Origin of the sequence: Streptomyces sp. DSM 110735 (assembly GCF_016482685.1) — a bacterium.
Lineage (GTDB): Bacteria > Actinomycetota > Actinomycetes > Streptomycetales > Streptomycetaceae > Streptomyces.
Window position 1 is genome coordinate 169,237 of sequence record NZ_JACYHF010000004.1, and the last position, 55,571, is coordinate 224,807.

Sequence of the window (55,571 nt, forward strand, 5' to 3'; positions counted from 1 at the left end):
GGACTGCGGGCGTACGTCGTCAAGAACGGCTTCCGCTCGGTGCTGATCGGTCTGTCCGGCGGCATCGACTCGGCGCTGGTGGCCGCGATCGCGTGCGACGCGATCGGCGCGGAGAACGTGTACGGCGTCTCGATGCCCTCGAAGTACTCCTCCGAGCACTCCCGGGGCGACGCGGCCGAGCTGGCCCGGCGCACCGGCCTCCACTTCCGCACGGTGTCGATCGAGCCGATGTTCGACGCGTACATGGGTGCGCTGGGGCTGTCCGGGCTCGCGGAGGAGAACCTCCAGTCGCGGCTGCGCGGCACGCTGCTGATGGCGGTCTCCAACCAGGAGGGTCACATCGTGCTGGCGCCGGGCAACAAGTCCGAGCTGGCGGTGGGCTATTCGACGCTGTACGGCGACTCGGTGGGCGCGTACGGCCCGATCAAGGACGTGTACAAGACCTCGGTGTTCCAGTTGGCGCGCTGGCGCAACAAGGTCGCCGAGGAGCGCGGCCAGACCCCGCCGATCCCGGAGAACTCGATCAGCAAGCCGCCGAGCGCGGAGCTGCGCCCGGACCAGGTGGACACGGACTCGCTGCCGGACTACCCGCTCCTGGACGCGATCCTGGAGCTGTACGTGGACCGGGACCAGGGCGCGGACGCGATCGTGGCGGCGGGCTTCGACCCGGCGCTGGTGACGAAGACGCTGCGGATGGTGGACACCGCCGAGTACAAGCGGCGCCAGTACCCGCCGGGCACGAAGATCTCCGCGAAGGGCTTCGGCAAGGACCGCCGGCTGCCGATCACCAACGGCTGGCGCGAGTCGGCGTAACCGCGAGTCGGCGTCACGCGCGACGGCGAAGGGGCGCCCGGTCTTTCGAAGACCGGGCGCCCCTTCGTTCTCGCCGTACGGCGGTCGTCAGCCGACCGGCGTGCGCGGGCGGGAGAGGCGCGGGGCGGGCTCCTGCTCGTCACCGGCCACGAGCAGCGGGTCGAACATGACGACCACGGCGGCGAGGATCAGGAAGACCGCCGGACCGAGCAGCATGGGCAGCACCAGGGAGGCGGCGTCGTCGCCGTAGCCCGAGGCGGTGGAGTGGACGTGGACGTCGACCGCCGCCATGCCGGTGTAGTGCATCCCGGTCACGGCGACGCCCATCACGAGGCTGGCGACGAGCGCGGGAACGAAGCCCCGGATGGAGACGGCGGCCCACAGCGCCGCCGTCGCGGCGACCACGGCGATGACCACGGAGAGCGCGACGGTCAGGTTGTCGTACGTGATGGTGCCGTTGACGTGCATCGCCGCCATGCCGAGGTAGTGCATCACCGCGACGCCGAGACCGGTGATGACGCCGGCGGTGGCCAGTGGCATGGGGGCGACGCCGCGGTAGCCCACGATGAACATGCCGACGCAGACCATGACGATCGCCACGACCAGGCTGAGCACGGTCAGCGGGGCGTCGTAGGTGATGTTCGCGCCCGGGGCGGAGAAGCCGATCATGGCGATGAAGTGCATGCTCCAGATGCCGCAGCCGAGGGCCGCCGCGCCGAGACCGAGCCAGGCGGCCTTGCGGCCCTTCTCCGCGTGCACGGTGCGGACCACGCAGCGCAGTCCGAGAGCGGCGCCGAGGCAGGCCATGAGGTAGGCGGCGAGCGGTGTCAGCAGCCCGTAGTCGAATCCGGCCGTGCCCTGCATCGGGGTCCTCTCCCTATTTCCAGTTGTGACAAGCGTGTCTGGTGCGACTTCTGCGTCTGTTGTGACTGGAGTGACGTGTGTTGGTGATGTGAAGCTTCACGAGAGAGATCGTGAACTTCAAGCCACTGTGGCCGGAAACGAGTGAATGTTGCACAACTGTAGTTTGCGCGATCTTCACCGTCGTGAACGCTCGTTCTCCTGCGGGACATGGGCAGCGACCAGCCGACCCGTGGAACCGGGCGCCGCACCGGTTTGCTTCAGCGTCGCCGCCCGCCTGCGGTCCACGCCGTACGCCACCGCCGCCACCGCGATGCCGAGCACCGCGAGGACCGCTCCGGCGAGCGCCGGGGAGGTGACGCCGAGTCCGGCGGCGAGGGCGAGCCCGCCGATCCAGGCGCCGCCCGCGTTGGCCAGGTTGAAGGCAGCCTGGTTGGCCGAGGAGGCGAGCGAGGGCGCCGCCGCCGCCTTGTCCATCACCATCAACTGCAGCGGCGAGCCGGTGACGAAGGCGGCCATGCCGAGCAGGGCGACCGCGAGCGCCGCGCTCCACTCGGCGCGCATCATCAGCGGGAACAGCGCCAGGACGACGCCGAGTGCGGCGAGCCCGCCGAACAGGGTGCCGCGCATGGCGTGGTCGGCGAGCCGTCCGCCGAGCAGGTTGCCCGCGGTGGCGCCGACGCCGAACAGGGCGAGCAGCAGGGTCACGCTGGCCGGGTCGAACCCGGCGGCGCCGGTGAGCATCGGGGTGATGTAGCTGTAGGCGGCGAAGAGCGCGCCGAAGCCCGCGACCGTGGTGCCGAGCGCCAGCCACACCGGCAGCGACTTCAGCGCGGCCAGCTCCCCGCGCAGACCCGCCGGGGAGGCGTGGGTGTGGTCGTGCGGGATGAGCAGCGCGAGCGAGGCGATGGCGGCAAGACCGATGGCGCTCACCCCGAGGAAGGTGGCCCGCCAGCCCAGGTGCTGACCCATGAGCGTGGCGACGGGCACGCCCGCGACGTTGGCGACGGTCAGACCGAGGAACATCAGCGAGACCGAGCGCGCCTTGCGCTCGGGGGCGACCATGGAGGTCGCGACGACCGCGCCGACGCCGAAGAACGCGCCGTGCGGCAGCCCGCTCAGGAAGCGGGCGGCGAGCAGGGACTCGTAGCCGGGGGCGAACGCGGAGAGCGCGTTGCCCGCGACGAACAGGGCCATCAGACCGATCAGCACCGTGCGCCGGGACATCCGCGCGGTGAGCGCGGCCAGCAGCGGGGCGCCGATGACGACGCCGAGCGCGTACGCCGAGACCAGATGACCGGCGGTCGGGATGGATATGTGCAGGTCGTCCGCGACGTCGGGCAGCAGACCCATCATCACGAACTCGGTCGTACCGATGCCGAAGGCGCCGACAGCGAGGGCGAGCAGGGCCAGGGGCATGAGGGGACCTCTCAGAGCAGTGCCGTACAGGGGATGGGATCGCCTATGTTCCCGTACGGAACAAAGTCTCTCAGGTCCAGTATTCCAGCGGATGCGAACCGGGTTAAGACTCTGTGTCGAGACTGACCCGCGCGGCGACCGGGAGGTGGTCGCTGTCGGTGCGCGGCAGGGTCCAGGAGCTCTCCGGCTCGACACCCTTGACCATGATCTGGTCGATGCGGGCCATCGGGAACGCGGCCGGCCAACTGAACCCGAAGCCGCTGCCCGCCGCGCCCTGCGTGGAGCGCATCTGGGAGGTGACGGCGTTCAGCGAGCGGTCGTTCATGGTGCCGTTGAGGTCGCCGAGCAGCACGACCCGCTTGAGCGTCTCGTCCGCGATGGCCTCGCCGAGCGCGTCGGCGCTCTTGTCGCGCTGGCGGGCGGTGAAGCCCGCCTTCAGCTTCACCCGCACCGAGGGCATGTGGGCGACGTACACCGCGACGAGCCCGTCGGGCGTGGCCACGGTGGCCCGCATCGCGCGCTTCCAGCCGAGCTTGATGTCCACGGAGTGGACCTGGCTCATCGGGTACTTGCTCCACAGCCCGACGGTGCCGACCACCGCGTGGTACGGGTATGTGCCGGACAGCGCCTGGTCGTAGGTGCCGACGGCGGGCGCGGGCAGCTCCTCCAGGGCGAGCAGATCGGCTCCGGAGGCGGCGACGTCCCGGGCGGTGGCGGCGGGGGCGGGGTTGTCGGCGTTCACGTTGTGCGTGGCCACGACCAGGTCGCCGCCGGTGCCGGACTTGTCGGTGAGCAGCCCGCCGAAGAGGTTCAGCCACACGATCGCCGGGAGCAGCACCGCGATCAGCGCGGTCGCGGACTTGCGCAGCAGCCCCACGAGCAGCAGCACCGGGATCGCGATGCCGAGCCAGGGCAGGAAGGTCTCGGTGAGGCTGCCGAGGTTGCCCACCCGGTTGGGGATGCGCGAGTGCAGCAGCATCACCAGGGCGAGCAGCAGCGCCAGGACGGCCGTGACCGTGCCCCGGCGCCAGATGCGCGGATCGTCGCGCCAGCCGCCGAGCAGACGGTGCGCCAGGCGCCGAAGCCGGGATGCCGGTCGCTCGGGCTCCGAGCCGCCGTTGTCCGTCTCCGTCATGTACGCCTGCTGCGCCATACCGTCTGCCTCACTGCCTGCCGTGCGCTCCGTCATCCCCCCGTGTGTTCTACGACCCTAGGGGATGAACGGCTCCGTTCCGCCGTCCCATGACGGCCGTTCGGAAGTCGAGGACGAACGGGATGGGCCGGGTAGTTCCGTTACGGCCGCCCCGCAGGGGTTCTGTGACGAAACGCGTACATCAGCGCTGCTCGGAAGGCGTGCTGACGGGGCGTAGACCCGCGAGGACCGTGTCGACGATCACGTCGGCGAGGTCCTCGGGCAGGTCGGCGTCGGGGCGCAGGACGGTGCGGGCCAACATGGGACCGACGAACATGTCGTTGGCCAGGTCCACGTCGATGTCGGAGCGCAGTTCGCCCTCGCGCTGCCCCCGGCGCAGCACCTCGGTCATCAGGGCGCGCCGGGGCGCTATCACCCCGGCCTGGTAGGCGGCCCAGATGCGCGGGCTGCACTTCGCCTGGACGAACACGTTGTGCATGATCGCCGAGGAGCGGCTGACCAGACCCCGGCGGCGCAGGGTCTCCAGGAGGACGACGAGGTCGTCGCGCATGGAGGTGCCGGGCAGTTCGGGGTCGGCGGGTTCGGCGGCGCGCATGACGTCGACGAACAGTTCCTCCTTGCCGCTCCAGCGGCGGTAGATGGTCGCCTTGCCGACTCCGGCGGTGCGCGCGACGCGCTCGATGGACAGCTCCGCGAGGGGCACGCCCTCCTCCAGGAGCTTCATCGCGCCTTCCAGGATGGCGCGTTCCACGGCTTCGCTGCGGGGCCGGCCCCGGGCGGGACCGGCCTGCGGGGGCCGGCTGTCGGCAAGGCTCACGTCGTCTCGTCCTCTCGCTGTGCTGCGGCAATTCTCCCGCAGCCGCCTCCTCCCCCGTTGTCGTACCGTCCCTACCCCGGCGCGTGGCGCGGCGATCCGTTCGCCGCGCCGCGTGATCAGTCCGCCGCGGCGACCAGTTCCTTCTCGCTGTCCTTGGCGGTTCCGGTCGGCGGCTTGCCCGGCAGGAACAGCGCGGTGATGACGGCGCCGACCAGTGCGACGCCGGTGCCGCACAGGGCGGTGATGTGCATGGCGTGCAGGAAGGCGTCGTGGGCCGGGGTGATCAGACCCTGCCCCTGGGGTCCGAGCTTCGCGGCGATGCCGAGGGTCGCCTCGATGGACTCGCCCGCGGTGTCGCGCAGGGCGGGCGGGAGCAGACCGAGCTTGCCCTCGATGCCGTTGCGGTAGGCGGCGGAGAGCACCGAGCCGAGCACGGCGATGCCGAGGGCGCCGCCGACCTGCCGGAAGGTGTTGCTCAGCGCGGAGGCGGAGCCCGCCTTCTCGCGGGGCAGCGCCTGCATGATGACGACCGAGGTCGGCGTCATGATGTGCGCCATGCCGGTGCCCATGAGGAAGAAGACGACCTCCAGGAGCCAGATCGGCGTGTCGGCCTCGAAGGTCGCGAACGCGGCCAGCGTGGCGGCGATCAGCACCAGACCGGCGGTGGTGGTGGCCTTGTTGCCGAAGCGGTCGACCAGGAGCCGGGCGCGCGGCGCGAAGATCATCTGCGCGGCGGCCAGCGGCAGCATCAGCACGCCGGACTCCAGCGGCGAGTAGCCGCGCACGCTCTGGGTGTAGAAGACACCGAAGAACGTGACGCCCATGAGGGCGAAGAAGACCAGCGCGATGGCGCTCATGGCGGCCGAGAAGACCTTGTTGCGGAAGTAGGTGACGTCCAGGGAGGGGTGGTCGCTGCGCTTCTCGAAGATCACGAACGCGGCGAGGATCACCAGTCCGGCGATGATCGTGGCCAGCACCTTGGGATCGGTGAAGTCGGCCAGCTCGCCGCCCTTGATGATGCCGTAGACGAGCAGCACCAGACCGACGACGGACAGGACCACGCCGATCGGGTCGAGGCGGCCCGGCTTCGGGTCGCGGGAGTCGGGGACCAGCCAGAGCATCAGACCGAGGGCGAGGATCACGATCGGCACGTTGATGAGGAAGACCGAGCCCCACCAGAAGTGGTCGAGCAGCGCGCCGCCGGTGATCGGGCCGATGGCGATGCCGAGTCCGACGCCGCCCGCCCAGATGCCGATGGCCTTGGGCTGCTCCTCGCGCTCGAAGACGTTCATCAGCACGGCGAGGGTCGCGGGCATGACGAAGGCGGCACCGAGGGCCATCACCGCGCGGTAGGCGATGAGCTGACCCGGGGAACCCGCCTCGGCGGCCAGCGCCGAGCCGATGCCGAACACGATGATGCCGCCGAGCAGCACCTTCTTGCGGCCCAGGCGGTCACCGATGAGACCGGCGGTGAACAGCAGCCCGGCGAAGACGAGCGTGTACGAGTTGATCGCCCACTCGATCTCGCTCTGCGTGGCGCCGAGGCCGGTCGGCGCCGGGGTGGCGATGGTCTTGATGGCGACGTTCAGGATCGAGTTGTCGAGCACCACGATGAGCAGGCTCAGCATCAGCACGCCGAGGATCGCCCAGCGGCGCTTGTGCACCGCCTCCGGTATCCGGGGTGCGGGGACGGAAGTTGTCATGCGTTCGAGCCTAGGGCCATTTCAATACGGAACCGTCTCGTATCTGAATTACTTTACCCAGGTCTTACACACGGGGGCTTGTGCGGGACCCGGGCGGGACCGGCGCGGGAGCTGGCACGGGACCCGTGCGGGAGCCGGCACGGGACCCGCACCGGAGCCGGTACGGGGACCTCCCTCTGGCCAGGTGCGGCACGAGGTGCCACCATGGAGGCGATCCGGGGACGCCGAAAGGGCGCCTCGAGATGACTTGTAAGGAGCCGTTGCCATGACGCAGCTCTCGGCTGCCCAGACGAAGCCCTCCGACGGCAAGACGCTGTACGGAGGAAAGGGCACCCGTCGCATCACCGTCCGCGACATCGCACTCGCCAAGGAGCGGGGCGAGAAGTGGCCCATGCTCACCGCCTACGACGCGATGACCGCGTCCGTCTTCGACGAGGCCGGCATCCCCGTGATGCTGGTCGGCGACTCGGCGGGCAACTGCCATCTCGGCTACGAGACGACCGTCCCCGTCACCCTCGACGAGATGACCATGCTCTCCGCCGCCGTCGTACGCGGCACCAGCCGCGCGCTCATCGTCGGCGACCTCCCCTTCGGCTCCTACCAGGAGGGTCCGGTGCAGGCGCTGCGCTCGGCGACCCGGCTGGTGAAGGACGCCGGGGTCGGCGCGGTCAAGCTGGAGGGCGGCGAGCGCTCGCACGAGCAGATCAAGCTGCTCGTCGAGGCAGGCATCCCGGTGATGGCCCACATCGGCCTCACCCCGCAGTCCGTCAACGCCATGGGCTACCGCGTCCAGGGCCGCGGCGAGGAGGCGGCCCAGCAGCTCCTGCGCGACGCCAAGGCCGTCCAGGACGCGGGCGCGTTCGCCGTCGTCCTGGAGCTGGTCCCGGCGGAACTCGCCGCCGAGGTGACTCGGGTGCTGCACATCCCGACGGTCGGCATCGGCGCGGGTCCCGACACCGACGCCCAGGTCCTCGTCTGGACCGACATGCTCGGCCTGACCTCCGGCCGCGTCCCCAAGTTCGTCAAGAAGTACGCGGCGCTCCGCGAGGTCATGACCGACGCGGCGAAGTCCTTCGCGGAGGAGGTCGTCGGCGGCACGTTCCCGCTCGACGAACACTCGGTCCACTAGCCACTGCGGCAACACCCGGGCAGCCCGCCGATCTTCCCCCGTCGGCGGGCTGTCCCCTTTGTGCGCCTAAACCGGCGCCGCTCTCGCGGAGGGGGTGCTCGCCGTCGGGGTTGCTCAATTCGTGGTTGCGGCGGTCTACTCCGCCGAGCCCGCGGCCGCCACCAGTTCGCGCACGCCCGTCACCCGAGGGTGACGGGACCGCAGGTCGCTGACGATCTGCCGGATCGCGGGCCGGTCACGGACTTCGCCCGGAGAGACGCGTACCGCCGACAGCAGTTCGGCAGCCGCCTGCTCCGCCTTGCCCCATTGCCACCACGCCCGCCCGAGGTCGGTGTGCATCCTGCCCTTGCGCTCGGCAGTGGCGAACCGGCCCTCGTGCAAACCGCGGCCGGCCTCCAGTGCGGCGCCCGCGTCCCCGAGGGCCCAGTGCACTCCGACGGCATACAAGTCCACCGCTGCCGGGGTGAGGGGAAAGAGTCGCCCCCTCGGAGTCACGTCGGGAAGAGCGCGAGCGGCTCGCGCTGCGTCGCGGATCATGGTGAGGGCCTGGTCACGAACCCCGGCGCGTGCCGCGGTGTACGAGGTGGTGCACAGCATCTGTGCGTACGCCGAGCGCTGCGCGTCCGTTCGCAGCCCGGTCTCCTCGACCTTGGCCACGGCATCGAGGATGTGGCGCTCGGCAGCGGCGGGCTGGTCCTGATGGCGCAGCACGATGCTCAACTCCCGGGCTGCGGCGGCAGCGGCGAGGGGCGACCCGGACCATTGCGCGTACAGCGCCGCACGATCCGCGGCCAGCCGGGAGTCCCCGTAGCGGCCGACCTTCGTCAGCACCCGGCCCGCCAGGCTGTAGGCGGTCGAGAGGCGGGCGAGCGCCATCTCCTCGTGCGCGGGTGACGCGGCGTGACTGGCATCGGCGAGCAGGCCCGGCAGCACGCGCAGCAACTCGGCGTTCTGTCCGGCGTCGAAGAGTCCGCGGGCGGCGGCAAGCCGTGAGTCGAGAGGCACTGGCGACCCGGTGGGGCCGGGAATGCTCGCCAGCGCGTCGCTCACTCCCGCCAGGAGGGAGGATGGAACCGCCAGGCCGGTGGCGGCGAGCAACCTGCGGCGGCGCATGGGGTCCTCCTCGGCACAGCGTGGCCCGTCCGGCGCAACTCTAGTCGCTGGGGCGCCGGTTAAGCCGAGTGACGCAGCCAGGACAAGCATCGGGATTTCCACGGCCCTGGCAGCGCTCATGAGCATGTCGAAGTCGGCCTTCCTCCCCCTGCGCTCCAGCCGGGAGACGGTGGCGGCCGAGCAGCCGATCCGGGCACCGAGATCCTCCAGACGCCAGCCACGTCCCACCCGGCCGATCCGGATCAGGCCGCCGGGGTCCTGCTTCCGCACACAGGAACGGGCCTCTTCGGACCCCCAGAGGCGAACCGCGTTCATCCGGCTTCTCCCGCACGAAGACCCGACACCGTACGGCCACTCACCGTAGAGACTCGGCGGCACCGCGTGTGCGCCGTCCACAGGTTTCCTGCCCGAACTTGCAGATGCTGCAAGGCGTTTGCGCGCTCTGCCAGTCGATCACCACAGCCGTCGTGCCGGTGATGTCCTCGAACAGCGCCCACGGCGACGGCGCCCGCACTGTCACTTCACCGCCCCACCGAGGAGAACGAGATGTTCCTTCCCCACCCCGTGATCGACCAGCTCGACGAAACGCAGGAAGCGGTCTGGCACACGCACTTTGCGGGCACCGGCCGCGAGCGGCCCCGCGCGATCGAGGAGGGAGTCTGGCGCCGGACGCAGGATCCGGCCAACGCGGCGCAATCGGGCTGGACCGAGGGCGAGAACGGGCGTCGCCGCATCGTCCACTACCGCTACCGGTTCGACATCGACTACACGTTCCCCGTCCCGCGCCTGGTCCTCGCCGACCTGTACCTGTACACGTCGGTACGCGCCCCGAAGGCCAAGATCGAGACGTACCGCGGCGACGTGCGGGCCTGGCTCGCCGAGGGCCACTGGCGGCAGACGGACGACGGCGTGTGGTCGAAGGGCGACCTGCGGGTCACCGTCACCCCCTACGACGTCCACCCGCAGGACGAGCGCGGCTCGCGGGACACCCCCGAGGGATTCTGCTCATTGGACGTGGTGTTCGTCTCCGAGGACTTCCAGGTGACGCGCACCGTCCGGCAGATGCCGTGGAACGTGCTGGCGGGCGGTATCCGTGTCAAGGACAGGCGCGGCAACCCGAACTACGCGGAGGACCTGGGCGAGTTGAAGAACCATCTGCCGTTCCAGGTCGAACTGGGCTGCGGCACGAGTGTCGAGGCCGGGGTACCCCCGCTGCACTTCCTGCACCAGGTGTATCGGGTCACCGAGCGCACCGACAACGTCATGAAGGAGACGCATCCCTTCGTGCTGTGCCCGCAGAGGGACACCCTGGTCAGGGAGATGCTGCTCGACGCCACCGCGAAGGCGGACGAACTGGTCGCGATGTTCCGCATCAGCTTCCTCGCCCGGCCGACGGCCGCGCACCGCGCGCTGAAGTCCCTGCATGACGCCGGGCACATGGTGGGCCCGGTCCTCCAGCACAACTTCGATCTGCTCGCCGCGCGAGCCGGTCTCACCGAGTGCTTCGTACGCCGCTACGACCAGAAGATCCCGCCCGTGCCGCTCCTGGCCGAAGCCAAGGCACTCTTGGTGATCGGTCTGCACGCCGACCGCCGGTCGATCGAGAAACGTGCCCGGGAGCGTGGGATGAAGGTGTTCTTCGTGGACACCGAGGGTCTGGAGGAGTTCGGCCAATACCTGCCTTACCCGTTGGAGGGTCCGCAGGACGGTGACGTGATCGTGCGGGCCGAGGCCATTCCCACGCTGGTCGAGCTGTGCCGCCAACTCGGTGTGGAGTTCGCGGTCCAGCCCCCGGCCGCCCACGCCCCCCACTGATCGAACACCGTAACGAACAGGCATACGAACCGACTTGCCCGCCGCGTGACAGCCGACAGCGTGCGGGGGCCCGCCGGGTCCGGCAGGCCCCCGACCAGACAAGGACGATCTACACATGCGCGTTTCCGTGATCGGTTGCGGACACCTCGGCATCCCGCATGCGGCGGCGATGGCCGAACTCGGCCATGAGGTGATCGGCGTGGATGTCGACCAGGCCAAGGTCGAGCGGCTCAACGCCGGCGAGTGCCCCATCTACGAGATCGGGCTGCCGGAACTGCTCACCCGCCACACCGCGAGCGGGCGCCTGCGATTCACCACCGACATCAGCGAGGCCGCGGACTTCGCCGAGCTGCACTTCATCGGCGTCGGCACCCCCATCGACGCCGACGGCCGCTCGTACGACACCGCGCAGGTCTTCGGCGCGGTCCGGCGGCTGGCCCCGCATCTCGGCCGAGCGTGCACCATCGTGGGCAAGAGCACGGTCTCCGTGGGCACCACCGCGCAGGTCACCGCCCTCGCCCAGCGGCTCGCCCCGGCCGGGAAGGGCGTGGAGGTCGTGTGGAACCCCGAGTTCCTGCGCGAGGGCCACGCCGTGGAGGACACCCTGAGCCCGGACCGCCTCATCGCCGGCGTCACCACCGCGGAGGGCGAGAAGGCGATCCGCGCCGTGTACGCCGGGGTCATCGACGCCGGCGTGCCCCTCTTCATCACCGACCCGCAGACCGCCGAACTGGCCAAGGGCGCGGCGAACACGTACCTCGGCCTGAAGATCAGCTACATCAACGCCGTCGCCGACATGTGCGAGGCCGCGGGCGGCGACGTCGCCCAGATCGTGGACATCCTCGGCATCGACCCGCGGATCGGCAGCGGGGGAATGCGTCCGGGCATCGGCTATGGCGGCGGGTGCCTGCCCAAGGACGTACGCGCCTTCACCGCCTCCGCGCGAGCCCTCGGCGCCGACACCGCCGCCTCTCTCCTGCGGGCCGCGGAGGTGATCAACGAGCAGCGTACGGACGTGGCCCTCGGGCTCATCACCCGCGCCCTGGGCGAGCGGCCGATCAGCGGTGCCCGGATCACCGTGTGGGGCGCCGCGTTCAAGCCGGGCACCAACGATGTCCGCGAATCCCCGGCCCTCGCCCTGGCCCAGGCTCTCCAGCAGGCGGGCGGATTCGTCACCGTGCACGACCCGCAGGCCGTACCCACGGCGATGGCCCGCAACCCGGAGCTGGAGTACACCGACGACCTGGCCGGCTCCCTCGACGGCGCCGACCTCGTCGTACTGGCCACCGAGTGGCCCGAGTACCGGCAGGCCGACCCCCGGCCCCTGGCCGCCCGGCCGGCAAGCCCCCTGCTCGTCGACTGCCGCACCGCCCTGGACCCCGGGCCCTGGCGAGCGGCGGGCTGGACCGTCCACCAGCTCGGACGCCCGGAGAAGTAGCCCGGGAGCGGAGCGCCACGGCAGGGCCCGGCGCGCGGGCCGACAGGCGCCCACAGCGGACTGCGTCGCCCTGTCGGGCGTCTGTCGGTGGATTGTCGGTGGGGCCTGTCATCGTCATCCCATGACGCGAATCGATGAGAGTTCCGACGGGCGCCGGGTGACGGTTTCCGTGCGGGGGCTGGTGAAGCACTACGGGGAGACCAAGGCGCTGGACGGGGTCGACCTGGATGTGCGGGAGGGCACCGTGATGGGGGTGCTCGGGCCGAACGGGGCCGGGAAGACGACGCTCGTGCGGATTCTGTCGACCCTGATCACGCCGGACGCCGGTGAGGCGATGGTCGCCGGGTACGACGTCGTACGGCAGCCCCGGCAGTTGCGCCGGGTGATCGGTCTGACCGGGCAGTACGCCTCGGTGGACGAGAAGCTCCCCGGCTGGGAGAACCTGTACATGATCGGGCGGCTGCTCGACCTGTCCCGCAAGGACGCCCGCGCCCGCGCCGACGAGCTGCTGGAGCGGTTCTCGCTGACGGATGCCGCCAAGCGCCCCGCCTCCACGTACTCCGGCGGTATGCGGCGGCGCCTGGACCTGGCCGCCTCGATGATCGGCCGTCCGCAGGTGCTGTTCCTGGACGAGCCGACCACCGGACTCGACCCCCGCACCCGCAACGAGGTGTGGGACGAGGTGAAGGCGATGGTCGGCGAGGGCGTGACCGTGCTGCTCACCACGCAGTACATGGAGGAGGCCGAGCAGCTCGCCTCCGAGCTGACCGTGGTGGACCGGGGCAAGGTCGTCGCCGCCGGTCGGATCGAGGAGCTGAAGGCCCGCGTCGGCGGCCGCACCCTCCGCATCCGCCCGGTGGACCCGCTCCAGCTCGGTCCGCTCGCCGCGATGCTGGACGAGCTGGGCATCACCGGTCTCGCCACCACCACCGTCGACCGCGAGAACAACACGCTGCTGGTGCCGATTCTGAGCGACGAGCAGCTCACCGCCGTCGTCGGCGCGGTGACCGCGCGCGGCATCACCATTTCCTCCATCGTCACCGAACTCCCCAGCCTGGACGAGGTGTTCCTCTCGCTCACCGGCCACCGCGCCAGTGCCCCGCAGGACATCACGCCCGCCGACTCCGACTCCGACGCCCGCGAAGAGGTCGCCGTATGAGTACCAACACCCTCACCGCTCCGGTCGTCACCACGGCCGACTCCCGCATCACCCTGCGCGGGCATCTGCGGCACACCGGCGCCCTCATCCGGCGCAACCTGCTCTGGATCAAGCAGGACCCGGAGTCGATGTTCGACGCGCTGCTGATGCCGATCATCTTCACCCTGCTGTTCGTGTTCGTCTTCGGCGGCTCGATCGGCAAGGCGCTGGGCGGCGGTCAGGACCAGTACGTCCAGTACGTCATCCCCGGCATGCTCGCGATGATGAGCATGACGATGTCGCAGGGCGTCGGCACCGGCTTCAGCCAGGACTTCAACAGCGGTGTGATGGACCGGTTCCGCTCGCTGCCGATCGGCCGCGGCTCGGTGCTCTTCGCCAAGATCGGCGTGGAGCTGGTCCGGATGCTGTTCGCGACGGTCGTGCTGATGATCGTGGCGGTGCTGGTCGGCTTCCACATCACCAGTTGGCCCGGTCTGTTCGCCACGGTGGGTCTGTCCACGCTGTTCGCGTCCTCGATCATGTGGGTGTTCCTCACCCTCGGCGTCGTGATGAAGAGCGCGCAGTCGGTGCAGGCGATGGGCTTCCTGGTGCTGTTCCCGCTCCAGTTCGGCTCGTCCATCTTCGCGCCGACCAAGTCGATGCCCGGCTGGCTCCAGGCGTTCACCGACTACAACCCGCTGTCCACGCTGGCGGACGCCGCCCGCGGTCTCATGGTGGGCGGTCCGGTGACGCACGACCTGTGGGTGACGGTGGGCTGGTCGATCGCGATCACCGCCGTGATGGCCCCGTTCTCGATCTACAAGTTCCGCACCAAGAGCTGACCTTGGCGCGCCTCACACCAGGGCGGTGGCCTCCGCGAGGGAGAGGCCACCGCCCTCGGCGTACGCCGCCTCGTAGACCGCCTCGTCCAGGTGCTCGCGGACGCGCGCCTCGGTGAGGTCGTACGCCAACTGCTCGGCGCCGGGGCGGATGTGCCCCGGGGGCAGCAGGGCCACGGAGGCGCCCATACAGCGGGCGGCGTCCTTCACGCGGTCCTCCTCGCCGGTGATGGCCAGAGCCCGGGCGGCGATGGTGAGGCTGAGGCTGGGCAGATGCGGGACGACGACGTCGACCAGGGGATCGTCGGCCGTCTCGAACGAGCGGCGGATCAGCTCCAGCGCCCGCTCGGCGTGACCGTCCACCGCGTCCAGCCACGCCTCCTGGAGGAGGATCATGGCGTTGAAGACCCGGAACTGGCTCAGCGCGAAGTCCTCGCGCAGCGCCCGGAGTTGCTCCCGCGCCTCGGCCGTCTCGCCGAACACCCCGAGCCACACGGCCAGGAACATCCGGGCCACCATCATCGACTCGTCGAGCGTGACGCCCTCGGCGTCGATGGCTTCGCGCAGCAGCCGCTCGCCCCGCTCCCGCTCCCCCGCCTCGATGAGGACGTTGCCGAGGCGGGCGCCGAGGACGGTCATCTGCATACGGGCGCCCAGTCGGCCCGCGTACTCCATCGCCGCCTCGTAGTCGGCGGCCGCCTCGCGGCTCCGGCCCTTGCGCTCGTGCGCCTCGCCGCGCGCGGACAGCGCCTCGGCGGTGCCCCAGGCGTCCCCGAGGCGCCGGAAGATCTCCAGCGCCTCGTCGGCGTCCTGGGCGGCGTCCCCCGCCCAGGCGGTGCGGTTGGAGAGCAGGTTGGAGCGCATCTGGAGGGCGCTCGCCAGTTCCCAGTCCCAGCCCGGGGTCTCCCGGCAGGTGCGCACGGAGGCGTCGATGATCTCGGGCAGCCGCCTGCCCCCGTTGGTGAGCAGCTCCGCGAACCACCACAGCATGCCCGGAGCGCGGCAGGTCTGCGGCAGCCCCGGCTCGTACACCCGGGTGACGACGCGCAGTCTGGCTTCCAGTTCGGGGTTCTGCCAGGCGGTCGGGTCGGTGTCGACGCAGGCGATGTGGGCGAGGTGCAGCCCGCGCCGCGCCTCGGCGAGGAGTTCCCCGGTGAACGGCGGCGGGGTCTCCGTGAAGCGCCGGTACACCGGCCGGGCCGGCTCGGCGGACTCCGTGAACGGGTCGGGGCTGAGCGCCATGAGGTCCTCGCACCAGGCGCGGGTCTCCATCCGCTGGTCCCGCATCTGCCAGTACCACAGGAGGTAGAGCACGAGGCTCAGCCCCTCCTGCTCGTCCCGCACGGCAATGGCGTGCCGGAACGCCGTGCGCAGGTTCTCGTACTCCGTCTGGAAGCGTTCGATGGCCTCGCGCTGGCGCGGTCCGCGCAGCAACGGGTCGGTGGTGCGGGCGAGTTCGCGGTAGTACGTCAGATGGGCGCGCTCGGCGGCGAGGCGGGCGCCCGTCTCGTCCAGGCGCTCCGCCGCGTACTCGGCGACGGTCTCCAGGAGCCGGTAGCGCATCCCGCCGTCGGCCGAAGGGGTCGCCACCACCAGGGACTTGTCGACCAGGGAGCCGAGCGCGTCGAGGGCGACGGGTCCGCAGACGGCTTCGGCGGCGGCGAGGTCGCAGCCGCCCGCGAAGACGGACAGACGGCCGAGGACGTCACGTTCGTCCGCGTCGAGCAGCTCCCAGGACCAGTCGACCACCGCGCGCAGGGTCTGCTGGCGGGGCAGGACGGTACGGCTGCCGGAGGTGAGCAGGCGGAAGCGGTCGTCGAGCCGGTCCGCGATCTGACGAGGCGTCAGCATGCGCAGCCGGGCGGCAGCCAGCTCGATCGCGAGCGGGAGACCGTCCAGACGGCGGCAGATCTCGGCGCACGCCTCGACGTCGTCCTCGACGCGGAAGCCGGGCCGGGCGGCGGCTCCCCGGTGGCCGAACAGGCGCAGCGCGACCGGCTCCGGCAGCGGTTCGACCGGACGCACCAACTCCCCCGGTACGCCCAGGGGTTCGCGGCTGGTGGCGAGCACGGTCAGACCGGGGCAGGCGGCCAGGAGGCGTTCGGCGAGCCGGGCGGCGGCGTCCACCACGTGCTCGCAGTTGTCGAGGATGATCAGCATCCGGCGCCGGGCGCAGTGCTCCACCAGGCGCTCGACGGGGTCGCCGTAGCGCTCGGCGGCGGCGCGGGCGCCCTCGACGCCCGCGCCGTGCAGTACGGTCTCGCGGGCACCGATCGCGGTGAGCACCGCCTGAGGGACCGCCTCGGGCTCGTCCACGGGGGCGAGTTCGGCGAGCCACACCCCGTCGCGGGCGGTGTCCCGGACCGCCTCTGCCGCCTCCTGGGAGAGCCGGGTCTTGCCCGCGCCGCCGGGGCCGAGCAGGGTGACCAGGCGGGAGGCGGCGAGGTCGGCGCCGATGGCCGCGATGTCGCTCTCGCGCCCGACGAAGGAGGTGAGCCGGGCGGGCAGGTTGCCCGGCACGGGGCGCGGGGCGGCGACCGGGGCGGGTCCCGGCGGCGCCGGGGCGTCCTCGGTGAGCAACTCGGCGTGCAGGGCGCGCAGTTCAGGACCGGGGTCGGAGCCGAGCCGGTCGGCGAGAAGCCGCCGTACGTCCTCGTAGGCGGCCAGCGCCTGGGCGGGGCGACCGGCGTCGCGCAGGGCGCGCAGGCGCAGCGCCTGGAGGGGTTCGTCCAGCGGGTGGCTGTCGCACAGGGCGGCCAGCTCGGGCAGGGAGCGCTCCGCCTGGCCGAGGGCGAGGGCGGCGGTGTGCCGGGCGCGCAGGGCGTCCAGGCGGCGGGCTTCCCAGCGGGCGGCTTCGGCGGTGCGGTCGGGCAGGTCGGCGACGACCTGCCCCTGCCAGAGGGCGAGGGCGTCGTCGAGGATCCCGGCGGCCTTGGCGGGGTCGCCGTCGGCGAGGGCGCCCAGACCGTCGGCGGTGAGCCGGTCGAAGCGGGTGAGGTCGACGTCGTCGGGGGCGGCGGTGAGCCGGTAGCCGCCGTCGGCGGAGGCGATGGTGTCGGCGCCGAGGGCGCGGCGCAGGCGTCCGATCAGCGCCTGGAGGGCTCCGGCGGCGTCGGCGGGCGGATCGGCGCCCCACACCTCGTCCACGAGAACGGCGGCGGGTACGGTCCGCCCGGCCCGCAGCGCGAGCACGGTCAGCAGGGCACGCAGCCGCGCCCCGCCGACGGGGACGGCCGTGCCGTCGGGGCGGAGAGCCTGGGTGGTGCCGAGAAGCCGATAGCGCACGGGGTTCATTGTCTCCGGTCGGACCGCTTGGTTCGGCGGCGGGCACGGGATGCCGCGGGCAGGGGCGCGGCGGGCCCGTCCGGGACCTCCAGGGTGACGAGGGCGCCGCAGGTCCGGTGGACCAGGGTGCCGGACTTCTCGGCGCCGCGCCCCTCGGTGCCGGACTCGAAGGTGTCGCCCTCGAACCACTTGGGGCAGGTGTCCACCGCCTCCAGGCTCCAGGACCCGGGCACCGGGCGGTGGGTGGGCGACTCCTCCGGGCGGAACTCGTACGCCGCGCGCACCAGCTCGACCGCGCGGACCACGCCCTCGGTCGCCGGACCGCGCCCGCCGTGGTTCTCCACCCAGGCACCGGCGCCGTACACCCCGCCCGGGTCTTCGGACTTCTTGACGGGGACGAGATTCCAGCCGACCCGGTCACCGACGGAGAAGGGGTCGCCGCAGCACCCCATCTGCCAGTCCTCGTAGAAGACCTTCATCCGTGCCATCCCCCCAGCCTCGCGGAACCGGGAGCCGGTGGCGAGGCGTTTTCCCGGCGAGTCCCGGCCGGGTACGGTCGGGCACCCGACCGTCCGCGCGATCCGCGCCCCGCCCCGCCCGATCCGTACCGCTTCGCCCGGAACGCACTCTTCAGGAGCCGCCCATGACCACCGCAGCGACCCGCCCCGCCGACCGCCGGGTCAGTCCCGTCTTCGTCGGAATCCTGGCCGTGGCGGCGGTGACCGGCTGGGCGACCTGGACCGGGTTCGCCGCGCAGCCGGGGCTCGCGGTGTTCCTGTTCGTGACGGCTGCCTGGGTGGTCTCGCTCTGCCTGCACGAGTACGCGCACGCGCGCACCGCGCTGCACGGCGGGGACCTCTCCATCGGCGCCAAGGGCTATCTGACGCTGAACCCGCTGAAGTACACGCACGCGCTGCTGAGCATCGTGCTGCCGGTGCTGTTCGTGATCGCGGGCGGGATCGGTCTGCCCGGCGGCGCGGTGTTCATCGAGCGCGGCAGGATCCGGGGGCGCTGGCGGCACAGCCTGATCTCGGCGGCGGGTCCGCTGACGAACGTGGCGTTCGCGCTGGTGTGCGCGGCGCCGTTCTGGCTGGGCGCGGCGGGCAGTGTGCCGCGCGACTTCCGGTACGCGCTGGCGTTCCTGGTCCTGCTCCCGGTGAGCGCGGCGATCCTGAACTTCCTGCCCGTTCCGGGTCTGGACGGCTACGGCGTGATCGAGCCCTGGCTGCCGTACGGGGTCAAGCGGCAACTGGAGACGTTCGCCCAGTTCGGCATGCTGCTGGTCTTCGCGCTGCTGTGGGTGCCGTCGGTCAACGCGGCGTTCTTCGACCTGGTCTACGGGGTGCTGCGCGTCCTGGGTGTGAGCGACGGGTTCTCCGACTGCGGCTACTGGCTCTACCGCTTCTGGAGCGGCACGCCGACGTGCGCCGTCAGCCCGTGACGGACTTGGTGGCGGCGCCCCGGCTCCGCTTGAAGTAGAACCAGCTCATGTTGGAGGTCAGCCCCGCGAGCAGCACCCAGACGATCCCCAGCCAGCTCCCCTGGACGAACGAGACGACGGCCGCGGCCAGGGAGAGGACGCAGACGGCGAGGGTGACGAGGGCGATGCGGGGCATGGGACCGGCTCCTGTCGGGGGACACTGCTACGCGCACCAGTGTCCCCCATGGACCGCCCCCGCCCGGCGCCGGTGTCACACGTCGGTGACGCGCAGCCCGGCGTGCGCCTTGTAGCGGCGGTTGGTGGAGATCAGGTTCGCGACGAGCCCCTCCACCTGGTGGGCGTTGCGCAGCCGCCCGGCGAAGACACCGCGCATCCCGGGGATGCGCCCGGCGAGCGCCTGCACGATGTCGGTGTCGGCGCGCTTGTCGCCGAGGACCATGACATCGGTGTTGATCTCGTCGATCTCCGGGTCCTCCAGGAGGACGGCGGACAGGTGGTGGAAGGCGGCGGTGACCCGGGAGTCCGGGAGCAGCGCCTCGGCCTGCTGGGCGGCGCTGCCCTCCTCGGGCGTGAGCGCGTAGGCGCCCTGCTTGTCGAAGCCGAGCGGGTTGACGCAGTCCACGACGAGCTTGCCCGCGAGGTCCTCGCGGAGCGACTTCAGGGTGTCGGCGTGACCGTCCCACGGCACGGCGACGATCACGACGTCGCTGCGGCGCGCGGTCTCGGCGTTGTCGGCGCCCTCGACGCCGTGGCCCAGTTCCTCGGCGGCGGTGTGGGCGCGCTCGGCGGAGCGGGAGCCGACGATCACCTTCTGCCCCGCCTTGGCGAGGCGGTACGCGAGCCCCTTGCCCTGCGGGCCGGTGCCGCCGATGACGCCGACGACCAGGCCGGAGACGTCGGGCAGGTCCCAGGGGTCCTTGGCCGGAGCCTTCGCGGGGGTGGAGGCGGCGGTCTGTGCGCTGTCGCTGGTGGTCATGGCCCGACTCTACGTCCGCGCGCCCTCGCGCACCCGCGCGGGTGAGTCCTCGGTTCGGGCGAACCTGAAGTGAACTGCGGGACGAACGGGACCGGTTGAGGCAGGATGCGGGCGCATGGACGCCGTACGGGTCGCGCTGCTGCGCGAAGTGCTCGCCGGGACGGAGTGGTTGGGCGCCACCCGCCGGTTCGCGGGGGTGCTGCGCGGCTCGGTGACGGCGCACGGCGGCGGGCTGCTGCTCGCCGGGACGCCGGAGTACGAGCCCTGGCATCTGGCGGCTCATCTGGTGGACGAGGCTGCCTGGTCGGGCACCCCGGAGCTGGCTCCCACCCTGGTACGCCACCACGCCCGCCCCTCCGACCCCGCGCATCTGGCGGTCGGCCCGGGCAGGATCGCGGAGGCGCGCCGGGGCGAGACCCTGCTGGTGGTGGCGCCGGACGAACCGGCGGCGCTGCTGGAGCGGGTCCACACCGCCCGGCGCGCCGGGGTGACCGTGCTGGCGCTCGGCGCGGGGGACGGCGAGCTGGCCGCGATGGCGCACGACGTGCTGGCGGTCCCCGAGGGCGCCGAGCTGGACCTGGACAGCGTGCAGCACCTGGTGAGCGCGGCGGCGGGCGAGAACGCGGGACCGCCGAGGGCGCGGCGGGGTTTCAGGGACCGGCTGTCGCGGCTCGCGGAGATTTTGACGGCGCCGCCCGCGGCGCCCTGGTAGGACGCCGGGTCCGGCAGCTCGCCGTACCCGGGAGAGCGCCCGGAAACGCCGCCGCCCCGGCGCAGGCGCTCACGCGCGCTGCCACCGGGGCGGTCGGGCAGGGATACGGGCGCGCCGTCAGGCCGTGTCGCCGTCCTCGCCGGAGGGGGCGTCCTGCCAGCGGGGGTCCTTCTCCCACTCCTCGTTGCGCTCGTGGGCGGTCTCCATGGCGTGCCGGGCCGCTTCCGGCGTGGCGTACGGGCCGAAGCGGTCCTTGCCGGGGCAGTCGGGGCCCTCCTCGACCTTCTTGTGCTCCAGGCAGTAGTACCACTCGCCCGGCTTGCCCTGGGTGCGCTTCTTGAACACGGACATCAACGGCTCCTCTCGCCACACACATGTTCCCCCATGCCCGCTGGTTAGACTCGCTGGCATGTCTGGCCAGTCGCTGCTCGTACCAGGGGAGCTGTCTCCCACCCGTTCGGTGCCCGGAAACATCCGGCGTCCCGAGTACGTCGGAAAGCCCGCGCCCACGCCGTACACCGGTCCGGAGGTGCAGACGCCCGAGACGATCGAGGCGATGCGCCGCGCCGGCCGGATCGCCGCCCGGGCGATGGAGGAGGCGGCGAAGATCATCGCCCCCGGCGTCACCACGGACGAGCTGGACAAGGTCGCGCACGACTACATGTGCGACCACGGCGCCTATCCGTCGACTCTGGGCTACCGGGGCTTCCCCAAGTCCCTGTGCACCTCGGTCAACGAGGTCATCTGCCACGGCATCCCGGACTCGACGGTCCTCAGGGACGGCGACATCGTCAACCTGGACGTGACCGCGTACATCGGCGGGGTGCACGGCGACAACAACGCCACCTACCTCGTCGGCGAGGTGGACGACGAGTCCCGCCTGCTGGTCGAGCGCACCCGTGAGGCGCTGAACCGCGCCATCAAGGCGGTGAAGCCCGGCCGCCAGATCAACATCATCGGCCGGGTCATCGAGTCCTACGCCAAGCGCTTCGGCTACGGCGTGGTGCGGGACTTCACCGGGCACGGCATCAACTCGTCGTTCCACTCCGGGCTGATCGTCCCGCACTACGACTCCCCGCACGCCACCACCGTGATCCAGCCGGGCATGACCTTCACCATCGAGCCGATGCTGACGCTCGGCACCCACGAGTACGACATGTGGGACGACGGCTGGACCGTGGTGACCAAGGACCGCAGGCGCACGGCCCAGTTCGAGCACACGCTGGTGGTGACGGACAGCGGGGCGGACATCCTCACGCTGCCGTAAGAACCGCAGAGGGGCGGCTCAGCGCTCCAGTACGACCCTGCCGCCGACCTCCACCCAGCCGTGCGGCTGGGGTGCGGTGAGGAGCTGGGAGCCCGCGCCCTGGGTGATGTTGAGCGCCCGGCCGAGCCGGTCGGTGAGGAGGAGGGCGGCCGCGCCGGTCGCCTCGTCCTCGTCGATGCCGTCGTTCCGCCCGGGGAAGGCGCGGGCGCGCACCCGTCCCGCCGCCTCGTCCTCCCACGCCCAGGCGTAGATCCATTCGCCCGGCGGCGGCACCTGAAGGGCGTCGACCTCGGCGGCGCTCGCGTACTGGCGCAGGGTGCGCGGCGGAGCCCACTCCGCGCGCGCCTCGATCCAGGTGAACTCGCCGTCGAGCCGGGTGCCCACCTCCCCGGCGGGCGTGACCAGTTCGGGCACGTCGAGCAGCCAGGCGGTGCCGACGCAGGGGTGGCCGGCGAAGGGCAGCCGGGAGGTGGGGGTGTAGATGTCGATCACTCCGCGCTCGGGGTCGTCCACGAACACGGTCTCGCTGAAGCCGAGTTTGGCGGCGAGCTCCTGCCGGTCGTCACGCTCGGGCACCAGCGAGCCGTTGCGGACGACACCGAGTTCGTTGCCGTAGCCGCCGGTGGGTCCGCAGAAGACGCGGAGAACGTCGTAGTCAGTCACCCGCGCATTGAAGCACCGCGACCGCTTGGGGTGCTCTTTGCCCGCCCTTGGCGCCGTCTTTGGGGTGCCGACATCAAGTCGTGTCTGTGATCTTTTCGTGCGGTTCGAATGCCGTACCGGGCGGTTACGGCCGGACTAAGGCTCGGGTAAGTTAGGCAAGCCTCACCAAACCGAATGGGCGGGTTTGTGCCGCCCTGACCGCATGGAGCCCGTATGCGAGCCGTCCGTCCGATCGCGATCGCCGCCACCGCGGCCGCCGCGCTGACCGCCCTGTCGGCCTGCACGGCCAAGAGCGACGCCAAGGACGGCGACGCCATCCAGGTCACCGCCGCCGACTCCACGTGCGAGACCTCCACGAAGTCCGTCCCGGCGGGTCAGGTCACCCTGAAGATCGAGAACAAGGGCTCGCGGGCCACCGAGGTCGAGATCCTCTTCCCGGACGACCGGATCGTCTCCGAGAAGGAGAACATCGGCCCGGGCACCAAGTACACGCTCACCGCCGAGGTGAAGGCGGGCGCCTACGAGATCGCGTGCCGCCCGGGCATGCGGGGCCACGGCGTCCGGCAGAAGCTGGCGGTGACCGGCTCCGGTGCGACCGCCAAGCGCAACCCGGCGCTGGACAAGGCCGTCGCGGGCTACCGCCAGTACGCCCAGGACCAGGCGGACCAGACGATCCCCCGCGTCGAGACCTTCGCCAAGGCGATCCAGGCAGGTGACCTCGCCGCCGCGAAGAAGGCTTACGCGCCCTCCCGCCTGGGCTGGGAGCGCACCGAGCCGGTCGCGGAGTCCTTCGGTGACATCGACCCGAAGGTGGACACCCGCGCCGACGGGCTGGAGGACGGCCAGAAGTGGACCGGCTGGCACAAGCTGGAGAAGTCCCTCTGGCAGGACAAGAAGATCACCGCGGCGGACAAGAAGCTCGCCACCGAGCTGGTCACCGACCTCACCGACTGGCAGAAGCGCGTCGGCAAGGCCGAGATCACCCCGACCTCGATGGCCAACGGCGCCAAGGAACTCCTCGACGAGGTCGCCACCGGCAAGATCACCGGTGAGGAGGACCGCTACTCCCACACCGACCTGGTGGACTTCAAGGCGAACGTGGAGGGCGCGCAGCAGGCGTACGAGCTGCTGAAGCCGGGCGCCGCGAAGAACGACCCGGCGCTCACCGCCGAACTGGACAAGCAGTTCGGCGCGTTGGACAAGCTGCTGGACAAGTACCGCGCGGACAAGGCGTCCTACGACTTCGTCTCCTACGACAAGGTCACCAAGGCGCAGCGTAAGGAGCTGTCCGACGCGGTCAACGCACTCGCGGAGCCGCTGTCGAAGCTCGCCGCCGCGGTCGTCAAGTAGCAGCGAAGGTACGGGAGTCGGTGATGACCGAGAGCGAGCGGAGCGGCCCCTCGCGGCGCGCGCTGATCGGCTGGAGCGGTGCCGGGCTGGCGCTCGGCGCCGCCGCCGCAGGCGGCACGATGGCGCTGACCGGGGCGGACGACCATCTGGGTCTGGCGTCCGCCGACACCGGCGGCGCGGTCGCCTTCCACGGCGCGCACCAGGCGGGCATCGCCACTGCGGTGCAGGACCGGCTGCACTTCGCCGCGTTCGACGTGAAGACCGAGGACCGCGCCGAGTTCGTCCGGCTGCTGAAGGACTGGACCGCGGCGGCGCGCCGGATGACGGCGGGCAGGGCGGTCGGCGAGGGCGCCTACGGCGGGCTCGCCGAGGCGCCGCCGGACGACACCGGTGAGGCGCTGGGGCTGAAGCCCTCGCGGCTCACCCTGACGATCGGCTTCGGTCCCTCGCTCTTCGAGCGGTTCGGTCTCACCGACCGGCGCCCGGCCGCGCTCGCGGACCTGCCGAAGTTCCCGGGCGACAACCTGGAGAAGTCCCGCACCGGGGGCGACCTCTGTGTGCAGGCGTGCGCGGACGATCCGCAGGTCGCCGTGCACGCGATCCGCAACCTGGCCCGCATCGGCTTCGGCAAGGTCGCGGTGCGCTGGTCGCAGCTCGGCTTCGGCAAGACCTCCTCGACCACCCCGGACGTCCAGACGCCCCGCAACCTCATGGGGTTCAAGGACGGCACCCGCAACATCGCGGGCACCGAGACCGCCCGGCTGAAGAAGCACGTGTGGGTGGACGCCTCGGACGGGGACGCCAAGTCCGCCTGGATGACCGGGGGTTCGTATCTGGTCGCGCGGCGCATCCGGATGAACATCGAGACCTGGGACCGCACTTCGCTCCAGGAGCAGGAGGACGTGTTCGGCCGGGACAAGCGCGAGGGCGCCCCGGTCGGCAAGGCGAAGGAGCACGACGCGCCGTTCCTGAAGGCGATGAAGCCGGACGCCCATGTGCGCCTGGCCCACCCGGACTCCAACCACGGGGTCACCATCCTGCGCCGGGGCTACTCCTTCACCGACGGCACCGACGGGCTCGGTCGCCTGGACGCGGGGCTGTTCTTCCTGGCCTACCAGCGTGACGTGCGCGAGGGGTTCATCCCGCTCCAGCGCCGGCTGTCGGCGCAGGACGCGCTCAACGAGTACATCCAGCACGTGGGTTCGGCGGTCTTCGCGATCCCGCCCGGCGTCCGGGACTCCGCCGACTGGTGGGGCCGGACGCTGTTCTCCGAGGAGGCGTAGTCCGTGTTCTCCAACTATCTGATCGGTCTGCGCGAAGGACTTGAGGCGTCGCTCGTCGTCTGCATCCTGATCGCCTATCTGGTCAAGACCGGTCGCCGGGACGCGCTGAAGCCGATCTGGCTCGGCATCGGTGTGGCGATCCTGCTCGCGATGGGTTTCGGCTGCGCCCTCGAATTCGGCTCCCAGGAGCTGACGTTCAAGGCGCAGGAGGGGCTCGGCGGCTCGCTGTCCATCATCGCGGTCGGGCTCGTGACGTGGATGGTGTTCTGGATGCGGCGCACCGCCCGGCACCTGAAGAGCGAGCTGCACGGGCGGCTGGACGCGGCTCTCGCCATGGGCACCGGGGCGCTGGTCGCCACCGCGTTCCTCGCCGTGGGTCGCGAGGGTCTGGAGACCGCGCTGTTCGTGTGGGCGTCGGTGCACGCGGCGAGCGACGGCACTCCGCGCCCGCTGATCGGCGTCGCGCTCGGTCTCGCGACGGCGGTGCTGCTCGGCTGGCTGTTCTACCGGGGCGCGCTGCGCATCAACCTCGCGAAGTTCTTCACCTGGACCGGCGGGATGCTGGTGGTGGTCGCGGCGGGCGTGCTGGCGTACGGCTTCCACGACCTCCAGGAGGCGGGCATCGTCCCGGGCCTCACCCACCTCGCCTTCGACATCAGCGGCGTCATCCCGCCGGACAGTTGGTACGGCACCCTGCTCAAGGGCGTGCTCAACTTCCAGCCGGACCCGACGGTCGTGCAGCTCACGGTCTGGCTGCTCTACCTGGTCCCGGTGCTGACCCTGTTCCTGCTCGACCCGCGCGTCACGGCGAAGCCGCGCGGGCGCGAGCGGGCGGAGAGCACCTCCCGGTAGGGTTCGCCTCCGGGAAGGGGTGAGCGCTACTCATGGGCAGGAATCGGGTTCGGCGCCGGGGACGGAAAGCCGTCATAGCGGGCGCGCTGACCGCGGCGGTGTCGCTGACGGCGAGCGGCTGCGTGGTGGTGCACGGCGAACGCGCGATGATCCCCGCGGCCACCCGTACCGACGCCGCGCAGGCGCTCGCCCGGTTCACCGAGGCGTACAACAAGGCGGACCGCGCCTACGACAGCTCCCTGGACGAGGACCATGTCACCGGCGCCCTCGCCGACATCGACTCGGCCAGGCTGCGCGCGGGGCACGCCAACCATCCGGACGGCAACCCCGCGCACACCCCGCTGAAGCTGACGGACGCGAAGTTCACGATCCCGAAGAAGCCGGGCTGGCCGCGCTGGTTCGTCGCGGACGCCCTCGGCAACAAGGGCGGCTCGGCGCGCTGGCTGCTGGTGTTCACCCGTCAGTCGATGGGCGCGCCCTGGCAGGTGGCGTATCTGACCGTGCTCGCGCCGGGCGCCGTACCGAAGTTCAGGACGGACGCGGACGGTTTCGCGGAGGCGGTGCCCGCCGACGCCACCGGGCTCGCCCTGCCGCCGGGCGAGCTGAGCGACAAGTACGCCGCGTATCTGAAGAGCGGCGGGACGAGCTTCGCGAACGGTCCGAGCACCAGCGGGCTGCGCACCCTGCGGCAGCAGCAGGCGCGCAAGCCGGGGCTGGTGCGGCAGTACATCGACGAGACGCTGGACCGGGGCGCCTACGCGCCGCTCGCGCTGCGCACCGAGGACGGCGGCGCGCTGGTCTTCTTCGCCTCGCGGTACTACGAGAAGCAGACCGCCGCCGCGGGCACCTCGGTGCCGGTGCCCAACCAGGACGTGCGCGCGCTGACCAAGGGCGAGGTCAAGCAGTCCCTGACGATGGAGTTCGTCTCCAACGAGACCGCGCTGGTCCCGGCCGGGAGCGGGCGGGTGTCGGTGCTGGGGCGGGTGCAGGGGCTGACGTCGGCGCGGGGCGCGTAGCCGTCGTGTGCGACCAGGGCTCAGTGCCGTAGCGGCCAGGCGCCGGTGGAGTGGTCGGACTCCTCCGTGCCCGCGTGCCGGGCGCAGGCGTCGGTCAGCGCCTCCAGGAGGGTCAGCGGCTCGGGGAGCGGGTGCTCGGGACCGCGTACCCAGCGGACCTGGCGGTCGCCGTCGCCGCCGGGGAGGCGGGCGGGGGGCATCAGGACGTAGGAGCCCCGGCAGTGCCAGCGCATTCCGGGGTGTTCGTCCATGGTCTCGGGGTGGCAGTCCAGTTCGCAGGGCCACCACTCGTCCTCGTCCTCGGGGGTGCCCCGGGTGAGGGTGAAGAACAGCATCCTGCCGTCGTCGCTCTCGGCGACGGGACCGACCTCGACGCCGGTGGAGAGCAGCCGGTCGAGGGCTTCGCGTCCGGCGGCGAGGGGGACGTCGAGGACGTCGTGGACCATGCCGGTGGCGGTGACGAAGTTGGCGTCGGGCTGGTCGCGGACCCAGCGCTCGATCTGGGCGCGGTCGGTGGTCGACTGGGTCTGCCAGGCGAAGGAGACCGGGTGGCGTCCTGGGGTCGGACAGCCGACGCGGTCGCAGGAACAGCCGTAGCCCGGGGCGGGGTGCGCGGCGGGGGCGAGGGGCAGTCCGGCAGCGGCGGCGGCGAGCAGCAGCGCCTCACGGCTGTCGTCGGCGGACGTCTCCTTGGGTCGGCGTCCGCGCAGCCACTGGGAGATCTTGCCCTGCCGACCGGACCGGCCGCCGAACGTCGCGCTCATCTATCCCCTCGCATCGCTGTGGTGCGGACAGCATGTCTCATCGTCCCATCTTCCTGCTCCCCGGGGGACCGGAGCGCGTATGCGAAGGAATCCGGCGAGACATACCTCACAATCGAGGTGGTTTAGCCGCTTTCACCCACTGATTGCGAGGTTTGCCGGGCGGGTCGCAGGGACGGGGCAGGCGCGCGCGTCAGGTGGGGTCGTACGGGGGCCAGGCGTCGCCCCACTCGGCGTCGCGGGCTGCCTTGTACAGCTCGCCGTGCCGCTTGGTGACCGTCGTACGGCCGAGGCGGTCGTCCGCCTCGCACAGGTCGAGCAGCACCTGACCCTTGCGGATCTGGGGGCGCCGGACGACGCGGTTGAGGGCGGGTTCGGCGGGGAGTCTGGTGGCGGCGACGTAGCTGAACTTCTCGTCCTCGTACGCCAGGGAGCCGCCCTTGACCTGCCGGTGCAGCGAGGAGCGGCTGACCCGGGCGGAGAAGTGGCACCAGTCGGTGCCGGGCACGATCGGGCAGGGGGCGCTGTGCGGACAGGGCGCGGCGATACGGAACCCGGCGGCGATCAGCCGGTCGCGCGCCTCGATGATCCGCTCGTACCCGGCCGGGGTGCCCGCCTCCACGATCACCACGGACCGCGCGGCGCCCGCGGCGGCGTCGACGAGAGCCGCGCGGTCGGTCTCCAACAGCTCGTTGAGCACGTACGACACGGTGATCAGGTCGGTGTCGGCGAGGTCGAGCGCGGCGCCGATCCGCGCCCGCTCCCAGCGCGCCCCGGCCAGACCGGGGTGGGCGGCGGCGATCTCCCGCCCGAGCGCGAGCGCGGGCTCGGCCCAGTCCAGCACGGTGACCGGTCGGGTGCCGTCCCAGGTGGCGGCGACCGCCCAGGTCGCGGCGCCCGTCCCGCCGCCGATGTCCACATGGCTCCCGGGCACCCACTCCGGCACCGCGTCCGCGAACGCGCCCAGCGCCGAACGCACGGCCTCGAAGGTCGCGGGCATCCGGTACGCCGCGTAGGCGGCCACGTCGGCGCGGTCCCGCAGGATCGGCGCGTTCGTCGGGGTGTCCCCCCGGTAGTTGGCGATCAACCGCTCGACGGCCGCGGTCGCCTGCCGCGGCGGCAGCCCGTCGAGCACCCCGGCGAGGGTGGCGCGGAGGGTGTCGGCTGGGGAGGAGGGGGCGTTCACCTGTCGATTGTCGCAGGTGGTGGCAGGGCGGTGGGCTGCCTCGGGTCAGGCGTCGCGGACCGCGCGGGAGAGGTGGGTGGCGAGGCTCGCGCGGGGGGCGTTGGCGGGTGGGCGGCGGACGGGGTGGACCGTGTTGGCCAGCAGGACGAGGTAGGTGTCGGTGGCGGGGTCCAGGACCAGGGAGGTACCGGTGAAGCCGGTGTGCCCCGCGGCGCCCCGGCCGGAGAGTTCGCCCATGGACCAGGGCTGGTCCACGGCGAAGCCCAGCCCTGGGGCGGTGAGCAGGAGTTCCACGAAGTCGGGACCGAGGACGCGGGCGGTGCCGTAGCCGCCGCCCGCGAGGAGGGTGCGGCAGAAGACGGCGAGGTCGGGGGCGGTGGAGAAGAGCCCCGCGTGACCCGCGACACCGCCGAGCGCCCAGGCGTTCTCGTCGTGCACGACGCCCCGCAGCATCCCCCGGTCCGCCTTCGCCCACGGGCGCCGCTGGTCCTCGGTGGCGGCGGCGCCGGGGCACGGTCCGAAGCGGGTCGCGGTCATGCCGAGCGGGCGGGTGATGCCGTCCGCGATCAGGGTGTCCAGACGGCGCCCGGTGATCCGCTCCAGGACGAACTGGAGCAGGATCATGTTGAGGTCGGAGTAGAGATGCCGACCGGGCTCCGCGCTCGGCGCCTCGGCGCGCAGCAGGTCCATCCGCACGGCGGCGTTCGGGCAGTCGTACAGCGGGAGTTCGGGGCGCAGCCCGGAGGTGTGGGTGAGCAACTGCCGTACGGTCACGCCGTGTTCGGCGACGCCGGTGAACTCCGGGAGATACGCGCCGATCCGGGCGTCGATCCCGAGCGTGCCGCGCTCGATCTGCTGCACGGCGGCGACGGAGGTGAACAGCTTGGTGAGCGAGGCGAGGTCGAAGGGCGTGTCCACGGTCGCCGGAACCCGTGCGGCGGGCGGGAGTTCGACACCGGCGTCGGCGTCGGGGTCGTACGAGGCGTAGCGCACCGCCCAGCCCGTCGCCTCGGCCACCGCGATCACCGGACCGCGCCCGGCCACCGCGACGGCACCGGCGGCCCAGGGGTGCGGTCCCTCGGTGAAGGTGCGCAACTCGGCTTCGAGGAGCGCGAGTTCGGCGGGGTCGAGCCCGGCTCGCTCGGGGGTGCCGGTGCGCAGTCTCGGGGTGCTCAGCTCTCCGCTCCCTTCGGGCGCGCGGTCGGGTCGGCGGCTGTGACCTCGGGGAGGCTGGGGTCGGTGAGCATCGGCTCGGTGAGCTGTGCCTCCGTGAGCTTCGGCTCGGTGAGTGTCGGCTCCGTGAGCTTCGCCTCGGCCGTCCGCCGCGGTCGGACCAGTCCCATGAAGCACGCGGCGGCGACCAGCGCCCCCGCCAACTGCACGACCGCCATCGGCACCGCCGTCCGCTCCCCCGCGATCCCGACCAGCGGAGACGCCACCGCGCCGATGAGGAACGAGGACGTGCCGAGCAGCGCCGAGCCGGAGCCCGCCGCGTGCCGGGTGCGCAGCAGGGCGAGGGACTGGGCGTTGGGCAGGGTGAAGCCCATCGCGGACATCAGCGTGAAGAGCGCGGCGGCGACGGGCGCGAGACCCACCCGTCCGAAGACCCCGGTGGACATCAGCAGCAGCGCGGTCGCGGCGAGCACGATCACCGCGAGTCCGCAGGCGAAGACCCGGTCCAGGCGGACCCTGCCGACCAGCAGCTTGCCGTTGATCTGCCCGGCTGCCACCAGCCCCACCGAGTTGAGCCCGAAGAGCAGGCTGAAGGTCTGCGGGGAGGCGCCGTAGACCTCCTGGACGACGAAGGGCGAGGCGGAGACGTACGCGAACAGCGCGGCGAAGGCGAAGCCGCCCGCGAGCATGTACCCGGTGAAGGGCAGGTCGGCGAGGAGCCCGCGCATCGTCCGCAGGGACTCCCCCACCCCGCCCCGGTGCCGGTCGGCGGGCGCCAGCGTCTCGGGCAGCCGCCACCACACCAGCGCGGTGAGGACGACCCCGATGCCGGTCAGCACGACGAACACGCCCCGCCAGTCCGTGAACCGCAGGATCTGCCCGCCGATCAGCGGGGCGACGATCGGCGCGGTACCCGATATCAGCATCAGGGTGGAGAAGAAGCGGGCCATCGCGACGCCGTCGTAGAGATCCCGTACGACCGCCCGCGCGATGACGATCCCGGCGGCGCCCGCGAGTCCCTGCGCCAGCCGGAAGGCGACCAGTGTCCCCACGTCGGGCGCGAACGCGCACAGCGCGGTGGCGACGAGGTACACCGCGAGCCCGGTCAGCAGCGGACGGCGCCGCCCCCACCGGTCGCTCATCGGCCCGACGACCAGTTGCCCGAGCGCCATCCCCGCCAGGCACGCGGTCAGCGTGAGCTGCACACTCGCGGCGGGCGCGTGCAGCGCGCGGGTGACCTCCGGCAGCGACGGGAGGTACATGTCCATCGCCAGCGGCGTGGTCGCGGTCAGCGCGCCGAGCAGGAAGGTGACCAGCATCCGGCTCCCTCGCCCTCCCCCGACCAGCGCGGTCCTGTCGGAGGCGTGCCGCAGCTCCGGCGCCGCCATGTGCTCGGTCATACGTCCCCTCCTCGGACTCCCGGGCGACCCCGGAGACCCTCCATGTTCTCAGGAACCGGGGGGTCGGGGTCGTGGCTCAGGAGACGGAGGTCGGGGGTCCTGGGGGCGGAACCCCCGGCAGGGGCTCAGCGGCGGTGGCGGCCGCCGACGTCCGTGCCCGTCGTGCCCGTCGTTTCCGCCGTCTCCGGCGACTCCCTCGGCGCGGGCGCGGAAGCCGGGGCGGACGCGGGCGTACCCGTCCCGTCCACCGGCGGAGCCGTACGACCGCGGCGGCGGCGAAGGGCGGCCCACGTGCCGCCGCCGACCAGCAGCGCGGTGAGCGCCGCGCCCTCGGTGATGCGTACGCCGGAGGGACCCCTGGCGCCCGCGGCGGAGGCGTGGGCGGCTGCCGGAGCTTTGCCGCCCGCGGGCGCGGGGCGGGAGGTCGCGGGGACGCCGGGTTCGACGAGCGTGCCGATCGCGCGGGCCGAACCGCCGTGCGTGAAGCCCCAGTCGAGGAGCGCGGCGGTCTGCTCGTAGACGGCGTTGCTGCCCTCGGCGGGGTGCATGACGGTGACGAGCAGGGTGCGTCCGCGCCGGGTGGCGGCGCCGGTGAAGGTGTTGCCCGCGTGACTGGTGTAGCCGTTCTTGACGCCTATCAGACCGTCGTACGGGGTCAGCCCCCACGCGCCGGTGAGCAGGCGGTCGGTGTTCTGGATCTGGAAGGTCTTCTTGCCGCCCGCCGGGAAGTCGGCGGTGCGCGTGCCGCAGTACCCGCGGAAGTCGGCGTCCTTCAGACCCTGGCGGGCGAAGAGCGTGAGGTCGTAAGCCGAGGAGATCTGCCCCTTGTGGTCGAAGCCGTCGGGGCTGACGACATGGGTGTCGAGGGCGTGCAGATACTCCGCGCGCTCCTGCATCTCGGCGACGGTCTTCGCGACGCCGCCGTTCATGTGGGCGAGCACGTGCACCGCGTCGTTGCCGGAGCGCAGGAAGACGCCCTGCCAGAGCTGCTCGACGGTGTAGGTGATGCCGGGCTTGATGCCGACAAGGCTGGAACCGGCCGGGATGTCGGCGAGGTCGGCGTCGGTGACCTTGTAGCGCTGGGCGCGGTCGAACTTCTTCAGCACCGTGTCCGCGAACAGCATCTTCAGGGTGGAGGCGGGGGCGAGGTGCCGGTGCGCGTTGTACGAGGCGATGATCTCCCCGCTGTCGGCGTCGGCGACGAGCCACGCGCGGGCGGTGAGCTTCTTGGGCACTCCGGTGGCGCCGCGCACCTGGACGCCCTTGCGGGCGAGCTGCTCGCCGCCGACCACACCGGTGGTCTCGGCGGCGTAGGCGGGGGCTGCGCCCGGGGAGACGCTCAGGGAAACGGGGAGGGCGGCCGCAGTGAGCCCGAGGACGGCACGTCGGCTGAGCCGGGAACATTCACGCACCCCGGGACCGTACACCGCCTCGAACAGCCGTTTCCCTCCGGGAGGTGGGTTCCGGCCCAGGAATTTGCTCTCTTATGAAGATCGGCCCGGCGCACCGCCGTCACACCGGCACCACGTTCTCCACCCGGCGCCCCCGCGTCTCTCTCCACCCTCCATCCGCCCTCCCTCCACCCGAACGCCCGCCCCGGCGCGCCCGGCGCACGGGGGGCTGCGACGGTGGAAACGGTGGTAGCCACGCGGAACCCGTAGGAGAGTCTCATGGGCTGTTACGACCGACGCGACATTGGCCTGTTGCTGCTCCGTCTCGGCACGGGCGGGGTGCTGGCGGCGCACGGCGCGCAGAAGCTGTTCGGCTGGTTCGGCGGGCACGGTCTGGAGGGCACGGGCCAGTTCATGGAGTCCGTGGGCTTCGCGCCGGGGCGGCGCAGCGCGACGATGGCGGGCCTCGCGGAGGCGGGCGGCGGCGTCCTGCTCGCGCTCGGTCTCGCGACCCCGGCGGCGGGCGCGGCGGCGGCGGGCGCGATGGCCGGGGCGGCGGCGGTCCACGTCCCCAACGGCTTCTTCGCCCAGGGCGGCGGCTACGAGTACGCCGCCAGCCTCGGTCTCTCCGCCACCGGTCTCGCCGTCACCGGCCCCGGCCGCCTCTCCCTCGACCACGCGCTCGACCACGTCCTCGACCGCGGCTGGATGGTCCCGGCCGCCCTCGGCGTCACGGCCGCCGCCACCGCCGCGGTGATCGGCGCCCGCAACAAGCGGCTTCGCGAGAGCGTGACGGTGGAGCAGGAGATGCTCTTCGAGGAGTGACCGCCACCCGGTCGCTCCGGATACGGTCCCCGGAGACCGTACGAAGGAGACGCACCCGTGGCCGAGCACCTCACCGTCCTGACCACCACCGACGCCCCCGACAAGGCCCACACCCTGGCCACCGGCGCGATCGAGCACCGCCTCGCCGCCTGCGCCCAGATCGACGGCCCGGTCACCAGCGTCTACCGCTGGGACGGCGAGATCCGCTCCGAGCACGAATGGCGCATCCACTTCAAAACGACCACCGACCGCTACGACGCCCTGGAGTCCTACCTCCGGGCCACCCACGACTACGACACCCCGGAGATCATCGCGACCCCCGTCGTACGGGGCAGCGAGGCGTATCTGGCGTGGGTGAGCGAGGAGTCGGGGGAGGGGTGAGCGGGGTCTAGACGGGCAGCTCCCACGAAGGCCCGTCGGGAGCACCGATCCACACCCGCTGCGTGCCGTCCGGTTCCACGGTCATGCCGAAGCCGGACTGCGGGGGTGAGCCTGCGCTCTGCCAGAGGGCGAGGGCGGCTTCCACCTGGTCCCAGAGGTTGAGCGGGCCGTGCTGGTGCACCGTCCAGCCGTTTCCGGCCGGTTCCGTCCACGCCTGGGATCCCGTGGCGACGTCGACGAGGATCACACCGGTGCCGGTGGTCATGAATTCGGCGGACGGCGCGCCGAGTTGAGCGACAAAATGCCCGGTCCAGTCCTCCAGGAACGCGGGGTCCACGCCGGCGGACCCGGTGCGGCCCGGGTACAGGTGGACGTCGGGGCGTGGCGGGCGTTCGTGGGGGCGGGCGAGCATGTAGCCGATCTCGTCGCTGCGGAAGCGGCCGGTGGCGCTGCCGTCGTCGCGGACGGTGAGGCGGACGAGTCCGGAGGCAAGCATCCATCCGCTGAGGGTCGTGGTGATGGTGCCGCCGGAGCGGACTTGGCGCAGCCAGGACAGAGGAATGTGGCGGACGGCGCAGGTGGCCACGATGTGGTCGTACTCGGCGCCGTCCTTGTGCCCGGCGAGTCCGTCACCGGTGATCAGCGTGGGGCGATACCCGGCGGCGTGAAGGTGCTCGGCCGCCGCGGCGGCCAGACCGGGGTCGTACTCGACGGAGTACACGTTCTTCTCGCCGAGGCGACTGCACAGGACGGCGGTGGAGTATCCGGTGCCTGTGCCGATCTCCAGCACCTTCTGTCCCTCGCCGATCCCGGCGACGTCGAGCATCCGCACGACCAGGGAGGGCAGGGTACTGGACGAGGTGGGACGGCCGGTGACGGGCCCGGTGGCGTCGATGACGGTGGTGCCGTCGACCTGGGTGACCCACGTGGTGTCCTGATAGACGAGTTCCAGCCACTCTCCGGGAGGAGTGCGGTCGCGGTGCGCGGGGGTCCAGTGGTGGCCGTCGAACCGGAACAGCCCATTGCCGAGGAAGAGTTCGCGGGGCACCGCTTCGAGGGCCGCGCGCCAGGCCGGGTCCTCCACGGGAACGGCGGCGGCGAGTCGGCGGCGCAGGGCTGCGGAGTCGGTCATGCGGGGGCTCCATGCTGGAGGCGGTCTGCGATGGCGTGCGTGAGCGGAGTGGTGATGCGGTCGGGGAACCAGGCCCACTGACCGTTGGGATTGCACTCGTACCAGTGCCAGCGGCCGTCACGGTCAAGCCCGAAGTCGAAGGCTCCGAAGGAGAGCCCGAAGGCGTCGAGGTAGGCGCGTACGCCCTTGGCGACGGCTGGTGGGACCGGCACGGTGGTGTAGGTGAGCCGGTCGTAGTGGCGGCGCCAGTCCACACCGGGTGAGCCGTCGATGCGGACGGCGGTGAGGTAGTCACCGACGGCGGTGAGGCGGACGTCGGCGGACTTGTCGACGCGTCGCTGGAACAGGTGCGCCGTGTGGCGCAGGCGGTTGCCGATCTGGTCCGGGGTGACGTCCTCGATCCACACGGTCAGCGCGCGTCCGGCGCCATCGGTGTACTCGGTTTCCCTGAGCGGCTTGTAGACGACCGGCCCGTGCTCGGCGGCGAAGGCGCGGGCGCGAGCGGGGTCGTTGGTGATGAGCGTGGCGGGAACAGTGAAGCCGCAGTGGGCGGCCGCGGCCAGTTGCGCGGGCTTGTACTCGGCGTCCCGGTTGCGCCACGGATGGTTCAGGTAATGGGCGCCGGGGAGGGCGGCAAGGATGCCACCGAGCCCGTAGCGGGCTTCTTCGACGGCCCATCGGCCGGTCTGCCCGTCCAGGGCGAGGTCGGCAGTGGAGGGGGTGGGCCGCCGCCAGTACACCGAGCGGACGTTCCCCAGGTCGAGGCTCCGGGACGCGGTGGCCAGAGTGCCGCCGGGACCACTGCCGTCGAACGTGCCGGACAGGGACACCTCTCGGGGAAAATCGCCAGGATCCAGACGGACCACCGGCACCCGGCGCCGGTTCAGCTCGACAATCACCTCGTCCGCGGTCGCGTCGTCCAGACGCGTGACGACGAGGACGGGCGGCCCACCCGCGGTCATCAGTCGGAGTCCCCGTTCTGGTCGCTGCCCTGGTCCGGGGTGCCGTCCAGGCTGGTCTTCGTGCTCGTCTCCTGGGACGTCCCCGATCGCTTGTGCTTGGCCTCCGCCGTCAGTTGTACGCCGTCGGGACCGACCCACGTGGGGACCTGCGTGTGCGAGTCGAGGACGGCTCGCGCGGCGGGGAGGACGGCCGCAGGAGGGTACGGCCGCATACGCCCGAGTCCCCAGGGCTTTACCTGTTCCGGTGACGTCACGGGCTGCTTCATGGGTTCCTCGTCTCTCAGGGGATCCGACAGCGACAGCCGCCGTCCGGGGATTGCGGTCGGCGGAAGGCCAGTCAACTCGCCGCTACGGGGATGAGGAGACTCCAGAAGGCGACTCCAACACGGAGTCACGTCAGCGGTGTTGGCCCTAACATCGGTTCCCTTCGCTACTCGGGGGAGTCGTAGATGGACCGTCTGTCATCCGGCCCGCGCGAGGTCGTCGCCGGGCTGCTCGGAGACGAGCGCCTGCTCCGGGCGTGCGCCGAGCGGGACATGGGCGCGGTGTTCCGGATGCTCAACGCGCGCGGTGTGAGTACGCGACGCATCGCCGCCGCCGTCGACATCACGCAAGGGCGGCTGTACGACTACATGAACGGCAAGAGCCGGGTGGAGAAACTGACCCTGTTCGAGCAGATCGCCGACGCCTTCCGCATCCCCGGCCATCTGCTGGGGCTGGCTCGGCGCCCGTGGGAGCCCGGGCCCGAGACCGTCGGGCACCGGCGGGCGGACCAGGCCCCGCCGGACGGCGACGATCTGGTGGCGATGGACCACTTCCGCAGCGCCGACCGGCAGACGGGCGGCGGCAGGCTGTACGGAGCTGTCGTCCGGCACCTGTCGGACCGGGTGGCACCGAGGCTGGTCGACATCGGCTGCGGTCCTCATGTGTTCGCCGCGGCCGCCGCGCTGACCGAGATGGCGGGCTGGATGGCGCACGACTCCGGTCACGACGACCGCGCGGCCCGGCACTTCGCCCGCGCGCTCCTCCTGGCCCGCACCTCCGGTGACCTCGCGCTGGCCGCACACATCGCCGCGAGCAACAGCCACCTCGCCCTCGAGACCGGGGACGCCGCCGAGGCGGTCGGCTGGGCGCGGACCGGGTTGGACCTGGCCGCGCGGGGACCTCGGATTCCCGCGCTGACCGCACGGCTGCACACGATGCGGGCGCGGGCACTGGCGGTCGCGTCTCAACACGCTCCGGCCGTCCACGCGCTCGAGACCGCGCACCGGGACCTGGAAGCACCGCCTGCCGCGGATCACCCGTGGCTGAGCCCGTTCGACACCGCCGCCCTGGCCGGTGAATCGGCTCTTGTCCTGCGTGACCTGGAGCAATACGACGAGGCACTGACCCACGCCGAGCAAGCCGTCGCGCTGCGCGAGGCGGGACGGGCGCGGTCGCTGGCGCTCAGCCGGATCGGCCTGGCGACCGTCCACCTGCACCGCGGTAATCTGGACGCCGCGGTGGGCGTCGGCCACGATCTGCTCGGTACGAGCCCGACCCTCGGTTCGGTCCGGGTGGCACGACAGCTCGACGGGTTGCGCGGGCTGCTGAAGCCGCACGGCGGGTACCGGCCGGTCCAGGAGTACCTGGCGCGGTTCGACGAAGCGCGCCGCGCCAGAATGCTCCTGCTGGCCGATCTGATCCCGCCGTCCCCGGGAGGCACCACCGCATGAAGCCCACAGCGCCCGATCCCACGGACACCGAAGCCTGGAACGCGTACCTCGCGGAGGGCAACGCCAAGCAGGCCCGCAAGCGCGTGGCGGCCGACGTGCTGCTGCGGGACCCGGCCGGACGGGTGCTCCTGGTGAACCCCACCTACAAACCGGGCTGGGACCTGCCCGGTGGGATGGCGGAGGCCAACGAGGCGCCGGAGGACACGGTGCGCCGTGAGCTGATGGAGGAACTCGGCGTACGTGTCACCCCGCGCGGACTGCTGGTGGTGGACTGGGTGGGACCGCACGGTCCCTGGGACGATCAGCTCGCGTTCGTCTTCGACTGCGGCACTCTGGACCAGGAACGGGCCGACCGGCTGCGACCACGGGACGACGAGCTGTCCGAGGTCGCGTTCGTCACGGCAGCCGAAGCCGTGGATCGCCTGCGGGACCGTATCCGGCTTCGGTTCGAGCACGCCCTGACGGCACTGGCCACTGGTCGGCCGCTCTATCTCCGCGACGGCGCACCCGTCATGTGAGGCGGGGCGCATGGGGGCGGCAGACGAGTCGGGCTGTACGCCGGATTTTGTCGCCGGGCGGCCTCGCGGCCGGCCGGGAGACGGCCATCCATCTAGGACCGGCGTTGCCGCCGGCCTCGTGCGGTCTACCCGCGGACTCGGGCGGGCAGCCCTCGATCGTCCGCGCAGAAGCACCGGGGTGCTTCCTTTTGACCTTGCTCCGGGTGGGGTTTACCTAGCTGCCCAGGTCACCCTGGGCACTGGTGGTCTCTTACACCACCGTTTCACCCTTACCGAGGACCGAGGTCCCCGGCGGTCTGTTTTCTGTGGCACTGTCCCGCGAGTCGCCTCGGGTGGCCGTTAGCCACCACCCTGCCCTGTGGAGTCCGGACGTTCCTCGGGAAGCCCGTAAGGGCTCCACGCGGCCGTCCGCCCGGCTCGTCTGCCGTGCCGACCATGGTACCGGGCGCGGGCGGCGGAGCCGACCGGTGCGGGTACGGGGGCGGTCCGGCCGGGGAGCGGAGCGGAGCCCCTCGCACGCCCCGTACGCTGGCGCGGAGGCGAGATGAAGGAGTACCCGTGCTTGTCCTGCTGCCGCCCTCGGAGGGTAAGGCGTCCTCGGGCCGTGGCGCCCCGCTGAACCTGGAGTCCCTGTCCCTGCCCGGACTCACCGACGCGCGGCGGGCCGTGCTCGGGGAGCTGGTCGAGCTGTGCGCCGGGGACACGGAGAAGGCGCGCGAGGTGCTGGGGCTGAGCGAGGGGCTGCGCGGGGAGGTCGCGAAGAACGCGGAGCTGCTCACCGCCGGGGCGCGTCCCGCCGGGGAGATCTACACCGGGGTCCTCTACGACGCCCTCGACCTCGCCTCCCTCGACCCTGCCGCCAAGCGGCGTGCCGCCCGCTCGCTGCTGGTCTTCTCCGGGCTGTGGGGCGCCCTCGGCGTCACCGACCGCATCCCCTCCTACCGCTGCTCGATGGGCGTGAAGCTCCCCGGACTCGGCGCGCTCGCCGCGCACTGGCGCGAGCCCATGGCCGAGGTACTCCCCGAGGCGGCGGGCCGGGGGCTGGTCCTCGACCTGCGTTCTGCCGCGTACGGCGCCGCGTGGAAGCCGAAGGGCGAGGTGGCGGGGCGTACCGCGACCGTACGGGTGCTGCACGCGCCCACCCGCAAGGTGGTCAGCCACTTCAACAAGGCGACGAAGGGGCGGATCGTACGCGCCCTGCTGTCCGCCGGTGCCGCGCCCGCCGGTCCGGCCGAGCTGGTCGTCGCGCTGCGGGATCTCGGGTACGAGGTGGAGGCGGAGGCACCGGGTCGCGGCGGTAAGCCGTGGGCGCTGGACGTGCTGGTGGACGACGTCCACTGACCGACTGTTGCAGCATGTGCAACGTCCGTTGCGGAGGCTGATCGGGGTCGGCACGATGTCGGGCATGACCTCGCCCTCCTCCGTGCTGGACCTCGCGCCCGTCCTGCCCGTCGTGGTCCTCACCGACCCGGCGGACGCCGTACCGCTCGCGCGGGCCCTCGTCGCCGGGGGTCTGCCCGCGATCGAGGTGACGCTGCGGACCCCCGCCGCGCTCGACTCCATCCGCGCGATCGCCGCCGAGGTGCCGGAGGCGGTGGTGGGCGCGGGGACCGTCATCACGCCGGGTCAGGTCGCGCAGTGCGTGGCGGCGGGGGCGCGGTTCCTGGTCAGCCCCGGCTGGACGGACGGTCTGCTGACCGCGATGCACGCGTCCGGACTGCCGTACCTTCCCGGGGTCTCCACCGCCTCGGAAGTGGTCGCCCTACTGGAGCGCGGCGTACGGGAGATGAAGTTCTTCCCCGCCGAGGCGGCGGGCGGCGCGGCTTATCTCCGTTCCCTGGCGGGGCCGTTGCCCCAGGCGCGCTTCTGCCCCACGGGCGGGATCGGGACGGGGAACGCGGGCGAGTATCTGGCGTTGCCCAACGTGGGGTGCGTGGGGGGCAGTTGGATGGTTCCGGGGGGCGCGGTGGCCGCGCGGGACTGGGGGCGGGTGGAGGAGCTGGCGCGGGGAGCGGCGGGGATCAGGGGAGCGAAGTGCCTTTGATGAGCCGCGCGTTGAGGTCCGCCAAGCTCAAGGACGCAGGTGCGACGTGTCGTTGAACAACCGCACGCTCGCGTTCCCGTCGCGGTAGTACGCCACCGCCGACAGTGAAGCCGCCGACAGCTCCATCCGGAACAGGGACTCGGGCGGGGCGCCGAGGGCGAGGCGGAGCAGGGTCTTGATGGGCGTGACGTGGGTGACCAGCAGGACGGTCCGCCCCGCGTGGGCGGCGACCAGGCGGGCGCGAGCCGCTTCGATACGGTCGGCGGTCTCGGTGAAGCTCTCGCCGTCCCCGGTGGGGCGTACGGCGGGGTCGGCCAGCCAGGCGGTCAGGTCGTCCGGGTAGCGCTCGCGCACCTCCCCGAAGGTCAGCCCCTCCCAGGCGCCGAAGTCGGTCTCCCGCAGCCCGTCGTCGACCGTCACCTCCAGCCCCAGCCGGTCCGCGACGGTCCCCGCGGTCTCCCGGGTACGGGCCAGCGGCGAGGCGACGACTGCCTGAATCGTCCCTCGCCGGGCGAGCGCCGCGGCAACCCGCTCCGCCTGCTCCCGCCCCACCTCCGACAGCGAGGGATCGGTACCCCCGCTTCCGGAGAAGCGCTTCTGCGGGGTGAGGGGTGTCTCTCCGTGGCGCAGCAGTACGAAGGTGGCGGGCGCGCCGAGATCGGGAGCCGCGCTCCAGCCGGGGGCGGTGGTGGCGGCAGCCTGGTCACTGGGGCGGGGGTCGGTGGCAGCGGAGCCGGTGCCGTCGGCAGTGGCATCCACGCTGCCGGAACCCGACGCCGCAACGGCTCGCGCCGCGCGCGCCGACGCGGGAGTGTCCGCCGCGTCGCCCCCCGGTGAAACCCCGCCGGTGGCAGCCGCCGCCTCTCCGCCGGGGTCGTCCGCCGAGGCGGTCGGCGCGACGGCACCCTCGGAAGCCGCGCCCGCCCATCCCGCCCCGGCCGGTGTCGAACCCGCCGGGACGGCGAAGGCGCCCTGGACGGCAGCACCCTCCGCGGCCGCGCCGACAGAACCCGCCCCCGCTACGGCAGTACCGGCCGGAGGCGCGGAAGCAGCCGCCGTCGCCTCGGCGTCGAAGTTGCCCACCCGAGCCGGACCCGAGCCTCCTGGCACGACAGCGCCCTCCGCAGCCGCGCCCGCGATTCCCGCTCCGGTCGGAGAGACGGAAGCACCTTGGGGCGCAGCGGCAACCGAGCCCTCCGCGCCGGGGGTGCCCTCCGGGATCGTCGGCGCGACGGCACCTTCAGAAGCCGCATCCGCCGGGGCACTCGTGGACCCGGCGAGTGTGCGTGCCGCGCGGGCGTCGTCGGCCGCGCGCGTTGTCGCCACCGCGTCCGTACCCCGCGGGTCGGCGTCGACAGGCCACGCCAGTTGCCCGTCCGCCACACCGGCGCCCCGGTCGGCAGCCGACGACGATCGAGACCCGGGCGCACCCGGCGCCTCCGGCACGACAGCCACGCCAGGTCGCTGCTCAGCCGCCTCGGCAGCATCAGCCATCTCTGCCGCCCCGCCCCCCGCAGCCGCCTCAACCCCGCGCACGCCACCCCGCAACGCCTCCCGAGCCCGAGCCGCCCCCGCGACCGCGTCCCCGGACGGACCCGAAGCCGCGAGCACGTCAGAACGCGCCCCCCGCCGAGCCGACGGAGTCCACCGCTCGCCCCGCGCCCCCGCGTCCATCGCCTCGTTGGCCAGTCGGTCCGCGTGCTTGTTCTCGGCGCGGGGCATCCACGTGTACGTGACCCGGCCGGGAGGGAAGATCCGTGCCGCCTCCATCGCCAGCGGCTTCATGTCGGGGTGTTTGATCTTCCAGCGGCCCGACATCTGCTCGACGACGAGCTTGGAGTCCATGCGGACGCTGACCCGGGCGTCGGGGTCCAGGGCGTGGGCGGCACGGAGCCCGGCGACGAGACCGCGGTACTCGGCGACGTTGTTGGTGGCGGTGCCGAGGTACTCGGCGGCTTCCGCCAGGGTCTCCCCGGTCGACGCGTCGCGCACGACGGCGCCGTACCCGGCGGGCCCGGGGTTGCCCCGCGACCCACCGTCGGCCTCGACGACGAACTCACGCACCACGCACTCCCGTCACCGTGTCGCAGACGACCGCGCCGCAACCGGCGAGCCCCGGGCTGACCCGCGACCCACCGCCCGCCTCCACGGCAAACTCACGCACCACGCACTCCCGTCACCGCGACGCAGACGAACGCACCGCAACCGGCGGACCCCAGGCTGCCCCGCGACCCGCGCACCCCAGCCACAACGCCCGCTGCAAAGAAGGACCCGCCTACAGCCCCGACTCCGACGTCCGCACAAGAATCCGCGCGCAGTTCTCGCAGCGGACCACCTTGTCCGGTGCCGCCGCGCGGATCTCGCTCAGTTCGGTGATGGCCAGCTCCTGGCGGCAGCCCTGGCAGGTGCGGGCGTAGAGCTTGGCCGCGCCGATGCCGCCGCCCTGGGTGCGCAGGCGGTCGTACAGCTTGAGCAGGTCGGCGGGGACGGAACCGGCGACGACCTCGCGCTCCTTGGTGACCGAGGCGGCCTCGGCGTCGATCTCCTGGAAGGCGGCGTCGCGGCGCGCGGTGGCGTCGTCGGTCTTGGCCTGGACGGAGGCGACCCGCTCGGTCAGCTCGGCGACCCGCGCCTGCGCGGACTCGCGGCGCTCCATGACCTCCAGGACGACCTCCTCCAGGTCGCCCTGGCGCTTGGCGAGCGAGGCGATCTCGTGCTGGAGGCTGGAGAGGTCCTTCGGCGAGGTGACGGCGCCGGAGTCCAGGCGCTGCTGGTCGCGGGCGGCGCGCTGGCGCACCTGGTCCACGTCCTGCTCGGCCTTGGTCTGCTCGCGGGCGCAGTCGCTCTCCTCGGTCTGCGCGGCCACCAGCAGGTCACGAAGCTGGGTGAGGTCCTTGCCCAGCGCCTCGATCTCGGCGTGCTCGGGCAGCGACCTCCGCTTGTGGGCGAGCTGCTGGAGGCGGACGTCGAGGGCCTGGACGTCGAGAAGGCGGATCTGGTCGGCGGGCGCGGCGTTCAGTTGGGGGCTCCCAGGGGACTCGTGGTGGTGATGGACGCCGCGTGGGCGGTCCAGGGGTCGGTGACCGTCTTGGAGACGTGGACCCGAAGACCCCAGTCGTGACGGTCGGAGATCTGGTCGAGCTGGGCTGCGGCCAGCTCGCACCAGGGCCACTCGGTGGCCCAGTGCGCCGCGTCGAGCAGCGCGAGCGGTCGGTGGGCGACGGACGCCTCGAACTCGGATGCCGGGTGGTGGCGCAGGTCGGCGGTGAGGAACGCGTCCACTCCGGCCGCGCGCACGTGGTCGAAGAGGCTGTCGCCCGAGCCGCCGCTGACGGCGACCCGGTGGACGACCGCCTCGGGGTCGCCCGCCACCCGGATGCCCTGCTGCGTGGCGGGCAGCCGCGCGGCGGCGCGGGCGGCCAGCTCGCGGACGGTCAGCGGATGGTCCAGCTCGCAGATCCGGCCCAGACCCCGGCGGCCCTCCGGATCGGTCGGGTCGGGGACGAGGGGTCCCACGACACGGAGGTCGAGCGCACCGGCGAGGGCGTCGGAGACGCCGGGGTCGGCGGTGTCGGCGTTGGTGTGGGCGACGTGCAGGGCGACGTCGTTCTTGATGAGGGTGTGCACGACGCGGCCCTTGAAGGTGTCCGCCGCGACCGTGGTGGTCCCGCGCAGATAGAGCGGGTGGTGGGTGACCAGCAGTCCGGCACCCAGCTTCACGGCTTCCTCGACGACCTCCTGGACGGGGTCGACGGCGAACAGGACCCGGTCGACCTCCTGGTCGGGGTCGCCCGCGACCGTGCCGACCGCGTCCCAGGACTCGGCCCGCTCCGGGGGCCACAGGGTCTCCAGCGCGGCGATGACTTCAGACAGACGGGGCACGTGCCAAGGCTACCTGTCCGTTCCGGGAGGCCGTACCGGTCGGACGTCGTACTCCCCCGCTGCCCCGCCGGGCAGCACATGAGCCGCTCTTCCTCAGAGGAATCGCTTCTGCGCCACCCGTATGTGTGAAGCCTGGCTCCGTCGGCCCCCCGCCTGTGCGTACGAAAACTAGCTTCGTCGCCGGAGGTGACCGAACGATGACGGCCTGTGCGATCGAAACCACGTCGGCCGGCGCGGACGACGGTGATCCGGAGAATCCGGAGAGCCGGGGTACGCGTCCGGCAGTACCGGCGGTGACCGGGGCGCCCGTGCCGCCGTACGCCATCACGGCGGACGGCGCGTACGCGGCGCGCCTCGCGTCGGCCGGGGAGTCCTGGTTCCCCGAGCGCTGGACGCTGGACGGCCCGGAGCCGTACGCGGTGCCGCTGCCCGGGAACCAGCCGGAGGAGCCCGGCACCCAACTGCAGCCGATGAGCGACGGGCGGGTGCTGATCCACCGCCTGGTGGAGCACCACCACGCCTTCTCCCTGCTGTACCCGACCGGACCCGGCACCGGTGAGCTGGCGCTCGGCACGGTCGAGTGCCCCGAGCCGGAGACCCGGCTCACCCTGCTGCCCCCGGCGCCCTGCGGCACCCGCGCCTACGCCCTCGCGGTGGGCGCCCGCTCCACGGCGGTGTGGCGGGTGGCCGGCGGCGCGGGCGGTCCCGAGCGCCTGGCGGAGCTGCCGGGCCGCTGCTCGGGCGGGGTCTGGCTGGACACCGCCGGGCGGATGCTCGCGGTGGACCGGGAGCTGGGCGGGCGGACGAAGACGGTGGTGGTGGACCTCGGGCGCGGGGGCGCGGTCACGTCGCTGCTCCAGATCGCCCCGGACAGCGACGACCGGCTGCTGCTGGCCGACCCCGACAGCGGTCTGCTGGTGATCGCCTCGGACGCGCCCTCGCCGGGGCAGGAACGATTGGGCTGGGGTGTCCTCGGCAGCACGCTGCCGGTGCGTTTCCCCGCCTCGCTGCGGTTGCCGGACTGCGCGGTGACGCCGTTCGCGATCCAGCCGGGGCAGGTGCTGATGCCGGAGAGCTGCGCGGTCGCGCTGCGCGTCGACGGTCCGCTGGGCACCTGGGTGGGGACCTGGCGCCCGGCCGAGCGCCGGGTACGGCACCTTCCGGCTCCGGAGGGCTGGCTCGCGGGGGCGGGGCTGTGGACGCCGGAGGGCGTGCTGCGGCTGCCGTACGCGACGGCGGAGACGCCCTGCGGGGTGGCGGAGCTGACGGTGGAGGGTCCGGTCCCGGCGGTGGAGGGGGCCGACGGGACGCCGGAGGAGGCGCCTGAGGAAACGGAGGCGCCCCGACCGGTTCCCCTGCAAAAGGCTCCCCTCGCCTCCTCATCGGTGGCCAACTCGTAACCGAATGGCACCGATCGGCGTGGCCGCCTGGTTTCGCCCCCGGTCCTGCCGGTTAGACTCGCCCGGCCAAAAAAGATCATGTTGACGGGGTGAACACTTCCGATGACCGACACCAGTACGACGCAGGCGCCGTCGGCGGCCACGGACTCCGCCTGGCCGCAGCCGTACCTGGACGCCGCCGAGCCGGACGGGCACGGCAGGCACCGGGGCCAGGTGGCGTCCCAGGACGGCGAGGCGGCTCCGCGGGGCCGCCACCGCCGCCCGGGCGCGGGGGCCGAGGGGCAGACGCGGGTCTGACCGGGTCGTGAGGGCGGGGGTACGGATGCGTACCCCCGCCCTTCGTCGTGTCCGGGTCCCGCGCGGCGGTGACATTTGTCCCGCCCGCCCCCGGTACCCGCGTACCGCCGCAGTCCGTACGTCCGCCTCTGCCGCCCGAGGGGCTCCCGCTTCTACCGTCGTAGGCATGACACAGACGCGGGGCACCGAAGCGGTCGGATGCGGACAGAGGGGTGCGTTTCCTACGCTGTACCGTCGCCCCGTCGAACGGACGGGCGAGGCAGCGGCGGAAAACACGGGGAACACGTACATGTCATGGTGGGCTGAGGCGCGGCGCGGGCTGCGCGCGGCGAACGCGGCGCGGCGGCGGTGGCGGGCGGACATGGCGCGCGCCAAGTCCGACATGGCGCGTGCCAGGGCGGCACAGAAGGCGGCGCACGCCCGGGGCGAGAACCCGGCACTCGCCGAGCACGCGCAGGCGGGACCGCCGCCGACCGGGTTCGCCCTGCTGCCCTGGCTGCTGATGGGTCTGGGCGCCTTCTCCAACCTGCTCCAGGGCGACGCCCCCAACCCGCTGGTCGGCGGTCTCGGTCTGCTCACCTTCAACTCCCTCTACGTCTACGTCACCTTCCGCGCCTTCGACCGCGCCAAGCGGGAGTCGACCGGCACCCGGGTCGCGCTGGTGCTGATGGGTCTGCTGACCACGGCCCTGGGGCTCGGCTACGGCGGCAACTGGCTGCTGTTCTTCCCGCTGTACGGGCTCGCCGTGGGCGCCACGCTGCGCGGCAGGCTCCTCGGCCGCCTCGGGCTGCTGCTCTCGGCGTACGCGGCGGTGCTCGCCGGGCTGCGCGGCGGCTGGTCGCAGGCGCCGAACATCGGCTATGCCACCTTCCTGTCCTGCATGGTCACCGCCGCGATCCTCGGACTGTCCGAGGCGGTGCGGGAGCTGCGCGCGGCGCGCGAGGAGCTGGCCCGGCAGGCGGTCGAGAAGGAGCGGATGCGCTTCTCCCGCGATCTGCACGACCTGCTCGGGCACACGCTCTCGGTGATCGTGGTGAAGTCGGAGGCGGCCCGGCGGCTGGCCGGGCGGGACCTGGACGCGGCGCTCGCGCAGATCGGGGACATCGAGTCGGTCGGTCGGCAGGCGCTGACCGAGATCCGCGAGGCGGTGACCGGCTACCGGGAGGGCAGCCTGGCCACCGAGCTGACCCGGGCCCGCTCGGCCCTCGCGGCGGGGAGCGTGGAGCCGGTCGTACGGCAGTCGGGGGCGCCGCTCGCCCCGCAGACCGAGGCGCTGCTCGGCTGGGTGGTGCGCGAGGCGGTGACCAACGTGGTGCGGCACAGCGACGCGCGCCGCTGCGAGATCACGGTCGAGGGCGCCGCCGAGCGGGTCCGGCTCACCGTGACGGACGACGGAACGGGCACCCCGGTCCCCCGCCAGACCGCAGGCATCGGCGGCACGGGGCTCACGGGTCTGACCGAGCGTCTCGCGGCGGCGGGCGGCACCCTCACGGCGGGTCCGGCGCCGCAGGGCGGCTTCACGGTGACGGCGGAGCTGCCGGTGGAACCGGCGGACCCGTGCGCGGTGGCTTCGGCGGCGGAGCGCTGAGCACCGGCGCCACTACGCTGACCCGGTGACGAACATCCGCGTACTGCTCGCCGAGGACCAGGGCATGATGCGCGGCGCCCTCGCGCTCCTGCTCGGTCTGGAGGACGACATCGAGGTGGTCGCGCAGGTCGCCGCCGGGGACGCGATCGTGCCCGCCGCGCTGGAGCACCGCCCCGACGTGGCCCTGCTCGACATCGAGCTGCCCGGGATGAGCGGTCTGGACGCGGCGGCGGAGCTGAAGAAGCGGGTCCCGACCTGCCGGGTGCTGATCCTGACCACCTTCGGCAGACCCGGCTATCTGCGCCGGGCGATGGAGGCGGGCGCGGCGGGCTTCCTGGTGAAGGACGGTCCCGTCGAGGAACTGGCGCAGGCGGTACGGCGGGTGCTGGCCGGGGAGACGGTGGTGGACCCGGCGCTCGCGGCGGCGGCACTGAGCGCGGGACCCAATCCGCTGACGGCACGGGAGCGCGAGGCGCTGCGGGCGGCGGTGGACGGGGCGACCGTGGCCGACATCGCCCTGCGGCTGCGTCTGTCGGAGTCGACCGTGCGCAACTATCTCTCCGCCGCCATCGGCAAGACCGGCACCCGCAACCGCGCGGAGGCGGTGCGGGAGGCGCGGCAGCAGGGCTGGTTGTGACCCCACGGGTTCTGACTCCGGATCAGTAACCCATGGATCGGTCAAGGATTCATTAGCGGCCCGAAGCAACGGAATAGTTGCCCGTGCATACGACGTTTCTCCCGGTGATTCATTCACGCGGGAGGAACCTCACTCAATGCCCCAGACGACCGATCGCCCCACCCGGAGGGCCGGCGGAGCCCTGGTCCCGGTGCTCGCCTTCGCGGGCATCGTGGTCGCGGTGATGCAGACCCTGCTCGTGCCGGTCATCAAGGACCTGCCGCAGTTGCTCGGCACCGAGCCGAGCAACGCCACCTGGGTGCTGACCTCGACCCTGCTCTCCGGCGCCGTGGCCACCCCGATCATGGGCCGCCTCGGCGACCTCTACGGCAAGCGCCGGATGCTGATCCTGAGCCTCGCCGTGATGGTGGCGGGCGCCCTGGTCAGCGCGCTGACCAGCCAGCTCCTCGTCATGATCGTCGGACGTACGCTCCAGGGCTTCGCCATGGGCGCGATACCCCTCGGCATCGGACTGATGCGCGACATGCTGCCGCGCGAGAAGCTCGGCTCGGCCATGGCCCTGATGAGCTCCTCGATCGGCGTCGGTGGCGGTCTCGCGCTGCCCGCCGCCGCCCTGGTCGCCCAGCACACCGACTGGCACGCCCTGTTCTACGGCGCCGCCGGGCTCGGCGTGCTCGCCATCGTCCTCACCCTGCTCGTCGTCCCCGAGTCCCCGGCGCGCGCCGAGGGCTCCTTCGACCTGCTCGGCGCGCTCGGGCTGTCCGCGGGTCTGGTGCTGTTCCTGCTGCCGATCACCAAGGGCAGCGACTGGGGCTGGTCCTCGGGCACCACGCTCGGTCTGTTCGGCGCGGCACTCGCCGTCCTGCTCCTGTGGGGCGTGTACGAGCTGCGCACCGCGGCGCCGCTGGTCGACCTGCGCACCACCGCCCGCCGCGAGGTGCTGCTGACCAACCTCGCCTCGATCATGGTCGGCGTCAGCTTCTACGTCGTCTCCCTCGTCCTGCCCCAGTTGCTCCAGCTCCCCACCGCCACCGGGTACGGACTCGGGCAGTCCATGGTGGTCGCGGGTCTGTGCGTGGCGCCGCTGGGCCTGACGATGATGTTCACGGCGCCGGTGTACGCCCGCCTGTCCGCGCGCTACGGCCCGCGTACGACCCTGATCATCGGCCTGCTGGTCATCGCCGTCGGCTACGCGGGCGGTCTCGGTCTGATGCACGCCGCCTGGCAGACCATCATCACCTCGGTCGTGCTCGGCGCGGGCATCGGCCTCGCCTACTCCTCGCTGCCCGCGCTGATCGTGGGCGCGGTCCCCGCCTCGGAGACCGGCGCGGCCAACGGTCTCAACACCCTGATGCGGTCCATCGGCACCTCGGTCTCCAGCGCGGTCATCGGCATGGTGCTCGCCAACACCGCGCAGCCGGTCGGCGGCGGGCTCGCGATCCCGACCATGCACGGCTTCCGGGTCTCGTTCCTGATCGCCACCGCCGCCGTCCTGGTGGGTCTGGTCCTCGCCTTCTTCCTGCCGCGCACCCCGCGCCCCGAGCAGCACACGCAGTTGCGTGCCAGCAGCGAGGAGGACGCCAACCTGGAGCACGCCCGCGCGGTGCTGCGCGGCTTCACCGGGCGGGTGCTCGACGCCGGGGGCGCCCCGGTCGCCCGCGCCAAGGTCACCCTGATCGACCGCCGGGGACGCCAGGCGGGGACCACGCTCTCCGGTCCCGACGGCGGCTACGCCCTCGCGGTCCCGTCCGGGGGCGCCTACGTCCTGGCCGCCAGGGCCGCCGGACACGGCCCGCTGGCCTCCTCCGCGACGCACACCGGGGACGAGCGGGCGGTGGAGCTGGACCTGGCGCTGCCGGGAGAGACCGTCAGCGCCTGACCCCATCCGTGAGACCCCCCGCACCGCACCCCCCGCCGGACTCCGGCGGGGGGTGCGGCAGCATGGGGCGCCTGAGCAGCCGTTACGACCGAGAGGAATCCCATGTCGGCACCGAAGCCCGAGATCCTGGCCGCGTTCGAGGCGGCGAAGGGCTTCATGCCCGTGGACGAGGGACTGGCGCTGTACGCGGCCGCGCGGGAGGCGGGGCGCCTCGGGCTGCCGCTCCTTGAGGTGGGCACGTACTGCGGGCGCTCGACGGTGCTGCTCGCGGACGCGGCACGGGAGAGCGGCACCGTCGCGCTGACCGTCGACCACCACCGGGGCAGCGAGGAGCAGCAGCCGGGCTGGGACTACCACGACCCGGAGACGGTCGACCCCGAGGTCGGTCTCATGGACACCCTGCCGACCTTCCGCCGGACCCTGCACAGGGCGGGTCTGGAGGACCACGTGATCGCCCTGGTCGGCCGGTCCCCGCAGGTCGCCGCCCTGTGGGGGACGCCGCTCGGTCTGGTCTTCGTGGACGGCGGCCACACCGACGAGCACGCGAGCGCCGACTACGAGGGCTGGGCGCCGCATGTCGCCGAGGGCGGGCTGCTGGTCGTGCACGACGTGTTCCCGGAGCCGGAGGACGAGTTCACCGGTCAGGCGCCGTACCGGGTGTATCTGCGGGCGCTGGCGTCCGGGGCGTTCACGGAGGTGTCCGTGACGGGCTCGCTGCGGGTGCTGAGGCGCACCGGCGCCGGAATCTGACGTTCCGTCAGGTGGGCGGGGTCGGGGGCGCTCCGGCGTTTCGTTAGGGTGGCAGGCGTGTCGTACGCAGGCCCGGAATTCGAACCCCCCACCCCCCGCCGCTCCCGGCGCCGTCCGCTGACCGTGACCCTGGCGGCGCTGGTGCCGGTCGCGCTGCTCGGCTGGGCGGCCTACGCGCACCTCGGACGCCCGGACGGGGACAGCCGCGCGGCGGGAACGCCCTCGCCGTCGGTCCCCGCGCCCGGCTTCGGCGACGGCAAGGGCGCCTCGCCTTCCGCCGCCGCCCTGCCGCTCAAGGGCAAGGTGGTGGTCATCGACCCCGGGCACAACCCGGGCAACTTCCGGCACACCGCCGAGATCGCGCGCCAGGTGAACGTCGGCAACGGTCACAAGGAGTGCGACACCACGGGGACGGAGACCAACGCCGGTTACCCGGAGGCAAAGTTCACCCTCGACGTGTCCCACCGGGTGCGCGCGCTGCTGGAGAAGCAGGGCGCGACCGTGAAGTTCACGCACGACGACGACGGTCCTGCCTGGGGACCGTGCGTGGACGAGCGGGCGGAGATCGGCAACAAGGCGCACGCCGACGCGGCGCTCTCCATCCACGCGGACGGCTCGGCGCCGGGCAACCGGGGCTTCCACGTCATCCTGCCCGGCACCGTGCACGCGGGCGGCGCGGACACCCGCCCCATCACCGGCCCCTCCCGCGATCTCGGCAAGCGGGTGGCGTCCGGCTACCGGCACGCGACCGGCGAGCCGTTCTCCAACTACCTGGGCGACGGCACCGGTCTGGTGACCCGGACGGATCTGGGCGGGCTCAACCTGTCCACGGTTCCCAAGGTCTTCATCGAGTGCGGCAACATGCGCGACGCCTCCGACGCGGCCGAACTGACCAGCGCCGCCTGGCGGCAGAAAGCCGCGCAAGGGATCTCTGAGGGAATCGTGAGTTTCCTGCGCGAGTCGTGACCGGCACGTGGAAGAGGCCGGACAGCCGGACAACGCGGACGGTACTGTCTACCGACGACGAGACGACCTACGAAGGACCTGAAGTGAATATCCGCTCCCTCACTAGAGGCGACGGCGTGGTGATCGGAGCAGCGGTGTTGCTGTTCATCGCGTCGTTCTTCGACAACTACTCGTACGACGGGCCGGACGGCATCGATCTGCCGAGCCTCTGGGAGAACGGACCGGTTCTGCTGAGCGTCGTGCTGGCGGGCATCATCGCCGCCGGGCTCGTCGTCGCGACCCGTCTGCTGCCGCAGCCGCTCAAGGTCGCCGGGATCGAACTCGGCTCCTTCGGCGTGGCGTTCGCGGTGTTCGCGGCGTGGAGCGCGCTGGGCAACGTCATCGACCCGGTCGGCGGTCTGAACTCGGGCTCCTCCGACGCGCTGAGCGCGGGCACGGGTCTGATCCTCGCCTTCGTCGCGACGCTGATCATGGCGGCAGCCGCCGTCGCCACCCCGCTGGTCCCGGCCCTGCAGGGCTCGCTGGTCCCGGCTCCCAAGCCGGTCACCCCGCAGCCCTACGGCGCGCAGCCGCCCGCCGGTTACGGCTACCCGGGCGCCGCCCAGCCCCAGCAGCCGTACGGGACGCAGCAGCCGCAGCAGCAGTACGCGCAGCAGCCGCAGCCTACGGCCGAGTTCTCGCCGTTCTGGTTCGCGGTGCCGGTGACGCGGCCACTGTTCTCGGAGGACGGCTCCCCCGCTCCGGTGGCCGAACTGGCGCCGGGCACCTGGTACTTGGCGGTCGAGCAGCGCGGTGCGGCGCTGGTGGCGCAGACGCAGGACGGACGCCGGGGCGTGCTCCAGGACACGACGGGCATCCAGCGCGGCAGCTAGCGGTTCCTTCGCACGCGAGGCCCTCCGCCCCTCACGGGCGGGGGGCCTTCGTCATGTCCGCTCGTACCGCCCGGTGTTGAGCGGTCAGCCCTTGCTCAGTTCGGAGGCGGAGGGCACCTGGTCCTTGACCGGGGCGCCCGCGCTCTGGCCCGCGTCCTTGACCTGGTTGATGATCTGGTCGAAGGAACTCGCCGCGTTGGTATCGCCGTTGCGCAGCTTGGACGGCAGGTCCTTGAGCGCGTCGATGCCCGCGGTGAGCGGGGCGAGCGCCTTGGCGAGGGTGGGGTCGCCCTGGGCGTTCTTCTGGGCGGCCTTGAGCCGGTTGTAGGCGAAGGCTCCGGCGAGTCCCGCCTTGACGAGGGCGACCTTGCGGCCGTCGGCGCCCTTCTTGAACTTGCCCGCCTTCCAGGGCTTCACGATCCACTGGTAGGTGGCCCCGGCGGCGAGTCCCGCGTTCGCCACGAACCGCGTCTTGGCGAACTTCTGCTTCTCGGCGGACGTGCTGGGGCTGGGCGAGGAGGCGCTGCTGGACTGCTGCTTACTGGAGTCGTCCCCGCCGCAGCCGGCGGTACCGGCCATCAGCACGCAGGACACCATGAGCGCCACGAACAGGCGCCGTATCGGAACGGGCACGCGGTCCTCCGGACGTATCTCCCCGAGCGGCTGCTTCCACTGGGCAGCCTCACCCGCTCACGGGCGCCCCGCCAGCGGGGCGACGCCGTCCGGGGACCGGAGCCGCGTTCCCGGGCGGTCTGTTCGCGCCGGGCCCGGTTTCACGGGGCGCGCAGCGGCAATCCGGAGTTCATGTCGAGATATCGCAGAGGCGGGAACGAGGCGGGCACGGTGATCGCCGTGATCGCCGACGTCATGGCCGGGATCATCGGCCTGTGGATTCTGATGTACCTGCTGGACGCCAACCGGGCCAACGACCTGGTGGAGTTCGTCCACGACGCGGCTGCCTGGCTCGCCGGGTGGTCCCACGACCTGTTCACCTTCGACGAGGCATGGGCCCGCGTGGTCTGCGGCTACGGTCTGGCCGCCGTGGTCTACCTCTTCGTGGGCCACGCGATAGCGGGTCGCCTGCACCGGCATTGAGCCCCGAAGGGGGCGCGCACCGGTGCCGGTGACGAGGTCTTCGGTCGAGGGTCCGGCGGACGCCTACTCGCAGCAGTCCGGGGTCAGTCCCACCGGGAGGCGTTCGCCGCCGAAGACCGCGCAGGTGGCGTCGTGCCCGCCGAGGGCGGCGACGGCGAGGAGGAGGGACCCGGCGGTCCAGGCGGTGAGTTCGCGCGGCCAGATCGCGTCGTCGTCGAAGACGTACCCGGTCCAGTAGAGCCCGCTGTCGGCGTCCCGCAGGTGCTGCACGGACTGGAGGATCTCCAGAGCCCGGTCGGACTCGCCCGTCGCCCAGAGCGCGAGGGCGAGTTCGCAGGACTCGCCGCCGGTCACCCAGGGGTTGGGCACCACACAGCGGACCCCGAGACCGGGGACGACGAAGCGGTCCCAGTCGGACTCGACGCGCTCCTTCGCCTCGGCGCCGGTGAGGGCGCCGCCGAGGACCGGGTAGTACCAGTCCATCGAGTAGCGGCTTTTGTCGAGGAACCGCTCGGGGTGACGGCGGATCGCGTGCCGCAGCGCGCCGACCGCCAACTCCCAGTCGGGCTGCGGCTCTTCACGCTGCTCGGCGATGGCGAGCGCGCAGCGCAGCGCGTGGTGGACCGAGGAGCTGCCGGTGAGCAGCGCGTCCTCCGTCGCCGTGCCGTCCGCGTCCACGCGCCAGCCGATCTGACCACCTGGCTGCTGGAGCCGGAGCACCCATTCGACCGCCGCGTAGACGACGGGCCACATGCGGTCCAGGAAGGTGTCGTCGCCGGTGGAGAGGTAGTGGTGCCAGACGCCGACGGCTATGTAGGCGACGAAGTTGGACTCCAGCGAGGAGTCGGTGACGTCGTCGTGGGCGCCGTCGGCGTAGGCGGCGTACCACGAGCCGTCCTCGTTCTGGTGGCGCGCGAGCCACTCGTAGGCGCGCTCGGCGGCGTCGTGCTCGCCCGCTGCGTCCAGCGCCATGGCGGCTTCGGTGTGGTCCCACGGGTCGAGGTGGTGACCGCGGAACCAGGGGATCGCCCCGTCCTCGCGCTGCACGCCGAGGACACCCCGGACGGTCGCGGCTGCCTGCTCGGCGGTGAGCACCCCGGGCAGGACGAGGTGGTCGGTCCGGGGCGTGGTCACTCGGCGGCCGCCTCGGCGCGCGGCAGGTGCGGCTTGGTCGCGTACGCCACGAAGCTCTTGCCGATGAGCGGGTTGAGCGCCTGCTCAGCGACCCGGGTGGCCAGCGGCTTCTTCATGATGTCCCAGACCAGGAGCTTGTGGTACGCCTTGACCGGCAGCGCCTTGTCGTTGTCCACGCCGAAGGCGCACTTGAGCCACCAGTAGGGCGAGTGCAGCGCGTGCGCGTGGTGCGTGCCGTAGGGGCGCAGACCCGCCTCGCGCATCTTGGCGAGGAGTTCGTCCGCCTTGTAGATGCGGATGTGACCGCCCTCGACCTCGTGGTAGGCGTCGGAGAGGGCCCAGCAGACCTTCTCGGGACCGTAGCGCGGCACGGTGACGGCGATGCGGCCGCCGGGCTTGAGCACGCGGACCATCTCGGCGAGCACGCCCTTGTCGTCGGGGATGTGCTCCATCACCTCGGAGATGATGACGACGTCGAAGGACTCGTCGGGGAAGGGCAG

General features: G+C 72.3%; 54 protein-coding genes, 1 other RNA gene and 1 pseudogene (2 of these 56 only partly in view). 28 read left to right on the forward strand and 28 right to left on the reverse strand.

Annotated features, from left to right (window positions below; all coding sequences use genetic code 11):
* Positions 1–813: the 3' end of an NAD+ synthase gene (locus IF655_RS08860; protein WP_199583557.1), read on the forward strand. 942 nt of this gene lie to the left of the window's left edge; the window shows 813 of its 1,755 coding nt (coding positions 943–1,755); its start codon lies beyond the left edge, outside the window; the stop codon is at positions 811–813.
* 87 nt (positions 814–900) lie between these two features.
* Here IF655_RS08860 and IF655_RS08865 read toward each other — a convergent pair whose 3' ends face one another.
* From IF655_RS08865 to IF655_RS08885, 5 genes are all read right to left on the reverse strand, one after another.
* On the reverse strand, positions 901–1,677 hold the full coding sequence (locus IF655_RS08865) for an MHYT domain-containing protein (RefSeq protein WP_199583558.1): 777 nt from the start codon (positions 1,675–1,677) through the stop codon (positions 901–903).
* A 174-nt stretch (positions 1,678–1,851) separates the two neighbouring features.
* The gene (locus IF655_RS08870) at positions 1,852–3,093 is read right to left on the reverse strand and encodes an MFS transporter (protein ID WP_199583559.1); all 1,242 of its coding nucleotides are present in this window, start codon (positions 3,091–3,093) and stop codon (positions 1,852–1,854) included.
* Between the two features lie 103 nt (positions 3,094–3,196).
* A complete protein-coding gene (locus IF655_RS08875; protein ID WP_199583788.1) occupies positions 3,197–4,246 on the reverse strand; it encodes an endonuclease/exonuclease/phosphatase family protein in 1,050 nt (349 codons plus the stop codon).
* Positions 4,247–4,427: 181 nt separating this feature from the next.
* On the reverse strand, positions 4,428–5,063 hold the full coding sequence (locus IF655_RS08880) for a TetR/AcrR family transcriptional regulator (RefSeq protein ID WP_199583560.1): 636 nt from the start codon (positions 5,061–5,063) through the stop codon (positions 4,428–4,430).
* 116 nt (positions 5,064–5,179) lie between these two features.
* On the reverse strand, positions 5,180–6,766 hold the full coding sequence (locus IF655_RS08885; RefSeq protein WP_206775606.1) for an MFS transporter: 1,587 nt from the start codon (positions 6,764–6,766) through the stop codon (positions 5,180–5,182).
* A gap of 265 nt (positions 6,767–7,031) precedes the next feature.
* Here IF655_RS08885 and panB point away from each other — a divergent pair, with 265 nt between their 5' ends.
* Positions 7,032–7,895 (forward strand): 3-methyl-2-oxobutanoate hydroxymethyltransferase, encoded by an 864-nt coding sequence (panB, locus tag IF655_RS08890; protein ID WP_018545429.1) that lies wholly within the window; start codon positions 7,032–7,034, stop codon positions 7,893–7,895.
* 135 nt (positions 7,896–8,030) lie between these two features.
* Here panB and IF655_RS08895 read toward each other — a convergent pair whose 3' ends face one another.
* Positions 8,031–9,323, reverse strand: coding sequence for a helix-turn-helix transcriptional regulator (locus tag IF655_RS08895; RefSeq protein WP_199583561.1), 1,293 nt, complete (start codon positions 9,321–9,323; stop codon positions 8,031–8,033).
* A 231-nt stretch (positions 9,324–9,554) separates the two neighbouring features.
* Here IF655_RS08895 and IF655_RS08900 point away from each other — a divergent pair, with 231 nt between their 5' ends.
* The 4 genes from IF655_RS08900 to IF655_RS08915 all read left to right on the forward strand — a co-directional run bounded on the left by IF655_RS08900 (position 9,555) and on the right by IF655_RS08915 (position 14,241).
* The gene (locus tag IF655_RS08900; protein ID WP_199583562.1) at positions 9,555–10,823 is read left to right on the forward strand and encodes a hypothetical protein; all 1,269 of its coding nucleotides are present in this window, start codon (positions 9,555–9,557) and stop codon (positions 10,821–10,823) included.
* A 115-nt stretch (positions 10,824–10,938) separates the two neighbouring features.
* Complete coding sequence (locus IF655_RS08905; protein WP_199583563.1) at positions 10,939–12,261, forward strand: UDP-glucose/GDP-mannose dehydrogenase family protein; 1,323 nt, start codon at positions 10,939–10,941, stop codon at positions 12,259–12,261.
* Between the two features lie 121 nt (positions 12,262–12,382).
* Positions 12,383–13,420, forward strand: a complete 1,038-nt coding sequence (locus tag IF655_RS08910; RefSeq protein WP_199583564.1) for an ATP-binding cassette domain-containing protein — start codon at positions 12,383–12,385, stop codon at positions 13,418–13,420.
* Positions 13,417–14,241 (forward strand): ABC transporter permease, encoded by an 825-nt coding sequence (locus IF655_RS08915; RefSeq protein ID WP_199583565.1) that lies wholly within the window; start codon positions 13,417–13,419, stop codon positions 14,239–14,241. The genes IF655_RS08910 and IF655_RS08915 overlap by 4 nt, the downstream gene beginning before the upstream one ends.
* Before the next feature lie 12 nt (positions 14,242–14,253).
* On the opposite strand, the gene IF655_RS08920 is transcribed toward IF655_RS08915, so the two are convergent.
* Complete coding sequence (locus tag IF655_RS08920) at positions 14,254–17,532, reverse strand: BTAD domain-containing putative transcriptional regulator (protein ID WP_199583566.1); 3,279 nt, start codon at positions 17,530–17,532, stop codon at positions 14,254–14,256.
* The gene (locus IF655_RS08925) at positions 17,529–18,011 is read right to left on the reverse strand and encodes a DUF6578 domain-containing protein (RefSeq protein ID WP_199583567.1); all 483 of its coding nucleotides are present in this window, start codon (positions 18,009–18,011) and stop codon (positions 17,529–17,531) included. Before IF655_RS08925 ends, IF655_RS08920 begins: the two co-directional genes overlap by 4 nt.
* Before the next feature lie 155 nt (positions 18,012–18,166).
* Here IF655_RS08925 and IF655_RS08930 point away from each other — a divergent pair, with 155 nt between their 5' ends.
* Positions 18,167–18,964: a site-2 protease family protein gene (locus IF655_RS08930; protein WP_199583568.1), complete on the forward strand. Its 798-nt coding sequence runs from the start codon at positions 18,167–18,169 to the stop codon at positions 18,962–18,964.
* Here IF655_RS08930 and IF655_RS08935 read toward each other — a convergent pair.
* Positions 18,954–19,139, reverse strand: coding sequence for a hypothetical protein (locus tag IF655_RS08935; RefSeq protein WP_199583569.1), 186 nt, complete (start codon positions 19,137–19,139; stop codon positions 18,954–18,956). The genes IF655_RS08930 and IF655_RS08935 overlap by 11 nt on opposite strands.
* A gap of 75 nt (positions 19,140–19,214) precedes the next feature.
* On the reverse strand, positions 19,215–19,940 hold the full coding sequence (npdG, locus tag IF655_RS08940) for an NADPH-dependent F420 reductase (protein WP_199583570.1): 726 nt from the start codon (positions 19,938–19,940) through the stop codon (positions 19,215–19,217).
* A 115-nt stretch (positions 19,941–20,055) separates the two neighbouring features.
* Here npdG and IF655_RS08945 point away from each other — a divergent pair, with 115 nt between their 5' ends.
* Entirely contained in the window at positions 20,056–20,652 is a 597-nt protein-coding gene (locus tag IF655_RS08945) for a hypothetical protein (protein ID WP_199583571.1), read from the forward strand.
* Positions 20,653–20,769: 117 nt separating this feature from the next.
* Here IF655_RS08945 and IF655_RS08950 read toward each other — a convergent pair whose 3' ends face one another.
* Positions 20,770–21,003, reverse strand: coding sequence for a hypothetical protein (locus tag IF655_RS08950; protein WP_199583572.1), 234 nt, complete (start codon positions 21,001–21,003; stop codon positions 20,770–20,772).
* 58 nt (positions 21,004–21,061) lie between these two features.
* Between IF655_RS08950 and map the strand changes: the two genes are divergently transcribed.
* Entirely contained in the window at positions 21,062–21,919 is an 858-nt protein-coding gene (gene map / locus IF655_RS08955) for a type I methionyl aminopeptidase (RefSeq protein ID WP_199583573.1), read from the forward strand.
* Between the two features lie 18 nt (positions 21,920–21,937).
* On the opposite strand, the gene IF655_RS08960 is transcribed toward map, so the two are convergent.
* On the reverse strand, positions 21,938–22,582 hold the full coding sequence (locus IF655_RS08960; RefSeq protein WP_199583574.1) for a PhzF family phenazine biosynthesis protein: 645 nt from the start codon (positions 22,580–22,582) through the stop codon (positions 21,938–21,940).
* A gap of 213 nt (positions 22,583–22,795) precedes the next feature.
* Between IF655_RS08960 and efeO the strand changes: the two genes are divergently transcribed.
* The 4 genes from efeO to IF655_RS08980 are packed head-to-tail and all read left to right on the forward strand — an operon-like array spanning position 22,796 to position 27,083.
* Positions 22,796–23,932: an iron uptake system protein EfeO gene (efeO, locus tag IF655_RS08965; RefSeq protein WP_199583575.1), complete on the forward strand. Its 1,137-nt coding sequence runs from the start codon at positions 22,796–22,798 to the stop codon at positions 23,930–23,932.
* Positions 23,933–23,955: 23 nt separating this feature from the next.
* Positions 23,956–25,215 carry an iron uptake transporter deferrochelatase/peroxidase subunit gene (gene efeB / locus IF655_RS08970; protein WP_199583576.1) on the forward strand — a complete coding sequence of 420 codons (1,260 nt, stop codon included), beginning with the start codon at positions 23,956–23,958 and terminating at the stop codon, positions 25,213–25,215.
* A gap of 3 nt (positions 25,216–25,218) precedes the next feature.
* Positions 25,219–26,067: an iron uptake transporter permease EfeU gene (gene efeU / locus IF655_RS08975; protein WP_199583577.1), complete on the forward strand. Its 849-nt coding sequence runs from the start codon at positions 25,219–25,221 to the stop codon at positions 26,065–26,067.
* 32 nt (positions 26,068–26,099) lie between these two features.
* On the forward strand, positions 26,100–27,083 hold the full coding sequence (locus IF655_RS08980) for a hypothetical protein (RefSeq protein WP_199583578.1): 984 nt from the start codon (positions 26,100–26,102) through the stop codon (positions 27,081–27,083).
* 20 nt (positions 27,084–27,103) lie between these two features.
* Here IF655_RS08980 and IF655_RS08985 read toward each other — a convergent pair whose 3' ends face one another.
* From IF655_RS08985 to IF655_RS09005, 5 genes are all read right to left on the reverse strand, one after another.
* Positions 27,104–27,847, reverse strand: coding sequence for a bifunctional DNA primase/polymerase (locus tag IF655_RS08985; protein WP_199583579.1), 744 nt, complete (start codon positions 27,845–27,847; stop codon positions 27,104–27,106).
* Positions 27,848–28,037: 190 nt separating this feature from the next.
* Entirely contained in the window at positions 28,038–29,030 is a 993-nt protein-coding gene (locus IF655_RS08990) for a small ribosomal subunit Rsm22 family protein (protein ID WP_199583580.1), read from the reverse strand.
* Positions 29,031–29,075: 45 nt separating this feature from the next.
* The gene (locus tag IF655_RS08995; RefSeq protein ID WP_199583790.1) at positions 29,076–30,206 is read right to left on the reverse strand and encodes a serine hydrolase; all 1,131 of its coding nucleotides are present in this window, start codon (positions 30,204–30,206) and stop codon (positions 29,076–29,078) included.
* The gene (locus IF655_RS09000; RefSeq protein WP_242488627.1) at positions 30,203–31,603 is read right to left on the reverse strand and encodes a multidrug effflux MFS transporter; all 1,401 of its coding nucleotides are present in this window, start codon (positions 31,601–31,603) and stop codon (positions 30,203–30,205) included. The genes IF655_RS08995 and IF655_RS09000 overlap by 4 nt, the downstream gene beginning before the upstream one ends.
* Before the next feature lie 125 nt (positions 31,604–31,728).
* Positions 31,729–33,015, reverse strand: coding sequence for a serine hydrolase (locus IF655_RS09005; protein ID WP_307814891.1), 1,287 nt, complete (start codon positions 33,013–33,015; stop codon positions 31,729–31,731).
* A 258-nt stretch (positions 33,016–33,273) separates the two neighbouring features.
* Here IF655_RS09005 and IF655_RS09010 point away from each other — a divergent pair, with 258 nt between their 5' ends.
* Positions 33,274–33,819 (forward strand): DoxX family protein, encoded by a 546-nt coding sequence (locus IF655_RS09010; protein WP_199583581.1) that lies wholly within the window; start codon positions 33,274–33,276, stop codon positions 33,817–33,819.
* Positions 33,820–33,876: 57 nt separating this feature from the next.
* Positions 33,877–34,200, forward strand: a complete 324-nt coding sequence (gene cutA, locus IF655_RS09015; protein WP_199583582.1) for a divalent-cation tolerance protein CutA — start codon at positions 33,877–33,879, stop codon at positions 34,198–34,200.
* Positions 34,201–34,207: 7 nt separating this feature from the next.
* On the opposite strand, the gene tgmC is transcribed toward cutA, so the two are convergent.
* From tgmC to tgmA, 3 genes are read right to left on the reverse strand one after another with little or no spacing between them, the layout of a single operon-like run.
* The gene (gene tgmC / locus IF655_RS09020; protein ID WP_199583583.1) at positions 34,208–35,332 is read right to left on the reverse strand and encodes an ATP-grasp peptide maturase system methyltransferase; all 1,125 of its coding nucleotides are present in this window, start codon (positions 35,330–35,332) and stop codon (positions 34,208–34,210) included.
* Complete coding sequence (gene tgmB, locus IF655_RS09025; RefSeq protein ID WP_199583584.1) at positions 35,329–36,294, reverse strand: ATP-grasp ribosomal peptide maturase; 966 nt, start codon at positions 36,292–36,294, stop codon at positions 35,329–35,331. Before tgmB ends, tgmC begins: the two co-directional genes overlap by 4 nt.
* Positions 36,294–36,560 carry a putative ATP-grasp-modified RiPP gene (gene tgmA, locus IF655_RS09030; protein ID WP_199583585.1) on the reverse strand — a complete coding sequence of 89 codons (267 nt, stop codon included), beginning with the start codon at positions 36,558–36,560 and terminating at the stop codon, positions 36,294–36,296. Before tgmA ends, tgmB begins: the two co-directional genes overlap by 1 nt.
* A gap of 183 nt (positions 36,561–36,743) precedes the next feature.
* Between tgmA and IF655_RS09035 the strand changes: the two genes are divergently transcribed.
* Together IF655_RS09035 and IF655_RS09040 are read left to right on the forward strand one after the other, a co-directional pair.
* Complete coding sequence (locus tag IF655_RS09035) at positions 36,744–38,009, forward strand: tetratricopeptide repeat protein (RefSeq protein WP_199583586.1); 1,266 nt, start codon at positions 36,744–36,746, stop codon at positions 38,007–38,009.
* A complete protein-coding gene (locus IF655_RS09040) occupies positions 38,006–38,527 on the forward strand; it encodes an NUDIX hydrolase (RefSeq protein ID WP_199583587.1) in 522 nt (173 codons plus the stop codon). Before IF655_RS09035 ends, IF655_RS09040 begins: the two co-directional genes overlap by 4 nt.
* Before the next feature lie 20 nt (positions 38,528–38,547).
* Here the strand turns inward: IF655_RS09040 and rnpB are convergent.
* Positions 38,548–38,947: RNase P RNA component class A (rnpB, locus tag IF655_RS09045), an RNA gene on the reverse strand.
* A 138-nt stretch (positions 38,948–39,085) separates the two neighbouring features.
* Here rnpB and yaaA point away from each other — a divergent pair.
* Both yaaA and eda read left to right on the forward strand, forming a co-directional pair.
* Positions 39,086–39,868 (forward strand): peroxide stress protein YaaA, encoded by a 783-nt coding sequence (yaaA, locus tag IF655_RS09050; protein WP_199583588.1) that lies wholly within the window; start codon positions 39,086–39,088, stop codon positions 39,866–39,868.
* A gap of 64 nt (positions 39,869–39,932) precedes the next feature.
* Entirely contained in the window at positions 39,933–40,571 is a 639-nt protein-coding gene (eda, locus tag IF655_RS09055) for a bifunctional 4-hydroxy-2-oxoglutarate aldolase/2-dehydro-3-deoxy-phosphogluconate aldolase (protein WP_199583589.1), read from the forward strand.
* A gap of 27 nt (positions 40,572–40,598) precedes the next feature.
* Here the strand turns inward: eda and IF655_RS31760 are convergent, their stop codons facing one another.
* From IF655_RS31760 to IF655_RS09070, 4 genes and pseudogenes are all read right to left on the reverse strand, one after another.
* Positions 40,599–41,897: a bifunctional RNase H/acid phosphatase gene (locus tag IF655_RS31760; protein ID WP_374100224.1), complete on the reverse strand. Its 1,299-nt coding sequence runs from the start codon at positions 41,895–41,897 to the stop codon at positions 40,599–40,601.
* Positions 41,898–42,203: 306 nt separating this feature from the next.
* A pseudogene (locus IF655_RS30880) lies at positions 42,204–42,635 on the reverse strand (reverse transcriptase-like protein); the annotation flags it as partial.
* A 211-nt stretch (positions 42,636–42,846) separates the two neighbouring features.
* The gene (locus IF655_RS09065) at positions 42,847–43,590 is read right to left on the reverse strand and encodes a zinc ribbon domain-containing protein (RefSeq protein ID WP_199583792.1); all 744 of its coding nucleotides are present in this window, start codon (positions 43,588–43,590) and stop codon (positions 42,847–42,849) included.
* Positions 43,587–44,453, reverse strand: a complete 867-nt coding sequence (locus IF655_RS09070) for a Nif3-like dinuclear metal center hexameric protein (RefSeq protein ID WP_199583591.1) — start codon at positions 44,451–44,453, stop codon at positions 43,587–43,589. The genes IF655_RS09065 and IF655_RS09070 overlap by 4 nt, the downstream gene beginning before the upstream one ends.
* A gap of 197 nt (positions 44,454–44,650) precedes the next feature.
* On the opposite strand from IF655_RS09070, the gene IF655_RS09075 reads away from it, so the two are divergent.
* From IF655_RS09075 to IF655_RS09110, 8 genes are all read left to right on the forward strand, one after another.
* The gene (locus IF655_RS09075; protein ID WP_199583592.1) at positions 44,651–45,853 is read left to right on the forward strand and encodes a hypothetical protein; all 1,203 of its coding nucleotides are present in this window, start codon (positions 44,651–44,653) and stop codon (positions 45,851–45,853) included.
* Positions 45,854–45,955: 102 nt separating this feature from the next.
* Positions 45,956–46,150 carry a hypothetical protein gene (locus IF655_RS09080; protein ID WP_199583593.1) on the forward strand — a complete coding sequence of 65 codons (195 nt, stop codon included), beginning with the start codon at positions 45,956–45,958 and terminating at the stop codon, positions 46,148–46,150.
* A 289-nt stretch (positions 46,151–46,439) separates the two neighbouring features.
* A complete protein-coding gene (locus IF655_RS09085) occupies positions 46,440–47,738 on the forward strand; it encodes a sensor histidine kinase (RefSeq protein WP_199583594.1) in 1,299 nt (432 codons plus the stop codon).
* Positions 47,739–47,763: 25 nt separating this feature from the next.
* Positions 47,764–48,375, forward strand: coding sequence for a response regulator transcription factor (locus IF655_RS09090; protein ID WP_199583595.1), 612 nt, complete (start codon positions 47,764–47,766; stop codon positions 48,373–48,375).
* Between the two features lie 136 nt (positions 48,376–48,511).
* Entirely contained in the window at positions 48,512–50,254 is a 1,743-nt protein-coding gene (locus IF655_RS09095) for an MFS transporter (RefSeq protein WP_199583596.1), read from the forward strand.
* A gap of 102 nt (positions 50,255–50,356) precedes the next feature.
* Complete coding sequence (locus IF655_RS09100; protein ID WP_199583597.1) at positions 50,357–51,004, forward strand: class I SAM-dependent methyltransferase; 648 nt, start codon at positions 50,357–50,359, stop codon at positions 51,002–51,004.
* Between the two features lie 57 nt (positions 51,005–51,061).
* A complete protein-coding gene (locus IF655_RS09105; RefSeq protein ID WP_199583598.1) occupies positions 51,062–51,970 on the forward strand; it encodes an N-acetylmuramoyl-L-alanine amidase in 909 nt (302 codons plus the stop codon).
* Positions 51,971–52,053: 83 nt separating this feature from the next.
* Entirely contained in the window at positions 52,054–52,842 is a 789-nt protein-coding gene (locus IF655_RS09110; RefSeq protein ID WP_199583599.1) for a DUF5336 domain-containing protein, read from the forward strand.
* Positions 52,843–52,926: 84 nt separating this feature from the next.
* Here the strand turns inward: IF655_RS09110 and IF655_RS09115 are convergent, their stop codons facing one another.
* Positions 52,927–53,475 (reverse strand): hypothetical protein, encoded by a 549-nt coding sequence (locus IF655_RS09115; protein ID WP_199583600.1) that lies wholly within the window; start codon positions 53,473–53,475, stop codon positions 52,927–52,929.
* 171 nt (positions 53,476–53,646) lie between these two features.
* Here IF655_RS09115 and IF655_RS09120 point away from each other — a divergent pair, with 171 nt between their 5' ends.
* Complete coding sequence (locus tag IF655_RS09120; protein WP_026248484.1) at positions 53,647–53,937, forward strand: hypothetical protein; 291 nt, start codon at positions 53,647–53,649, stop codon at positions 53,935–53,937.
* Between the two features lie 63 nt (positions 53,938–54,000).
* On the opposite strand, the gene IF655_RS09125 is transcribed toward IF655_RS09120, so the two are convergent.
* Entirely contained in the window at positions 54,001–55,071 is a 1,071-nt protein-coding gene (locus IF655_RS09125; protein WP_199583601.1) for a prenyltransferase/squalene oxidase repeat-containing protein, read from the reverse strand.
* Positions 55,068–55,571: the 3' portion of a class I SAM-dependent methyltransferase gene (locus IF655_RS09130; RefSeq protein ID WP_161179124.1), read on the reverse strand. It continues 237 nt past the right edge of the window; the window shows 504 of its 741 coding nt (coding positions 238–741); its start codon lies off the right edge, out of view; it ends in the stop codon at positions 55,068–55,070. The genes IF655_RS09125 and IF655_RS09130 overlap by 4 nt, the downstream gene beginning before the upstream one ends.

Coding starts and splice junctions, on each gene's coding strand:
- IF655_RS08865 (WP_199583558.1), bottom strand. CDS start 1,677: ATGCAGGGCACGGCCGGATTCGACTACGGGCTGCTGACACCGCTCGCC.
- IF655_RS08870 (WP_199583559.1), bottom strand. CDS start 3,093: ATGCCCCTGGCCCTGCTCGCCCTCGCTGTCGGCGCCTTCGGCATCGGT.
- IF655_RS08875 (WP_199583788.1), bottom strand. CDS start 4,246: ATGGCGCAGCAGGCGTACATGACGGAGACGGACAACGGCGGCTCGGAG.
- IF655_RS08885 (WP_206775606.1), bottom strand. CDS start 6,766: ATGACAACTTCCGTCCCCGCACCCCGGATACCGGAGGCGGTGCACAAG.
- panB (WP_018545429.1), top strand. CDS start 7,032: ATGACGCAGCTCTCGGCTGCCCAGACGAAGCCCTCCGACGGCAAGACG.
- IF655_RS08895 (WP_199583561.1), bottom strand. CDS start 9,323: ATGAACGCGGTTCGCCTCTGGGGGTCCGAAGAGGCCCGTTCCTGTGTG.
- IF655_RS08900 (WP_199583562.1), top strand. CDS start 9,555: ATGTTCCTTCCCCACCCCGTGATCGACCAGCTCGACGAAACGCAGGAA.
- IF655_RS08905 (WP_199583563.1), top strand. CDS start 10,939: ATGCGCGTTTCCGTGATCGGTTGCGGACACCTCGGCATCCCGCATGCG.
- IF655_RS08910 (WP_199583564.1), top strand. CDS start 12,383: ATGACGCGAATCGATGAGAGTTCCGACGGGCGCCGGGTGACGGTTTCC.
- IF655_RS08915 (WP_199583565.1), top strand. CDS start 13,417: ATGAGTACCAACACCCTCACCGCTCCGGTCGTCACCACGGCCGACTCC.
- IF655_RS08920 (WP_199583566.1), bottom strand. CDS start 17,532: ATGAACCCCGTGCGCTATCGGCTTCTCGGCACCACCCAGGCTCTCCGC.
- IF655_RS08925 (WP_199583567.1), bottom strand. CDS start 18,011: ATGGCACGGATGAAGGTCTTCTACGAGGACTGGCAGATGGGGTGCTGC.
- IF655_RS08930 (WP_199583568.1), top strand. CDS start 18,167: ATGACCACCGCAGCGACCCGCCCCGCCGACCGCCGGGTCAGTCCCGTC.
- IF655_RS08935 (WP_199583569.1), bottom strand. CDS start 19,139: ATGCCCCGCATCGCCCTCGTCACCCTCGCCGTCTGCGTCCTCTCCCTG.
- npdG (WP_199583570.1), bottom strand. CDS start 19,940: ATGACCACCAGCGACAGCGCACAGACCGCCGCCTCCACCCCCGCGAAG.
- IF655_RS08945 (WP_199583571.1), top strand. CDS start 20,056: ATGGACGCCGTACGGGTCGCGCTGCTGCGCGAAGTGCTCGCCGGGACG.
- IF655_RS08950 (WP_199583572.1), bottom strand. CDS start 21,003: ATGTCCGTGTTCAAGAAGCGCACCCAGGGCAAGCCGGGCGAGTGGTAC.
- map (WP_199583573.1), top strand. CDS start 21,062: ATGTCTGGCCAGTCGCTGCTCGTACCAGGGGAGCTGTCTCCCACCCGT.
- efeO (WP_199583575.1), top strand. CDS start 22,796: ATGCGAGCCGTCCGTCCGATCGCGATCGCCGCCACCGCGGCCGCCGCG.
- efeB (WP_199583576.1), top strand. CDS start 23,956: ATGACCGAGAGCGAGCGGAGCGGCCCCTCGCGGCGCGCGCTGATCGGC.
- IF655_RS08980 (WP_199583578.1), top strand. CDS start 26,100: ATGGGCAGGAATCGGGTTCGGCGCCGGGGACGGAAAGCCGTCATAGCG.
- IF655_RS08985 (WP_199583579.1), bottom strand. CDS start 27,847: ATGAGCGCGACGTTCGGCGGCCGGTCCGGTCGGCAGGGCAAGATCTCC.
- IF655_RS09000 (WP_242488627.1), bottom strand. CDS start 31,603: ATGACCGAGCACATGGCGGCGCCGGAGCTGCGGCACGCCTCCGACAGG.
- IF655_RS09010 (WP_199583581.1), top strand. CDS start 33,274: ATGGGCTGTTACGACCGACGCGACATTGGCCTGTTGCTGCTCCGTCTC.
- tgmC (WP_199583583.1), bottom strand. CDS start 35,332: ATGACCGACTCCGCAGCCCTGCGCCGCCGACTCGCCGCCGCCGTTCCC.
- tgmB (WP_199583584.1), bottom strand. CDS start 36,294: ATGACCGCGGGTGGGCCGCCCGTCCTCGTCGTCACGCGTCTGGACGAC.
- tgmA (WP_199583585.1), bottom strand. CDS start 36,560: ATGAAGCAGCCCGTGACGTCACCGGAACAGGTAAAGCCCTGGGGACTC.
- IF655_RS09035 (WP_199583586.1), top strand. CDS start 36,744: ATGGACCGTCTGTCATCCGGCCCGCGCGAGGTCGTCGCCGGGCTGCTC.
- IF655_RS09040 (WP_199583587.1), top strand. CDS start 38,006: ATGAAGCCCACAGCGCCCGATCCCACGGACACCGAAGCCTGGAACGCG.
- eda (WP_199583589.1), top strand. CDS start 39,933: ATGACCTCGCCCTCCTCCGTGCTGGACCTCGCGCCCGTCCTGCCCGTC.
- IF655_RS09075 (WP_199583592.1), top strand. CDS start 44,651: ATGACGGCCTGTGCGATCGAAACCACGTCGGCCGGCGCGGACGACGGT.
- IF655_RS09080 (WP_199583593.1), top strand. CDS start 45,956: ATGACCGACACCAGTACGACGCAGGCGCCGTCGGCGGCCACGGACTCC.
- IF655_RS09085 (WP_199583594.1), top strand. CDS start 46,440: ATGTCATGGTGGGCTGAGGCGCGGCGCGGGCTGCGCGCGGCGAACGCG.
- IF655_RS09095 (WP_199583596.1), top strand. CDS start 48,512: ATGCCCCAGACGACCGATCGCCCCACCCGGAGGGCCGGCGGAGCCCTG.
- IF655_RS09100 (WP_199583597.1), top strand. CDS start 50,357: ATGTCGGCACCGAAGCCCGAGATCCTGGCCGCGTTCGAGGCGGCGAAG.
- IF655_RS09120 (WP_026248484.1), top strand. CDS start 53,647: ATGTCGAGATATCGCAGAGGCGGGAACGAGGCGGGCACGGTGATCGCC.